This window comes from Sphingobacterium sp. ML3W (genome assembly GCF_029542085.1).
Lineage (GTDB): Bacteria > Bacteroidota > Bacteroidia > Sphingobacteriales > Sphingobacteriaceae > Sphingobacterium.
The window spans coordinates 5247023-5304693 of sequence record NZ_CP107036.1; the positions used below are offsets into that span (position 1 = coordinate 5247023).

General features: G+C 42.9%; 25 protein-coding genes (2 of these 25 running past the window's edge). 18 read left to right on the plus strand and 7 right to left on the minus strand.

The features are described from left to right. Positions 1-309: the beginning of an aminotransferase class I/II-fold pyridoxal phosphate-dependent enzyme gene (locus tag OGI71_RS22085; RefSeq protein ID WP_120260245.1), read on the minus strand. The gene continues 864 nt to the left of window position 1, outside the view; 309 of the gene's 1173 nt are visible here — the first part of the coding sequence; it begins with the start codon at positions 307-309; its stop codon lies off the left edge, out of view. A 280-nt stretch (positions 310-589) separates the two neighbouring features. On the opposite strand from OGI71_RS22085, the gene OGI71_RS22090 reads away from it, so the two are divergent. Then, complete coding sequence (locus OGI71_RS22090) at positions 590-1126, plus strand: hypothetical protein (RefSeq protein ID WP_282251975.1); 537 nt, start codon at positions 590-592, stop codon at positions 1124-1126. 65 nt (positions 1127-1191) lie between these two features. Here the strand turns inward: OGI71_RS22090 and OGI71_RS22095 are convergent, their stop codons facing one another. Beyond that, a complete protein-coding gene (locus tag OGI71_RS22095) occupies positions 1192-1680 on the minus strand; it encodes an META domain-containing protein (RefSeq protein ID WP_282251977.1) in 489 nt (162 codons plus the stop codon). 417 nt (positions 1681-2097) lie between these two features. Here OGI71_RS22095 and OGI71_RS22100 point away from each other — a divergent pair, with 417 nt between their 5' ends. The 6 genes from OGI71_RS22100 to OGI71_RS22125 all read left to right on the plus strand — a co-directional run bounded on the left by OGI71_RS22100 (position 2098) and on the right by OGI71_RS22125 (position 11818). Further along, a complete protein-coding gene (locus OGI71_RS22100; protein ID WP_282251978.1) occupies positions 2098-3981 on the plus strand; it encodes an alpha-L-fucosidase in 1884 nt (627 codons plus the stop codon). Continuing rightward, positions 3971-6310 carry a glycoside hydrolase family 95 protein gene (locus OGI71_RS22105; RefSeq protein ID WP_282251979.1) on the plus strand — a complete coding sequence of 780 codons (2340 nt, stop codon included), beginning with the start codon at positions 3971-3973 and terminating at the stop codon, positions 6308-6310. Before OGI71_RS22100 ends, OGI71_RS22105 begins: the two co-directional genes overlap by 11 nt. A 79-nt stretch (positions 6311-6389) precedes the next feature. After that, complete coding sequence (locus OGI71_RS22110; RefSeq protein ID WP_282251980.1) at positions 6390-7496, plus strand: DUF4369 domain-containing protein; 1107 nt, start codon at positions 6390-6392, stop codon at positions 7494-7496. Positions 7497-7561: 65 nt separating this feature from the next. Next, positions 7562-8422, plus strand: a complete 861-nt coding sequence (locus OGI71_RS22115) for an AraC family transcriptional regulator (RefSeq protein ID WP_120260239.1) — start codon at positions 7562-7564, stop codon at positions 8420-8422. A gap of 158 nt (positions 8423-8580) precedes the next feature. Continuing rightward, positions 8581-10299 carry a M64 family metallopeptidase gene (locus OGI71_RS22120; protein ID WP_282251981.1) on the plus strand — a complete coding sequence of 573 codons (1719 nt, stop codon included), beginning with the start codon at positions 8581-8583 and terminating at the stop codon, positions 10297-10299. 76 nt (positions 10300-10375) lie between these two features. Further along, complete coding sequence (locus OGI71_RS22125) at positions 10376-11818, plus strand: hypothetical protein (RefSeq protein WP_282251983.1); 1443 nt, start codon at positions 10376-10378, stop codon at positions 11816-11818. Between the two features lie 145 nt (positions 11819-11963). Here the strand turns inward: OGI71_RS22125 and OGI71_RS22130 are convergent, their stop codons facing one another. From OGI71_RS22130 to OGI71_RS22145, 4 genes are all read right to left on the minus strand, one after another. Then, entirely contained in the window at positions 11964-13433 is a 1470-nt protein-coding gene (locus OGI71_RS22130) for a glycine--tRNA ligase (protein WP_282251985.1), read from the minus strand. A 90-nt stretch (positions 13434-13523) separates the two neighbouring features. After that, positions 13524-13991, minus strand: coding sequence for a thioredoxin-dependent thiol peroxidase (gene bcp / locus OGI71_RS22135; protein ID WP_282251987.1), 468 nt, complete (start codon positions 13989-13991; stop codon positions 13524-13526). Between the two features lie 128 nt (positions 13992-14119). After that, positions 14120-15844 (minus strand): M23 family metallopeptidase, encoded by a 1725-nt coding sequence (locus OGI71_RS22140; protein ID WP_282251990.1) that lies wholly within the window; start codon positions 15842-15844, stop codon positions 14120-14122. 9 nt (positions 15845-15853) lie between these two features. Beyond that, the gene (locus OGI71_RS22145; protein WP_282251991.1) at positions 15854-16465 is read right to left on the minus strand and encodes a fumarylacetoacetate hydrolase family protein; all 612 of its coding nucleotides are present in this window, start codon (positions 16463-16465) and stop codon (positions 15854-15856) included. A 359-nt stretch (positions 16466-16824) separates the two neighbouring features. On the opposite strand from OGI71_RS22145, the gene OGI71_RS22150 reads away from it, so the two are divergent. From OGI71_RS22150 to OGI71_RS22180, 7 genes are all read left to right on the plus strand, one after another. Continuing rightward, positions 16825-17460 carry a hypothetical protein gene (locus tag OGI71_RS22150; protein ID WP_282251992.1) on the plus strand — a complete coding sequence of 212 codons (636 nt, stop codon included), beginning with the start codon at positions 16825-16827 and terminating at the stop codon, positions 17458-17460. Between the two features lie 36 nt (positions 17461-17496). Next, entirely contained in the window at positions 17497-18156 is a 660-nt protein-coding gene (locus tag OGI71_RS22155; RefSeq protein WP_282251993.1) for an HAD family phosphatase, read from the plus strand. Positions 18157-18243: 87 nt separating this feature from the next. Beyond that, positions 18244-18732, plus strand: coding sequence for a gluconate 2-dehydrogenase subunit 3 family protein (locus OGI71_RS22160; protein WP_282251994.1), 489 nt, complete (start codon positions 18244-18246; stop codon positions 18730-18732). A 7-nt stretch (positions 18733-18739) separates the two neighbouring features. Beyond that, positions 18740-20455 (plus strand): GMC family oxidoreductase, encoded by a 1716-nt coding sequence (locus OGI71_RS22165; RefSeq protein ID WP_282251995.1) that lies wholly within the window; start codon positions 18740-18742, stop codon positions 20453-20455. 393 nt (positions 20456-20848) lie between these two features. Beyond that, complete coding sequence (locus OGI71_RS22170) at positions 20849-24031, plus strand: TonB-dependent receptor (protein WP_282251997.1); 3183 nt, start codon at positions 20849-20851, stop codon at positions 24029-24031. A gap of 19 nt (positions 24032-24050) precedes the next feature. Then, positions 24051-25613 carry a RagB/SusD family nutrient uptake outer membrane protein gene (locus OGI71_RS22175; RefSeq protein WP_282251999.1) on the plus strand — a complete coding sequence of 521 codons (1563 nt, stop codon included), beginning with the start codon at positions 24051-24053 and terminating at the stop codon, positions 25611-25613. A 479-nt stretch (positions 25614-26092) separates the two neighbouring features. Further along, the gene (locus OGI71_RS22180; RefSeq protein WP_282252001.1) at positions 26093-26989 is read left to right on the plus strand and encodes an alkaline phosphatase; all 897 of its coding nucleotides are present in this window, start codon (positions 26093-26095) and stop codon (positions 26987-26989) included. Positions 26990-27096: 107 nt separating this feature from the next. Here the strand turns inward: OGI71_RS22180 and OGI71_RS22185 are convergent, their stop codons facing one another. Further along, complete coding sequence (locus OGI71_RS22185; protein ID WP_282252003.1) at positions 27097-29553, minus strand: outer membrane beta-barrel protein; 2457 nt, start codon at positions 29551-29553, stop codon at positions 27097-27099. Positions 29554-30164: 611 nt separating this feature from the next. Between OGI71_RS22185 and OGI71_RS22190 the strand changes: the two genes are divergently transcribed. The 4 genes in view from OGI71_RS22190 to OGI71_RS22205 are tightly spaced (at most 29 nt apart) and all read left to right on the plus strand, a layout consistent with a single transcriptional unit that may run on beyond the window. Next, positions 30165-32204: a non-ribosomal peptide synthetase gene (locus tag OGI71_RS22190; RefSeq protein ID WP_282252005.1), complete on the plus strand. Its 2040-nt coding sequence runs from the start codon at positions 30165-30167 to the stop codon at positions 32202-32204. After that, the gene (locus tag OGI71_RS22195; RefSeq protein WP_282252006.1) at positions 32201-44431 is read left to right on the plus strand and encodes a non-ribosomal peptide synthetase; all 12231 of its coding nucleotides are present in this window, start codon (positions 32201-32203) and stop codon (positions 44429-44431) included. The genes OGI71_RS22190 and OGI71_RS22195 overlap by 4 nt, the downstream gene beginning before the upstream one ends. Beyond that, complete coding sequence (locus OGI71_RS22200) at positions 44428-52041, plus strand: non-ribosomal peptide synthetase (RefSeq protein WP_282252007.1); 7614 nt, start codon at positions 44428-44430, stop codon at positions 52039-52041. The genes OGI71_RS22195 and OGI71_RS22200 overlap by 4 nt, the downstream gene beginning before the upstream one ends. Before the next feature lie 29 nt (positions 52042-52070). Next, positions 52071-57671, plus strand: partial view of a non-ribosomal peptide synthetase gene (locus tag OGI71_RS22205; RefSeq protein ID WP_282252009.1) — the 5' end (the start) only. The gene runs 8514 nt beyond the window's last position; 5601 of the gene's 14115 nt are visible here — the first part of the coding sequence; the start codon lies at positions 52071-52073; the stop codon falls past the right edge of the window.

Genomic DNA, 57671 nt, shown 5'->3' on the forward strand with positions numbered 1-57671 from the left:
TGAAGAAACAATATGGTCTCCACTTTCGATAATTGCAGCAAAGGATGCAAATACTGCAGCCATACCAGATGCGAAAGATAAGCCCGATTCAGCACCTTCCATAATACAAACCTTGTTGATGAACTCGGAAGTATTCGGGTTTGCATAGCGAGAATAAATCATTGCATCCTCTTCTCCAGCAAAGACCGCCCGACCTTGTTCAGCGCTGTCGAAGATAAAACTTGATGTGAGGTATAAAGGAGTCGAATGTTCGCGAAGTGCTGAACGATCGACCTGTTCACGTATGATTTTAGATTGATCTTTTTTCATGATGTGTAAAGTTACGAGATGAAATTTTTATATTCGTATAATTACCAATGAAATGACCCATTTTATGAAAAAAATCTAGCTATTTTTTTTCCATGGAATTTTATTCCTTTGTTTTTCCTGTTCAAAAGATAAAGAATTACTCTCTGATCAGGGCCTCAAAGAAATACCTGTGTTCTTGTTGAGCCCTGATTTTCTATCTAACTATAATTTTTATCCGTTTGATAATAAGCTAAAACTGGCATACAAAGACCACCAACTTTCTCGAATTACTGGAGGCTTTTTGACGATTCCCACAGCAACCGGATTGAGCTATCATTTTACCGATATTATCTATTGGGATATCAACGTTATTGGGGATCGGGTTAAATTGGAAAAAAAGAGCTCCGATAAGGGAGTCTCATTTGATGAAAGGCATGAGTTACGTTATCACAATAAACTGATCACCGAAAGAAGAATAAACCGAGGAAATCAATCCATTAGCATATATAAATATGAATATGAGAACAACCTATTGAAAAAAGAATATTGCTATTTAGGTGATCGATTACCCCTTGAGAAAACGTTCTATTTTAATGCGAGCAAAAATTTAGATAGCATTGTGTATGAATACCCATATAGTACTTCTAAAATAATTGAGATATTTACTAATTATGATCAGAAACCAAATAAATTAAGGGGGCTTTTGATGTTAGAAGACTTTTTGCCAAGAGCGCTCTCGATAAACAATTATATGGAAATGAATAGATTGTATGTTGATGAGGCAGGGAATCGAAGCCCATCTGGGGAAAGAAGATGGGATGCTAAGCTTTTCAATTAATGACGAACTTAAATAAAAGAGGCCGATAACTATATCGGCCCCTTTTATTTAAATTGAGTATTTCCTTATTTTTTTACAAATTGCATCACGACAATATCGCCAGAGATAAATGTTAACTCATTATCTCTAATGTCAAAGTTTGTCGTAGATTTTAAGCCATTCATAAATTCATTGTAAGCCGCATTTTCACAGTGCATCATCGTAGATACCAATTTATCACCGATCTTAATGGAATTGCCTTTTTCACTTTCGTAAGTACCACCGATACCATTACAACCGTTGTTACCTTCTACTTTGTGGTCTTTGCTTGTGAAAGTTAATGTTGGGATTTTGTCCTTATACAATTCCTTCAGTGCTTTTCCTGCTGTCTCTGGTGTGGTAATAGACTTAAGCTCCCATGTTCCTTCCAAAGATGCGTTATCCACTACACTTGGTTTTTGCACTGTAGTTGCGGTATCGCCAGCTCCTGTTGCTTCAGATTTTTTTCCTGTTGTGTTACATGCAACAGTTGAAAATGCCAATGCAACTGCTAAAATCATTAAATTTACTTTCATAATAATTTCTAATAATATATAAACATTCCTTTTTCTGCACTACAACTTATAATTATCATGCCAATCTTGTCCCAATAGCATCCAATCACCGATTATAGTACAGCTAACTTCTTTATCCTCTATTAATAACAAATTTGTGTTTTTTGTTTGCACTCCAACAGGTAAATAAGTTCGTTTTGGTTTAATCATACTAAAAAAAGAACAGCAACAAAACCCCAAGAAACTATTTTGCTATTTCACCGAAATGTTTTAGATCAATCGATTGATTTGATTAAATAAGGCTAATTATCGACGACTAGAATACATTTTTGGATTTTCCCACCCTATTTCCGTACGCAAATGTTACATAGATAATTTTATAAAACTTCTTATATTAGGGCTTTACAACCTAATTTTCTAGTACTTATAATAAAGAATATGTTCACAATCTTGTTATCCTCCATCTTACTTTCCAGCGGTACGGTAGCTAAACCAGATACGTTAAAACCTTATGGAGCTTTGCCAACCGAACGCCAATTAAAATGGCAGGAGATGGAGACCTACTGCTTGATCCATTATACGCCAACGACTTTCCAAAATAAAGAATGGGGTTATGGTGATGCGCAGCCTGCTTTGTTTAATCCTTCGGCATTTAATGCAAATCAGATTGCCAAAGCAGCGGCAGATGGAGGTTTCAGAGGCCTGATCAGTGTTGCCAAACATCATGATGGATTTTGTTTATGGCCAACCAAAACAACCTCCTACAGTATTGGCTCCTCTCCATGGAAAAATGGAAAAGGCGATATGGTAAAGGAATTTATGGAAGCGACACATCGTAATGGAATGAAGTTCGGTGTATATTTATCTGCGTGGGACCGTCACGATGAACATTATGGTACACCAGCTTATGCCAATGCCTATAGACAGCAACTGACCGAATTGATGAGCAATTATGGCCCCTTGTTTACCTCTTGGCACGATGGTGCCAATGGAGGTGATGGTTATTACGGTGGACATGAGGGGAAACGGATCATTGACCGAACAACTTATTATGAATGGCATGAGAAAACATGGCCTATCGTACGTAAACTTCAACCTAATGCGGTGATTTTCTCGGATATTGGTCCCGATATGCGCTGGGTAGGTAATGAACATGGTTTTGCTGCCGAAACCTCTTGGGCGACATTTACACCAATAGGGCTAAATGGAAAAGTAGCAGTACCTGGAGCAACCGAATCGCATAATGCAGAATCGGGAGACCGGAACGGAAAGTATTGGATTCCCGCAGAATGTGATGTTCCCCAACGTCCGGGATGGTTTTATCATGAGGAACAGAATAGCCGTGTAAAAACACCCAATCAACTGTTTGAAATCTATCTGAAATCGGTTGGTCGAGGTGCCAGTATGAATCTTGGTCTAGCACCAATGCCTTCAGGTACACTTCATGAAAATGATGTGAAATCCCTAAAGGCTTTTGGTAAAAAAATTAAAGAAACTTTCCATACCAATCTGGCAAAAGGTGCAACCATCACAGCCTCAAATACACGTAATGCTGATACCAAAACATATGCGACATCGTTGATTACGGATAATGACCGCTATAGCTATTGGGCTACCGATGATACAAAAACTTCGGCTACACTTGAAATTAAGCTAAAGTCAGCGGCGACATTTGATCTTATTCAATTGCGTGAAAACATTAAATTGGGACAACGGATTGACAGCGTTGTTGTGGAACAATGGCGTGACAACACCTGGAAACCCTTGGCTAAAGCAACTAGTATTGGTGCGAATCGCTTGATAAAACTTGAACAACCAACGACAACGGCACGCTTACGGTTACATATTTATGCTCCGGTAGCAATTACCTTAAGTGATTTTGGCCTGTTCAAGGAATATAATGAATCTTTTGCCTTCGATACAAAAGAGCTTAAAAAACAAACGGGCTTTAAATTAAAAACCGGAGCATCGAACAATACGGTGTACATGAGCGATGGTAATCCAAATACCTTTGCAACTGTAAGTGACCAAGGAGTCTTGGTTATTGAAACAAATGGCCAAACCTCGGGTATTGGTTTCCTGCCGCGTCAGGATAAAAAGACCGGCGGTATCCCGACGAAATACAAAATCTCAACCAGTGTAGATGGTAAAAAATGGATAAGCGTCAAAGAAGGCGAATTCTCCAATATCAAAGCAAATCCAATCTTGCAGCAGGTATTTTTTGAAACAAGCAATAATACCAAGTTTATCAAATTTGAACCAACGCAATTTATTGAAGGGAATGAGCTGACAATTGCTGAGCTTGAACTTTATGGTAAATAGAATTTTAATACTTTTCGTGGTCTGCATCTGTCAGACCACGCTTTTGTTTGCGCAACAAAACCCACTCCGTCTTTGGTATAATAAGCCTGCCAAAATCTGGGAAGAAACTTTACCGCTGGGCAATGGACTAATTGGTATGATGCCTGATGGAAATCCAACGAAGGAAAAAATTGTACTGAATGAGATTAGTATGTGGTCTGGAAGTCCAGAGGATCCTAATAACTATGACGCGCACAAAAATGTCAATGCCATTCAGGATTTATTGAAAGCGGGTAAAAATGATGAAGCCGAAAAATTGGTCAATGAAACTTTTGTCACCAATGGCAAAGGTTCAGGCTTTGGGAATGGCGCTAATGTTCCTTTTGGCTGTTATCAGTTACTCGGAGATCTACTTTTGCAATATCAACTGCCATCTTCTTCTATTGAAGACTATACAAGATCCTTGGATCTGGCCACGGCGACAGCACAGACTTCTTTTCGTGCCGGAAACACAAAAATTCAACGTACTTACTACACCTCCTTTGACAAGAATGTCGGTGTTATTCAATTAAATCAGAATAGCGATGCCAGACAGACGGTCGGTATTTCTTTTGAGCGGAAGGAGAATATAGACCGCTACAGCCTGTTGGATGATGGTATTTTGATCGAAGGGTCGCTGCCGGATGGTAAAGGGGGCAAGAACCTGAAATTTGTCGGGTTATTGAAAGTACATGGTAAAAATCTTCAGGTCAACAGAAAAGATCAGGTACTGGAAGTTTCGGCGGCAGGAAACCTGTCGATCTATCTCACGGCGAGCACATCTTATTATGGAGAGGATCCACTGGCAACTACCAAAACGACTATTGCAGCCGTACAGTCGTCCAATGCAGCCAAAATGTATAACAATCATGTGGATTCCTATCAACGGATTTTTAACCGGGTGGAGCTTAACCTTTTTGGAAATCGCTCAAATGCAAATGTTCCAACCAATGAACGGATTGCTAATTTTTATAAAGACCCAACACAGGATCCAGATTTGGCAACGATTTATTATCAGTATGGTCGTTATTTGAATATTTCAAGTTCAGCGCCGAAAAATACAAATGCGCTTCCGCCAAACTTACAGGGATTATGGGCCAATCAGATCCAAACGCCTTGGAATGGTGATTATCATCTAAATATCAATGCGCAGATGAATCACTGGGGGGTGGAGGTAAACAATCTAAGTGAATATCATCAACCTTTTATCGAACTGATAAAACGGATCGCAAAAACAGGAGAGCAAACTGCAAAAGCCTATTATAACGCACCTGGATGGGTTGTTTATATGATGACCAATATCTGGGGATATTCAGCTCCGGGTGAACAGGCTTCCTGGGGGGCAAGTACAGCCTCCGGTTGGTTGTGCAATCACCTGTGGGAACATTATCTTTTTACAGGAGACCAGGGGTATCTGAAAGAAATCTATCCGATACTCAAGGGTGCTGCAGAATTCTACAACCATACATTGGTGCAAGATCCCAAAACAGGATGGTGGGTTACTTCACCATCAGTATCACCAGAAAATGCGTTTCGGATGCCCAATGGAAAGGTCGCAGCGGTGGTGATGGGTCCCACAATCGACAATCAGATTGTACGCGAGCTGTATCAAGCCGTTATTCAAGCAGACTCTATTTTGGCTGTCAAGGATAGTTTTGTAGCTAGCCTGAAAGGGAAATTAAAAGAGATCCCACCAGCAGTAGTGATTAGTAGATCTGGACGTGTAATGGAATGGCTCGAGGATTATCAGGAGGTTGAACCCAAACACCGTCATGTATCCCATCTTTATGGTCTGTATCCTGCAGCATTTATTTCTCCCCAAACGACTCCGGCTTGGGCCGAAGCTGCACGAAAAACGCTTGCTATCAGGGGAGATGAAGGTACAGGCTGGTCAAGAGCCTGGAAAATATTGTTTTGGGCAAGATTGCAGGATGGTGATCATGCCCTAGAAATCCTTCGTCAGTTGCTGAAACCAGCCTTTGCCAGTGAAACAACCTATCAGGGTGTGGGTGCCGGTACCTATCCCAACTTATTCTGTGCCCATCCACCGTTTCAGATTGATGGCAACTTTGGCGGCGCCGCAGGTATCGCAGAGATGTTGATCCAAAGCCACAATGGCTATATTCATCTGCTACCAGCTCTACCTAAAGCTTGGTCTAAGGGACAGATCAAAGGGCTAAAAGCCAGAGGAAATTACACCGTGGATATGAGCTGGGAAAATGGGAAAATTGTCAAGCTAAACATAAAGGGAAAAAAAGGAAATGTTCGCATATTTGAAAACGGAATCTATAAGGACTATAAGGTCCGTTAGCTATTTTTGCTTTCTATTTATTTTTCTGGGAACAACTGCTTGTTCCCAGAAAACAGACAAAGCCAAAAAAGAAGAGCTTTTGAAAACGTTCGCTTATAAAATTACTGGGCAGACAAGTGCTGCGGAGGGGAGCTCAGTGATCCTCATCGATCCGGAAAACAAAATGCAACAGTTTACAAAAACAAGTGTGACAAACGGGCAATTTGTCTTGGAAGGTGAATTGGCAATGACTGGTTTTTATGCAATTCAGATTAATGGCGGAGAGCCTTACATCCTGTTTTTGGAAGGGGGGAGTGACTATGAACTGAAAGAAAATAAAGGCGGCTTTACCTTGACTACAACCTCCAGTAATGCAACGGATTTTGTTCAGTTTACGAAACGATATCAACAGCGAGAAAAAGAGGAAAAATTGAAAGAAGAAAATAAGACCGCCAGAATCGGCGGATTAAATGGGCAGCTCTCAGCGATGGCCCTACGCAACGATGGATCTTACGAGAAAACTATTGATGAAATACAACGATTGTCGGCTGGTAAACCTTATAATCTTCGCAATTTATATGCTGATTTTATTCTTGATAGCACACATCAATCGTCTTTAGTTCTCCCTTACTTTTTCAAATATGTCTCCATCGATGCGGATAACTTCAAAAAATTTGATACTGCACTACAGCGGTTCGATGCAACCCTGCAAAAACACCCTTATTATAAATTTGCGCGTGAGAAAGTAGACCGGGTGAAAGATTTTTACGAGAATATGCCTGTCTTTCCACCCATCACGCCAATGAATGTCCAACGGGACTCGCTAAAAATCAGTGAATTTTCAAATGCCAAAATGTTGATCGCGGCGTTCTGGAAAGCCGCTAGTAAATACAGTGTTTCTGATGTTACTGAACTACGCAAAAAAGAGACGCAGTTAAAGGCAATGGGAGTGCGGGTTATTTACTTTTCGTTAGATGCGGATCAAGATGCCTGGATTAAAACCAGCAACTCCCTCGTTCTGGGGCCTCATAGCTATTATTTGAATACAAATGATCGGGCAACAATGGAAAATGACTTTGGTATAGACCGTTCGCCAAGTTATTTATGGATCAATCCACAGACCTTCAAAATCCTGTCACTCACTGGTGAAGATCCGACTTTACCGAAGTTCATTGGTAAGGTTAAGGAGTTTTTGGCTAAAAATTAACGATTATTGTCTTAAAAAATGGTATATTTGAATTAACGGTTTAATATTTGTTATTTCAATAGACGATGAAAGTTGTTCAATTTACGGTTCCGGTGGTTTATCAAGGATCTATTTGCGTGCAAGAGGATATCTTGCCCTCCTTCTATAGCAATTACCATCGGCATAAAGAGATCCAATTGACCTATATCTTAAAAGGGCGGGGGACCTTTATGATCGGCAACTTTACCCATAGTTTTGAAGAGGATGAAATCTATATCGTTGATGCAGATGAACCACATATGTTTAAAACAGGAGAGGATATTAAGGACGGCATTCATGCGATTCATATTTTCTTCGACTACGAGCATTTTAAATCTTTTCTAGATTTCCCTGAATTTGACGATGTCAAATATTTTTTGGAACACATCAATGTCAGTAAGAAACTGGATGCCGAACATGCTATTGCCCTCAAAGATAAATTTGTACAGATCAATACAAGCGCCGGAATAGATCGCTTATTATCCTTTGTAAAACTGATCAATTTTTTGAGTAAAAAGGTCGATCAATGGACCTCCCTATATACGGGAATTCCCCAGAAGAAATTTTCGGACGCGGAAGGCTTGCGTATCAACGAAATATTTCAATATACCTTTCAGCATTTTGGTGATAAAATCTCACTTGAAGATATCGCAGCAGTAGCTCACATGACTCCGCACGCATTTTGTAAGTATTTTAAAAAGCACACCCGCAAGACTTATGTGACCTTCCTGAATGAAATCCGAATTGAACGGGCCTGCAAGATGTTGATTGACGAGTCCTCCGAAAGCGTTTCCAATATTGCATTTAAAACAGGGTTTAACAATGTGGTCAATTTTAATAGGGTATTTAAGAAGATCACAAAACATTCCCCAAGTGAATATGTGCAGGAACATCGGATGCGGGATTAAGCCATTGTTGGTACACTGAAAATATTATCGGAAAAGAGGTGCGTAGTATGACCTTACAGCTCCCATCAGTGGACAATATCGGAGAAGCACTCGGCAATAAAATGTAACGATTAGGGATACGAAAACCTTAAATTTGGAGTCTAACGATTGTTACTCCGATGAATAAAAATTTAATTTTTGTCCTGTTTGCGTTATTGTGCTATCTGATGCCTGCAACAGCGCAATCTCAAAATTTCAAGATTGACACCTTGCAATACCAAGGGACAGCCAAAAATATAGTGAACCTGGTCATTTTGGGCGATGGTTATACAAAAGATCAACTGGACGATTACGCAGAAGATTCCAAGCAGTTCACAAATTATTTTTTTTCAATAGAACCTTTTAAACAATACAGCAGTTTCTTTAATGTATTTGCGATTCGGACGGTATCTGAACAATCCGGTGCTGCGCATGATTGCAAAGCAAGCGATTGTGTACACGGTGACACCGACCTCAGCAAATATCCAAGCCGTTACAATAAATTCACTAGAGATCATGCTGTGCCAGTCACGCATCCCAATACTATTTTTGGAAGCAGCTTTGACAATGGTGGACTACACCGCCTTGTAGTGCCCCAAAAAAATGAGCGTATTGAAGAAGTGTTAAAAACACATATCCCCAACTATACACAAGTGGTGGTATTGGTCAATTCACCATTTTATGGTGGATCAGGTGGAAAGTGGGCCACCTCGACGGTCAACTTTAAAAGCAATGACATCGCTGTCCATGAGATCGGGCATTCCTTTGCTCAACTGGCTGATGAATATTGGGCAGGAAATCAATATGCTATTGAATCTGTCAACCGCTCTCAAACGGCCGCTGCAAATGCTGTTCCCTGGAAACATTGGCTTGGAAAAGATGGTGTAGGGATCTATTCTTATGGCAGGAAGGGATCTCCGTCCAACTGGTTCAGGCCACATGAGTATTGTAAAATGCAATATCTTGTTGCCCCTTTTTGCCCCGTCTGCCAAGAGCAATTTGTAGCTTCAATCAAGCAAAAATCTAGCCCTTTTATTGCTGTAAAACCGGTATTGAATAATGTATTGACCTTAGATAGCATTCAGAAATTTACATTACAGCTAGCAAAACCGTCGCCGAATACATTTAAGCTGGTATGGTCCTTAAATAATGAAGCTATTGCCCATGATATCGATTCGATCTATTTGGATCCGGGAATGCTGCGCATTGGTGCGAACGAATTGAAAGTTATTATTCAAGATACAACAGATCTGCTCCGCGATCCGAAGTATGTAAACCATAGGGATTCCATTGTATGGAAATTTAATCAGCTTAAATCCTATGAACTTGCAAAACCTATCAATACCTGGGGAGATACACTCGAAACCTGTTTTGGTGGAGATCAGGTGATTACGGTTAAAAAACCTATCGCTGGACTTGTCTACCGTTGGTTTGAGACCCTGACTGCTGTATCCGTCGGAACAGGAAACAATGTGGTGATCCAAAAGGTCTCCGCCTCCAAAAAATATCATGTCGTTGCACATTGGAAAGACAAGCATTCCGTGGAATCGGAAGTCTTATTGAAAACACTGCCCAAAGTGGAGAAACCCAAAGATATCCGTGTCAAGATTAACAAAAAGAAAAATAAGGTACAGTTGATCATACAGGATAAAGCGGATGCACGTTACAATTACATCTGGTCAGATGCCGCTGGTAAACCAATCTATGAATGGGACGAATTCAATGGAGAATATGTACGTCCGACGGGTGCAAATAATATGCTTGTCCTAGAACGGACTACTACTGGCCGAAAAGTCTACGTCCAAAAGGTAGACAAAGAAACAACCTGTAAGAGTGATCGCACGGAAGTAATTTTTTAGTTACACTATTGATCCTTAGGGATTTATAAGTTAATTTTAATCTGCCGGTTAGTTAACTTATAAATCATTCATAATTATGAAAACGAAAACCCAGTCTACTTGGGGAATTTTTTCGTGCCTATTCATCGTGATTTTAGCCGTAACACCATCCTGTAAGAAAAATGCAAAACTTCCTGATGAAAGCAATGAAAAAACGCATGCAGTAACCTTCAAAATCAAGGATTTTGAAACGATTGTCACACCCTTGAAAGCACAATCGCCCAGGTTTAAAAGTGCTTCGACCACCGGAAGTACCACCGAAAATCAACTCCTCTACCATTGGAATTTTGATAACGGTAATGCGGACCCGACCCTGGCGCTTGAGGATGCCGCTGTCATTGACTACAACAATGGTAAGACCGACTATGGCTATGTCGCCGGTTGGCCAACGTCCGGAAAAGGCATTAGTTTCAAAGGGGCCAAAGAGGTTTTGATCAAGATATCTGGTTCGAGTATCGCTACGTTAGCAAGTCTGTCCTTTGATGCCAATAGCTCCGGAACTGGGCCTCGTGCTCTACTGTTGAGTTATTCAACAGATCAAGGGGCAACATTCAAAAACCTCACGGATACCCTACATTATCCGCCAAATCTCACTACCTCCGCCAAATTTGTCGTGGAACAGTCGCTTCGGTCGATTAATCTGGTTGCCGCTCAGGAGTGTTGGTTAAAAATCGCCTTATTTTCGGGCAATAGGGAAGGCGGAAGTAACTACAACGAGAGTACAGGAACGTTTAAAATGGACAATGTTAAGATTATGGGGACGACAGATCAATCGGTTCTGCCCGATAAATTGTATTACCATATCTTCGATGCCAATAGCAAGCTGCTGGTTAAGGCGGGTACACTCAATGCAAAAGAAAAGTTTAATATCGCTTTACCGATGGGAACATACTACCTGAGCCTACTATCCAAAAATTCAGGGCTGCCCTTAATGATTCCGGCATCGGTGACGGATCTTAGGAGTCTATCAGTATCTAATGCTTTCAGTGAGCAGTCTGCTGCGATATTTGCGGTACGCGATACTTTTGATGTGAAAGAATCCATGGAAAGAGTATTGACGATGAGTCGTATCTATAGCGAGGTTAAATTTGAATGCACGGATGTCGAGGGGTTGGATCTTGTCGACAGCATTCAGGTCAAACAGCTGCATAAACCCTTCCGATATTATCCTTTTGCAACTGGGGCAGATGAACAAGTGGATAAGACTCTCTTACGTATTATTCCCAATTTCAGCAGCAGCTCGAAAAGTTTTGTTTTTAATCAGTTTATGGGTGATCTCCCAGAAAATAAGATAGTCAAATACGAGTTGCACATTTTCAGAAAGGGAGAACTTATGCGCACATTTGACCTGGGCAGTGAAATTCGAAATAATGTACAGCTTCTATTTAAGGGAAAACTGCTCGATGGAGCAACTGGAAGTCAAGGCTTTCAGGTGATGAAAAATGAAAAATGGCGCGATAATGTAGTCATAGAATACTGATTAAAAAAGTCAATCCAACGCGCCAATTTGAATTAAATAAAATAGGGTTATCCCGTTCGGACAACCCTATTTTATTTAATTTTATTCGTATCCCCTTAGCGTCTTTTTGATAGGCTATTCTCCGTAAGGGGTTTTTGCTTATTTGTTATAGCAATTTTTTTAGCAACGTATTCCAACCTGCTAAATCATTTAAGATTCGTTCAAGATCAGCGATCGCTACGCGCTCTTGTTCCATGGTATCACGGTGACGGATTGTTACGGTATTATCTTCCAAAGAATCGTAGTCAACAGTAATACAGATTGGCGTACCGATTGCATCCTGGCGACGGTAACGTTTTCCGATCGCATCTTTTTCATCATATTGGACATTGTAATCCAATTTTAATGTATTCAGGATCTCACGCGCTTTTTCTGGTAAACCGTCTTTCTTCGTCAAAGGCAAAATAGCAGCTTTCACTGGTGCTAATGCTGCAGGGAATTTCAATACAACACGAGAATCTTGTTTCTCTGCTGTAGAAAGATCTTCTGTTACCAATGAATTACATAGAACAGTTAAGAACAAACGATCCAATCCGATGGAAGTCTCGATGACATAAGGAATGTAATTTTGATTGATCTCCGGATCAAAATATTGCATTTTCTTTTTCGAAAATTCCTGATGCTGTTTCAAGTCAAAATCCGTACGGGAGTGGATACCTTCCACTTCTTTAAATCCGAATGGGAAGTTAAACTCGATATCCACAGCTGCATTGGCATAATGCGCCAATTTATCGTGGTCGTGGTAACGGTAGTTAGCCGGATCAAATCCCAGTGCTAAATGCCATTTTAAACGTGTTTCTTTCCATTTGTTGTACCACTCCAGTTCAGTGCCCGGACGGCAGAAGAATTGCATCTCCATTTGTTCAAACTCACGCATACGCATGATAAACTGGCGTGCAATGACTTCGTTACGGAAAGCTTTTCCGATCTGAGCAATACCAAAAGGAATTTTCATACGACCTGTCTTCTGAACGTTCAGGAAGTTAACAAAAATACCTTGGGCAGTTTCCGGACGAAGATAAACCTGATCCGCCCCATCTGCCATGGCACCCATCTGTGTGGCAAACATCAAATTGAATTGACGTACTTCAGTCCAATTTTTGGTGCCTGAAACCGGACAAACGATATTATGCTCTTCAATGATTGATTTTAAACCAGCCAGATCGTCCGCGTTCAATGCAGTGTTTAACGCTTCTAAAAGCGCTGCTGCTTCTGCAGCCTTGCCGTCTGCTTCATAACGTGCAATTTTGTCTTCGATCAATTGGTCGGCACGGTAACGCTTTTTGGAATCTTTATTATCAATCATTGGATCATTGAACCCATCCACGTGACCAGATGCTTTCCATGTGGTTGGATGCATGAAAATTGCCGCGTCGATACCGACAATATTTTCGTGCAATTGCACCATGGATTTCCACCAATAAGTCTTTAGGTTGTTTTTAAGTTCAGAACCTAATTGACCGTAATCGTAAACGGCACTTAATCCGTCATATATTTCGCTCGATTGGAATACAAAACCGTATTCCTTCGCGTGTGATACTACACTTTTGAAAAAATCGTCTGTCTGTTTGCTCATAAGTGGCAAATATAGATATTAGTATTTAGATTTTAGTATTGCGTATTGAGTATTTAGATTTTCTCCCTATTCTTTATTCAAGCCTGAGACTTATTTAGTTATCCCTAAATCACGTATCTGTTGGGATGCATTCTTGTTGTCCACTTTTTTGATGATGTGCTGAATGATGCCCTGCTCATCGATCACAAAGGTAGTGCGTGCTGTACCCATATATTTTTTCCCGTACATGTTTTTCTCAACCCATACACCATAGGCCTCTACAAGGCTTTTGTCTTCATCCACAAGAAGTTGAAATGGTAGCTCGTGTTTGCTGATAAACTTTTGATGTGAAGCTTCGTTGTCGATGCTAACACCGATAATTTCAAAGCCATCTTTTTTCAGTGATTGATAGTTGTCTCTAAAATTGCAGGCTTCGGTCGTGCAGCCCGGAGTATTGTCTTTCGGATAAAAGTAGAGAATCACCTTTTTTCCTTTGAAATCTGAAAGATGGACCGTTTCACCATGTTGATTTTTTGCACTGAAATCCGGTGCCTGTTGTCCTATTTCTAGTGTTGCCATATGTAGTTCTATTTAGTCTATTAAGATACAATATTATTCGATGAAAATCCAGCACGCACATTCGACTTGTTTCTAAAATGATCCAAGAATAAAAGCACATGAAGGATGTACCACGCACAGCAGATAAACTATCTGCTGAAGGAGGCTTCGTATGTTTTTAAATTTCCTTTATTGTCTTTGACCTCTAATTTGAAACTGTGGGTGCCACTGCTCAGATTGGATTCAAAGTCGTGCCACAGGTGTCTCGTTTTGGGATCATATTTCATCAGGGCCCATTTGCCATCTATATAGGCATCGAAGGTATCTATTCCTGAAAGATTATCACTGATGGTAAAATCTATGGAGCGTTGATTGGATACATTCTTGCCATCGGTCAGGTTACGTGCACTGATGGTTGGGGCAATGGTATCAACAGCCACATAAAAGCCGCCAAATTCGCGCACATTGGCCACTACCCAGCCATTTTCGTATTTCCCACCCTGCGCTCCACCATCTGTGGAGACAATCAGCGCCTTGCTATATAAGCTTTCTGGTAGGCTGTAGTCCGGTTTGATCATCAGTTTGTAATACCCGAATACAGGTGTATAGCTGTTGTGGATGTAATGCGCAGCGGAGTAGCCTTTCGCTGGCTTGGCACCTTGGGAATAATTGAAATATAGGTCGTTATAGAGGATGTTTTTGCCCATATAAACGCGCGCATTTTCAGCCTCATATTTGTTTTCATCGGCATAATGAAACATTTTGAGCCCTTCGGCTGATTTATGGCTGATCGCTAAAGAAGGGTTGTTCTGAACCTTAAAATTAAGTTCGCTTTTATTGCCCTGAACATCCTTGACGACATATTTTACATCATGAACCTCATTGTCCTTTAATTCGATCATACCCAGGTTGTCCAGTTGTTTGTAGATATTGATCGGATTGTTGGGGTCTTTAAAACTCTTTTGTACACGGACGCCAGATTTCTTCAGATAAGGGTAGTCTATATACGATTGAATCGCACGGGTCTGGTCAAAGGGGATGGATTCAAAGAGTACGGTGCTGATATTTTTATTGTCAAGGAATAGTTCAATCGAATAAACACCATAGGTAAAGGAAATGCCACCACGTCTGTCTACAGTATTGATACCAAGACCAAAGTTGCCATTGACCGGAATAGGGGCACTTGATGTCAAACTATAATTTCCATCACCGATGGGTCTGATCGTCTGATGCCTGCGCGGTGTGTTCTCATCAAAGATTTCTCGGCCAAGGTCATAAACTGTTATACCTCTGATCAATGGTTTTACTCCATCCGGAAATAACAGCCCAAACAATTGTGGATTTAATGGCAGTTGTGCTTTGGTATCGCGGATCTCAAAATGCAGGTGTGGTCCCGCTGAACCACCAGTATTTCCAGAGTTGGCAATAAACTCACCTTTTTTGACAGGTACTTGATTTGGTTTGAGAAAGACATCAACATCAAAGCGTTTTTGTTTGTACTGTTCGTCTTTTATAATTTTTGCCAGATCAGCATTGAAGCTCTCCAGGTGCATATACACGGAGGTATATCCATTTGGATGGTCAATATACACGTAATTTCCGCCGCCACCGATCTGTACACGTACACGGGAGACAAAACCCTCCGCCGCCGCGTGTACAGGAATATTGATGCGCTGCTGGGTGCGATAATCGTCGCCACCATGGAAATGCGTTGCCCGCAACTCACCAAATGAGCCCGATGCCTGGGGAGCGATATCCATTGGCCGTACAAAATAATTCTGCGGATAATTGCGACTTTTGATAATATCCTGTGCTTGGGCGAGGCTAGAGGCCAAGGTCAGTACACCAAGTAAAATTGCTGTTTTTTTTATCATTTCCCCTCCCTATTTGATTTTACAGCTAAACATCTTTTGTTCCCTAATAAATCCTTCCAAGAGATCACCGATTGCGACCGACCCAACACCAACCGGGGTGCCTGTATAGATCAGGTCACCTTTGCGTAAGGTAATAAATTTGGACGTATAGACAATTAGGTCTTCAAAGGAGAAAATCATATCCTTAGTATTCCCCTGTTGGACAGTTTGTCCATTTTGTTGCAGAGAGAAATCAATGGCATCGACAGCACCGATTTCTTCTTTCGCGATTAAATTGCTGATCACAGCGGAGTGATCAAAGGCTTTTGCCAGTTCCCAGGGAAGACTTTTCGCTTTAAGTTCCTGCTGTAGATCTCTTGCAGTGAAGTCGATTCCGAGACCGATCGCATCATAATAGGTCGAGGCGAATTTGGACGTTACATGTTTACCTTCCTTGCAGATCCGGAGAACGACTTCAGTCTCAAACTGAATGTTTTTGGAAAATTCGGGGTAATAGAAATCTTTATTGTCCTTTAAGACCGCGGTATCGGGCTTTAAAAATATGATGGGATTTTCGGGTACTGGATTATTGAGCTCTTTCGCGTGGTCGATGTAATTGCGACCTATAGCAATTATTTTCATGGATATAAAATATATAATGACTGTATCGAATCTCAAGAGCTGAATGGGGATGTAGAACGTTCTACATACTATTCTTTTGCTCCTTGAATCAACAAACTTAGCAAATGTACCATGTTTATCCAAAAAGTAGGGCAATGCATCGAGTTTTCTTAACCCTTGGTTAATACCAACTTAAAAAATAATAAGGTAATAATAGGGGATTAACAGGGGTATAATAGGGGAGTAACAGGGGTAAATCCGTATTAACCCTAAGTAAATACCCTGTAAAAATATAGTTACAACAGTTTTAGCTAAAACCTTCTTGCGACGAAGGTGTTTCTATGTTAGAACGAATTGTTGAATAGAATAAATGTAATTATATGGCAATCTTACATCATGGGCCTAATGGCCCCATCACGGGTAAATTTGGATCTGTCAATGCGTATATGCTAAATGGACAGAATGTTGCACGGGGACCACGCAAGAGACGTACTTCGCCACCAACAGAAAAAGAATTGTTGAACCGCAGTAAACAGAAGGTCGCCGGCGAATTTGCTAAACATAACCGTCCCATATTGGATTTTGGCTATCAATACCAAGTCAAAAAGGGCGACCGTATTGGTGCTTTTCAGCTCGCACAAAGGCATATTTTTACGGAAACACTGGAACTCGATGCAGAGAATAAGCCTTTTGTTAACCCGGAAAATCTCCTTGTCTTTGCCGGTAACTTGCCGCCGTTGGTCGACTGTCAGATTGAGAAAGAGGATGATATGCTTCATCTAAAATGGACCGCTGTCCCGATCTATAACGATCATGTATTTAAGGTAAATCTGGCATTAATCAATCTCGATGCGCCCGGTGATATGAAAATCGGTATCGCCGAGGTAAATAAGGGATCTATTTCACTCAGAATCCCCGGTCTGAGCTTGAAAAAATTTGACTATCATGTGTATGTCTGTGTGTGGGATACCTTCTCCGGAGAGTTTTCAAATTCTACCTATTGTGGTCTTGTGTAATAGGATTTTTCAGGGGACTTGTGTATCTTTAACACTATGAATAAACTACAAGCCGTATTGTTTGATTTGGATGGTACATTAATCGATTCGGAATATTTCTATTTTAAAAATTGGGCACCTATCTTAAAACAGGAATTTGATCTGGAGATAAATTATGAAGATTGGATCCGGGATTTTGCCGGACATACCTTAGCACATAATGTAAAACGCCTGGTTGAAGACTATGGGTACGATACGACTGAGGAGCATATGTGGAAAAGGACACGTGCCGCCTATGCTGATTCTAATATGAGCGATATCGAATTGATGCCTTTTGCGAAAGATATTTTGGTCTACCTCAAAGAAAATAACATCCAGATTGGATTAGTGACCTCAAGTTACCGTAGTACAGTGGATACCGTTTTGGGAAAACATGGACTGTTGGATTACTTTGAATTTTTTGTGACAAGAGAATGTGTGGAGTTTCCGAAGCCTAATCCGGAACCTTATCGTCTGGCGCTGTCAAAACTGGATTTACCAGGAGCATCCTGCGTTGCGATTGAAGATACGATAACAGGAAGTCGGTCTGCGTTGGGTGCTGGTTTACAGTTGATTGCCGTGACAAAACAGGAGGTGGAGCGTGCTAGACTAACAGCTGTTGATAACATTGTGGAAAACTTGCAACAGGCAAAACAGCTATTATCCGGTTGGATTTAAGGACAACCATATAATTTAATCGTTTTAGCATTTGTAATTTTATTCGGATATACGTAATATTACCGAATTGTAAAGGGAACTCTGATTATGAACCGTAGAACCGCAATAAAGCAATTTTTCATTATCGCTGGCGGATTGACTATTTTGTCATCCTGTCTGAATGATGGTGGTGCATCTATTGTATTAAATAAGCTGAAATTATCGGCCGAAGACGAGCAGTTTTTAGCTGATCTTGTCGATGTCCTTATCCCGAAAACCGATACTCCGGGCGGGAAGGAACTGAATCTGCATCTGTTTGTGATCAAGATGGTGGATGATTGTGAGTCGTCGGAAAACCAGGAGAAATTTGTCTCTGGTTTTAACAAACTAAGGAAACAGCTGAATCTGGCCAATGGCAAAGAGACAGAAAGTAAGTTAGCCAACCTAACCGATAAAACGGATGAAAAGACTTTTTTTGAGATCTTTAAATCACGTGCGATCCAGGGCTATCTAAATTCAGAATATGTGATGAAGAATAAGGTGATCTATCAGCTTATTCCGGGACCGTACAATGGTGCGGTAAAAATTAATGGATAAATCCAATATGGCAAATCTAAATATTGACAGTGAAAAAAATAGGACCTATGATGCTATCGTGATAGGTTCGGGAATTAGTGGTGGCTGGTCTGCAAAAGAATTGTGTGAGAAAGGACTAAAGACCCTGGTATTGGAGCGTGGACGCGATGTGCAACATATTAAGGATTATCCAACCACGAATATGATGCCCTGGGAGTTTGAACATCGGAATGAGATGCCTTATAAAGTGAAGGAAGAAAATCCGATTGTCAGCAAATGTTACGCTTTTCATGAAGATGCTGCACATTTTTTTGTGAAAGATAAGGAGCATCCCTATATACAGGAAAAACCTTTTGATTGGATCCGAGGATATCAGGTTGGCGGAAAATCTTTGTTATGGGCGAGACAGACGCAGCGTTGGTCCGATTTTGACTTTGAAGGTCCTGCACGTGATGGTTTTGCCGTAGACTGGCCTATACGCTATGCTGATTTAGCGCCTTGGTATGCTTATGCAGAGAAGTTTGCCGGTATCGCTGGGGATCATGATGGACTGCCAGAGCTGCCAGATGGTGAATTTTTGCCTGGTTACCCGTTAAATATTGTAGAGAAGTATTTTAAAGAGAAAGTTCAGAAAAAATTTCCGGAGCGTAAGGTGATCTCTGCACGTTGTGCACACCTTTCCAAGCCCAACCAGATTCACATCGATCAAGGCCGTGTACAATGCCAAAATCGTGTACTCTGTCAGAGAGGATGTCCTTTTGGAGGGTATTTCAGTTCCAATGCAACAACAATTCCTTGGGCTACTAAAACCGGAAATATGACTCTTCGTCCACATTCGGTGGTTCATTCTATCCTATACGACGAACAGAAAGGAAAAGCTGTAGGTGTTCGGGTCATTGATACAGATTCCAAAGAGGAGATTGATTTCTATGCAAAATTGATTTTTGTCAATGCAGCTGCCATCAATACCAATCTGATCTTGTTGAATTCTAAATCTAACCGCTTTCCAAATGGTTTAGGAAATGACAGTGGAGTATTGGGTAAATATGTCGCTTTCCACAACTATAGTGCACGGATTTACGCCGAATACGAAGGACTGTTGGATTACACCGCAGAGGGGAGAAATCCTGCCGGCGGTGGATATATCCCTCGCTTCCGCAACCTACATAAACAGGAAACAGATTTCTTACGCGGCTATGCGGCAGGTTTTGGCGCATCGCGTAGTAAAGAATCAGACCGCTCTGGCCTAGGATTAGGACTTAAAGAGAATTTGTTAAACCCGAAATTGGGAATTTGGCAGGTTGGTTCACATATGATGGGTGAGACCATACCAAAAGAATCAGGCATGGTGTCTCTAGATGCTAGTAAAACAGATGATTGGGGAATTCCATTGTTGAAGATTGCCGTCGATTATGATGACAATGACGAAAAAATGAAAAAAGATTATATTTCGGTCATGACCGAAATGTTTACCGATGCCGGTTTCACGAATATTCGACCAGATACACATTGGCAAGCTCCGGGGCTGGACATCCATGAGATGGGCGGCGCACGCATGGGGCACGATCCGAAAACATCTGTATTGAACAAATGGAACCAGATGCATGCGGTAAAAAATGTTTTCGTTACGGATGGTGCCTGTATGACTTCGACATCAACGCAAAATCCTTCATTGACCTACATGGCGTTCTCAGCACGTTCCGTGGATTATGCCATCAGCGAAATGAAGAAGGGAAATATATAGCTTCAGCTGGGAAAGATTTTGGAAATAAATCTTTCCCAGCTGAAATTAAAACACTAAATTACAGCCTTAATTAAGATATTAACACCAGAAAAACATAACCAAATAAGAAAAGAAAAACAGAAACTAAACAGTATAAACCAAACGAACAAACCAAATTTTTTTACAAAAAAAGCAAAAGCGATTTAGCATTTTTTCTGTACTTATAGCGATCAATTAAAATTGAGATAAAGTTGATGCTTTGAGGGAAGGATATTAAATCGAAAAAAATTATAATGGAAGGGATTATGAGCTAAAACCTTTTATTATAATCGATTATAAGGGAAAACTAAATTAAACTAAACGTTTCTAGTATTATTTTGCTAAAACGTTTTTATAAACCAAATCACTATTAATATGAGCACAGTTGACGTAAAATCATTTGTGCAGCTTGGGAAAAAATCAAAGTTATTTTTCTCATTAGCTGTCATTGCTGGTACATTTCAACAAGTCAATGCCGCTGTAGCAACTTCAGCAAATTACGAAGGTAAATCCTTCGTAAAAGAAGTTCGTAATCTGCAGCAACAATTGAAGGGAAAAGTACTGGATGCTACCGGAAAACCTCTTGTAGGAGCCACTGTAGCAGTTAAGGGAACCTCTAATGGTACCCAATCAGACGCACAGGGGAATTTCTCTGTAGAAGCAAAATCTGGTGATGTGCTGGTGGTTACTTCCGTCGGTTATAAATCGAAAGAGGTGACTGTCGCCGGTACTACCATCACCGTACAATTGGAAGAGGATCAGGGCCAATTGGATGAAGTCGTTGTTGTTGGTTACGGTACAATGCGCAAATCGGATGTAACCGGTTCCATTGCGATGGTCAAAGGTGCTGACATGATTAAAGATCAAAGTTTTAGCCCTTTAGATGCCTTGAGAGGTAAAGCATCAGGGGTCAATATCTTTTCTAATTCCAGCCAACCAGGCGCTAATGCGAATAGAGTTGTTATTCGTGGTGTTGCGACGATCAATTCTTCTTCCAACCCATTATATGTAGTAGATGGAGTCGTCATGGAAGATTTCCATTTGCTGAATCCAAATGATATCGAAAATATCGAGGTTCTGAAAGATGCTTCTTCTGCAGCTATCTACGGTGCACGTGGTGCCAATGGCGTTATCTTGGTGACAACAAAACGTGGAAACAAAGATGGGTCTAGAACAATCAGTTACCAGGGATCGGCAGGGGTAAGTTCTGCGCAACGCTACATGGATCTACTGAATGCACAGGAATGGGTAGATGCCTTTATGATCGGTCTTGAAAATGAAAATAAATATCAAGGAAAGTCTTGGTCCTTAGACAAGAAAACCTGGTTTAATGATGCAAATTATTTTGATGCCAATGGCAATCCCTTGTATAATACAGATTGGCAACACGAGGCAACACGGACAGCGATTTCACATAATCACCAGTTGAACGTACAACAGGGGGATGAAAAGTCATCCGTTGGCGCATTTTTGAATTATACGGATCAACAGGGAATTATGAACAATACCTGGAATAAACGGGTAAATGCAAAAATGGCCTATGATGCAAAACCAACATCTTGGCTCTCTACGGCCATAAACCTGACAGTCAATCATACCTGGGGACGTTATACGCCAGAAGACGGTGGTGGTCAGGAAGCACGTCGGACGATGATCGAGATGATTCCTTGGTATCCGGTTTATGATAAGAATGGTCTGTATACAAATTCAGCTTCATCTACCGTAGCTGAAAAATTGAGTTTTGAAGGGATGGCAAATCCAGTTTCCATCCTGGATTTGCAAAAACGGATGCGGTACAATACGCAGATTTTTGGAAATGCGGCACTGACATTTCATCTCGCTGATGGATTGGACCTGAAAACGCAATTGGGGATCGATCACCATCGGAAAGATTATAAAGGGTATTCTTCAAAGCTGTTGAATAATATTTCCCGGCCAAATGGATGGGCAGAACGTACACATACGAATACCTTGTATTGGCAGGAAGAAACCTATTTGACGTATAATAAGCAATTCGATAAGCATCGAATCAATGCAATGGCAGGTCTATCTTGGCAGCAGAAGACCTATGATTATGATAAAATGCGCACGGAAGGCTTTCCCGATGATTTCTATGAATATAATAGAATGAATTTAGGTGTTACACCAGCTACGCCTGAATCTTTTTACAATGATTGGTCGATGAATTCGTACTTCTTAAGGGCTGCATATTCCTATGACAATCGTTATTCTGCGACAGTAACAAGTCGTTATGACGGTTCGTCCAAATTTGGTAAGAACAATAAATATGCGTTTTTCCCTTCATTAGGGCTTGCTTGGAATATTTCCAATGAGGAGTTTTTAAAGGGTAATCAGACCATTAGCAACCTCAAGTTACATACCAGCTATGGATTAACCGGTAACTCTGAAATTGATCCTTATCAGTCGTTAGCGATCGTAGATGCGGGAACAATTTTATTGAATAATGGGCGGGCTCCCTGGTCTTATGTTAAAACGATTTCAAATGAAGATTTAAAGTGGGAGAAAACAGCGCAATTTGATGTTGGGGTGGAATTGGGTTTACTTCAAAATCGCCTAAATTTGGATGTTTCTTATTATCGTCGTAAAACGACCGATCTCCTTCTGGAGACTCCACTGCCAAGAGCGACCGGTTTTAAAACTGTTATGAAAAATATTGGTTCCGTCCAGAATCAAGGTTTGGATATGATGATTACCGGGACGATTGTCACCAATGAGAATTTTGAATGGAAAGCATCATTGAATGCCAACTATAACAAAAATAAAATATTGAAATTGGGCGAAAACAATGCGGATATCCTCAAGAATGATTGGGTCGGTGGCGCCAACAGTATTCTTCGTGTAGGCGAAAACTTAAATAGCTTCTATGGCTATAGAAGGTTGGGCGTGTATACGCAGGCCGATGTGGATGCAGGAAATGCGGAATTGAAAGATATAGGACGGGCCAAACGTACCGCTGAAAAAGAAATCATCGGAAAGGGGTTGCCAGATTGGACCGGGAGTTTTATCAATAACTTACGTTATAAGAACTTTGACTTTACATTGGATCTACAATTCGTGAAAGGGGTAGATGTCATGCAACAATTCTTCCATTCAACTTACGATCGTTTTGGCATTACCAATGGCCTGAAGGAAATTTTAACTGATGCGTATAATGGTTCAAATCCGAATACGATGCAGCAAGCAATCTATTTGACCAATGGAGGGCATGCTGGTCAGGACACGAACGTGGACGATGCTTGGGTCGCGGACGGTTCCTATCTACGGGTAAATTTGATACAATTTGGCTATACGTTTAACGCGGATGTGCTAAAGCGGATAGGCTTATCCAGATTACGGATCTATGCGAATGCGAATAATCCATTTTTGTTCACATCAAAAGATTTTAAAGGTTATGACCCAGAAAGTACTTCTCAATATGACGCAGAATATAATTCCCAATTTACAGCACAGGGGAATGGGAAATTTGGACAAAACATGACATTTTTCTCCTATCCTAGGGCGAAAACTTTCTCTTTGGGCGTAAATGTCACATTTTAATGTATAGAATTTAAAAAAGATGAAGACTAAATTATTTATGTTGTTATTGGCCGGAATGGCTTTCACAACATCCTGTAATAAATTTTTGGAAGAGAATCCCAGTTCAAACCTGTCATTAATAAGTTATTATGAAAATGAAGGACAGGCGGAAGCAACAGTCAATGCACTTTACCGTCGCGGTACACCATTACGTTATTCTACAACGGGTTCCTATCTGGGATCTACCGCTTCCATTAATACCATTTTGACTGGGTATTTTACAAATAGCTACGAAGGACAGGAGCGGGTTACGCTATTTGCCCGTGAATTAACTCGGCAACAAAATACAAGTGTCATATCCCCAACCATGAATACCATTTGGGATGAGGCTTATGAGGCTATCAATATTGCCAATGCTGGTATAAAATATATCCCGCAAATAAGTATGGTCAATGAGACCAAGAAAAATACTTTATTGGCTGAGGCGAAATTCTTTAGAGCGTACAACTACTTTTATCTCGTCAAAACATTTGGCGCACTCCCCTTGTATACACTCCCAAATGAGAAACTTAGTGATCCGCTTTATCTAGAGCGTACTGATGCTGCGAAAATCTATGAATTGATTGAAGCGGACTTAAAAAGTGCTGTAGAAATATTGCCAGCCAAAACATTCGTTGATAATGGTCATCGCATTACAAAATATGCGGCAGCAATGCTATTAGCTGATGTTTATTTGCAGCAAGGTAAATTTGCCGATGCAGCAGCCAATGCAAAAATTGTGGTTAATTCACCGCATAAGATGACGGCGAATATCGACTTTAAGGAAAATAGCGCATACAACTTGCTGCGTAAGACTGATGACTTGGATGAGGTCATTTATGCGCAAGAATTTAATGATCTGGTTACTAATAGCGGAGCGAGGACTGCCACCGCTTTTAGTTCTACGGCCGTATCTGTTTTTGATACGTATTCGATATTTGAGCGTGTTTTCGGCCCTACCAAACAATTTTTGAATGTATATGACAAAAAAGATTTAAGAATCCAACCAAATCAATTCTATCATTGGTCTTATACTAATCCGATTAACGGTAAAAAATGGACATCAGAGGAGGCCGGGATATGGTATTATGTGGATGAGCAGGCTTTGCTGTCGACAGGAAGAGGTACAAAAGACTGGAATTTTTATCGTTATCCGGAAGCATTGTTAACTGCTGCTGAAAGTATCGCTAAAACAACTGGAGTAAGTGCCGAAGCTGCGGGATATTTAGCTAAAGTTAAGGCTCGTGCGAATACCGAGGGAAAAACTGCCGCGCAGTATACATCTGAATTACAGCTATTGTCGGTAGATGACTTTGTGAAAGAATGTTGGAAAGAGCGGCTACGAGAATTTCCTTTGGAGTACAAAATGTGGGATGATATCGTACGGACAAAGATGTTTCCTGTGATTTCTAAAACGGAAGCTGGTAAAGTGGATTTTGTCCCTTTAATTGGAGCGAAGAATGCGTCCGGAGCAGTATTCAAAGAGTCTGATTTATTATGGCCGATCTCGCCTGATGAGATACAGCGTAACAATAAACTGACCCAGAATCCGGGGTATCAATAGATCACTTTTTCATAATAATGGCTATCAATTTGATAGCCATTATTATATTACACTATTTTATATAACAGTAGAATACAGCTTCTAATTTAAATGTTAAACTTTTTGGGACATGCTGGGATCACGAAATATACATTGATATACTATGGAAAATATACTGTCATTTTTGGCTTGATAACCGTTGTTTACTTAAACTGTATTTAATTTTCTTATGTAACATATCGGTTAGGCTTATTAAATAATGTTTACTTAACATAATAGATAGAATAAAGTTTTTATTTTTGATGTATCAAGTCTTTGAAAGTTCAATAATTATGAATTCATCATGATTTATTTAAACCGAGTTCATGTATATCATTAAATAATAAATTAGGAATGAATCTGATAGCTTCATCACAATTGAAACCGCCGAAGGCAGCATGAACCGAATGAACCGAACTCATGTATACCGATGATACCAACACTTATAAAAATTTATACAGATGAAAATTAAAAATCTATTACTGTCATTCCTTCTGATAGGTCTATCTACCTATGGTGCGATGGCACAAAGCAAAAAAATCAAACATGTCGTTTTAGTGGGATTCGATGGTTTCGGTGCTTATGCATTACCTAAAGCCGAAATGCCAAATCTCAAAAAGATGATGCAGGACGGAACTTATAGCACACATGTGCGTACGGTTTTGCCTTCTTCGAGCGCGGTGAACTGGGCTTCCATGCTGATGGGGGCCGGGCCTACAACACATGGCTATACGGAATGGGATAGTAAGACTCCTGAAATTCCGTCAACGGCTAAAACCGAAAATGGCATGTTTCCTTCTTTGTTTAATGCGGTCGCTCAGAAAAATCCTCAAGCCCAATTTGCGGTGGTACATAGCTGGCCTGGAATAGGATATTTGATAGATAATAAGGTGGTTCAGAAGATCATTAATACCCAGGATGATGATGAAGCGGCATTGAATACAACCGTAGATATCATCAAAAAGGAGAAACCTACAGTTACTTTTGTGCATTTCGATCAACCTGATGGTGTCGGTCATAATATTGGCCACAATACGCCAGAATACTATGCCGAACTAAAAAATGTTGACCGGAGGATCGGAACGTTACAACAAGCGCTTAAGGATGCGGGCATTGCTGACGAAACGATCTTTGTTGTCGCTGCGGATCATGGTGGGACGGGTAAAGGTCATGGTGGAAAATCCTTAGCAGAAGTGGAGATTCCTTGGCTGATGACTGGACCGGGTGTGCCAAAGGGAAAAGAGATCAAAGGAACGGTAATGATTTATGATATTGGTCCGACATTGACCTGGTTGCTTGGAGCCCCACTTGATGTGGCTTGGCGCGGGCAGGCAATTAAGGCTTTTCAGAAGGATTGAACAGCTAGAGGATAAAAATCCTCTTGTGACAATTAAGGTTTTTAGGGATATTTTAAGTGTTTTTGAAAAATTTTTAGGAGAGTTTTTTAACTTGAATCAACAATTATTTATCTCTTTAATCTATCTCCTTCAGATTCTATTCCTGATTGATTTGAATTCTTTTTATTGCTTTTACCATTGTTAAATCGATAGCGTGCACTTAACCAAATTATTCGAGTTTCATATTTTTCATTTCCCTTAAACTGCATATTATAATCGGTTTTCACAACAGTCTTTTGGCCGTCAAATAAATCATCAATAGCGAGCTCTAATCGCAATTTGTTTTCGAAAAAGCTCTTGCGAATAGCTAAATTTGTGACAGCCTGCGGACTGACTCTATAAATGCCATATTGGAGCGCGGTTCTATAACGGAAAGAGCTTTCTATTTCTATCGCATATTTAATTTGAACAGTGTTGTAAATGGTACCTGAAAAGGATGTCATCTGATAATCTATATTGTCAAAAGAATTTTGATAATTGTACTTTGAGTTAAAAATTTGTAAGTTAGCACTGGTCGACCAGTTTTTTATTGGTTTGATTGTTCCGGAAAGATTTACTCCGAGGTTTTTCTGTCGACCTAGGTTTTCCTTAATTGCAATTGTTCTAACACCGTCATCAGCTAATCTTATCATATTAATCATTGGATTTCTGGTTGAGCTATAGTTTACTGATAGATTAAATCTATGAAATATGGTATTCGTTAGGCTAAGAGATTGAGTATATTGCGGATTTAGGTAAGGGTTACCTTTCGCATAGTTGTATTCATCGATAAATATGAGGTAAGGATTTAAATCGTCATAACTCGGACGGTCTATTCTTCGACTATAAGTAAGAGACAAATTATAGTTTTCTTTTATTTTTTGTGAGATTGAAACACTAGGGAATAAGTCTGTGTAATTGAAATTTTCAAGTTTGTTTACATCCTTAAAAGAACGTGAGACCATTGTATTTTCGACTCGAACTCCAGCTTTAAATTCTGTTTTCGAAAATTGTTTGGAAAAAGAGAAATATCCAGCATTTATGTTTTCTTTATATATGTATTTTCCTGTGGCTTCCGGATCATCCAACCAAATATTGGAATCTGATGTTTTATTCGATAACAGTAAGTTATTTTCGGTTGTTACTACGCTAGACTTTAACCCAAATTCGAGTTTTGTCTTCTTATCGAATGGATGTGTATAATCAATTTTTCCTGCTTTTATGGTTATTTTGGAATTCCCGCTATTATTAACTTCTCTATAGCTTGTCTTTTTAGTCGTAGAGAAGTCATTTCTGCGTATTTCATTGTTTCTGCCATAATAGGCTGAATAATCAAGACCTATGGCTAATTGACGTCCGATGGAATCAAATTTTCCAAAGTAGTTCAAATTTATTATATTATTTTTGTAATGATCTTTAAGTTCACCTAATATATCTATACTTTCTCTTTCGCCTGGAATCTGAATTCTTTGTGTATTTCCAAAAGTCATCTGCTTCGATTGGTTAAGATAGCCTTGAGCGATTATGCCGATTGACTGTAGTTTCGAAATATGATAATCAAATCCAAACTTATAATTATTTCCAGTTCTTCTTTTTTTTAAAGTTGATGATTGATCGAAATTATTAACAGTGTCTTTAATATATGATTTTCGTTGTGAGTTGATCTTGGTAATGCTTTGGTTTTTAAAATAGTTATAATCTACATGTACTGATATTTTTTTTTCTGAATAATCTAGATTAAAGCCTGCATCATATTTACCTGCTAAACCATGCCCCCATCCGCCATTTAATTCAAGTAATAATCCTCTGTCTTTTTGTTTTTTTGTTTTTATATTAATTATTCCAGCGGTGCCAGTAGCATCATAACGTGAGGAAGGATCTGAAATCAAGTCAATTGATTCAATTTGATTGCTGGACATACTTTTCAACATATTCATCAAAGCTGTTGAGCTCATATAGGTTGGTTTATCATCTATTGTCACTAACGCCCCTGTCCTTCCATTTAAAGAAAATTGTTCGGTAATAGGATTTATGTCTATCCCAGGTGCCTTTTTCAATATATCAACTGCTGTATTTCCTGCTAAAGTTAAACCCGATCCAATATTTATTGTTATCCTATCTTCTTTTCTTTCGATCATAGGCTTATTTCTGTTAACTGTAACTTCGCTAAGAAGATTATCTGATTCTTCTAATCTTATATTTTCTAATTTTTTTTCATAAAAATCATTACTGTCAATATGAAATTTTATAATTTTTGTTTTGAATCCTATCAGCTGAATACTAGCAGAATAATACCCCATTGGTAGTTGTTTGATGATATATTTTCCTGAAGAATCGCTTATAGCCATTTTTTTTATTTCATATTTATCATAGGTTTTAACCTTTACATTTACTCCCGTCAAGCTCTTGCCCTTAGTATTTTCAATATAACCAGTTACATCTGTTTGGGCTTTTATATCTGAATATGAATAACAGCAAAGTATGAAGACCGTTATTTTTAAAATAGTATTTATTCGAAAGTTTCGGGGATTAGATTTAGATGTCATTTGGTTTTAAATTAGCTTTTTGGCTTATTTTTTAATGTTTCTTAAAAATATAGTTTTATAAAACTAAGGTAGTAAATTATATTTGAAAGATGTAATGAAATCTAAATGTAATTTGTGATTAATGTGTAATTATTTTCTGTATTGGAAATTTAGTGATTAATTTGTTATTGTTGTATAGGTTTGGCTCTAATTGTTTTTTTTTGCGTCTAAAAATTTGGAGAATATTTAACATAAAATTCTTGATTTGATATTTATTGTTTGGTATATTTGGTTATTCTCTGAGGAATTAAATGTTCGTGAAAAGAGGGGTGAAGTGATTTTTTTATTTGTCCTATGTTAGTAGGCGTTTTATCCAATTATAAATCATGTTTAAGTTTTTTTTAATTTCCTGTTCTTTGTGTTGTGATTTAAATGTGTTAAAAGATTTAATAAGGTAGATTTTTTTGTATGTTGTTTTTAGTTAATTTATAGGTACGGTATTTTAATATATCTATTTATTTAATATAATTAATAAATTTAAATTACTAATACGGCAAGTGTATGTTTAGGTTGTCTCCTTTTGATTTTGTTTGTTCTTCAATTTGTTGAATTTTAATCCTATTTATGTTATAATGAGTAATACTGAAAGTATAATCCAACGACTCTATTCTTCTGTAAGGAAAAGTCCTTATAAGACATCTTTTATTAAGTTAAATTCTCTAAATGATGTTGAAGAAAAAATTTCTTATGAAGACCTCTTAAAGAATGTAGAGATATTAAGTAAGTATATTAATTGTAAAGGTGTTAAGCGAGGGGATAGGTTGGGACTAATGTATACGGATTATTTTGAATTTATTATAGCATTTCTCGCTTGTCAATACTGTGGCGGTACTGCAGTTCCAATCTATGTAGCTAAATCTGCTAAGAAAAATGAACACATCATCAATTTATTGAGTAATGCGAAGTTGACTTTTATCCTAAGTACTTCAGAAATTGCGAGTCAATTGATAGATGTTTGTCAGGAGCTTGTTGAAATGAGCGAAAGAGTTATTTGTACGGATAATATTGATGTAAAATCGGTTTTCTTTAGTTCTAGTTTAATTGAATCTGCCTTAGTTCCAGATGAGCATCCTGTATTTATTCAATATACTTCAGGTTCTACGGGAGACCCTAAAGGTGTTATAATAAGCAATGAAAATTTGATGCATAATTTGAGAAATATTAGTGAAACTTTTTTTGTGAATGATGAATCAATTATTTTTTCGTGGTTACCATTCTATCATGATATGGGGCTTGTAGGAGTTATACTTGAATCTATTTATGCTGGCAGTACATGTATTCTATTGGACCCTGTTCATTTTTTGCAAACCCCCAGTCGATGGCTTTTGGGGATTTCTAAATTTAAAGCTACACATAGTGGTGGGCCTAATTTTGCTTATGATATGTGTTTAGAGATTGAGCAAGAAAGCATTGGAATGTCGAATTTAGATCTTTCGAGTTGGAAAGTTGCTTTTATTGGGGCTGATTTCGTCAATTCATCTACTATACGAAGGTTCTCAAGGAAGTTTGAAACTTTTGGTTTTAATAAGAATTCCATTTTTCCTTGTTATGGACTTGCGGAAGCAACGTTATTGGTTTCTGGAATGAAGTCATTGAAATGTTCTCCGACTATTCTGTTTGAACATAATAATAAGCGTGATGCCTATGCTAACAATATGAGCCAAGGTGAGGTTGTTAGTTTAGGGCGCTGTCATAAAGATCTTGATATTAAAATTATTTCATTAGATCGAGATCAAGTATGCGGTGATTCTGAAGAAGGTGAAATTTGTGTTTATGGCCCCAATATATTTTCAGGCTATTTTGGGTTAGATAATAATAGTAAAATGTTTCTAAATATTGATGGTCTTAAATATTTTAAAACTGGAGACTTAGGATTCGTTTTACAGAAAGAATTATATTTTTTAGGGAGAATTAAAGATGTGGTTGTCATAAGAGGTAGGAACTTTTTTCCAGTCGATTTTGAAACAAAGTTAACTGATAAGTATGATTTCATTTTTAAGGGAGGGTTTTTAATGTTTAAAGAGACCGATTTGTGTGATGATTTTATTTTACTTATCGAAATTAAAAGGACAAAGATTAATGTAGTTGTAAGTGAGAGGTGGATAGATGATTTGAGTCGTTATATCGGCATAGCTTTCGATGTTCAACCTCTAAAAATATTGTTTCTATCACCTCGATCATTACCCAGGACATCCAGCGGAAAAATTAATCGGAAAATTTCTAAGCATTCATATTTTACCGGCTCGTTAAAAGTAATAGATGTCTATGAGCGGCAATCCTATGATGGTTTTGTAATTGATTATGATTTGATTTTGAGGATTAAGAACCAGTGCAAATACGAGGATATTAAACTGTATATTTTCACCCTTCTTAATAAAATTACTGGGATAATTTTTGATGAAATAGATGAGGACAATGATTCCTTTCGAACCTTGGGTGTCGATTCATTAAGGTTTACTGAGGTTATTAATTATATAAATAAAGAATTTGAAATACATTTAAGGTTAGATTTGGTTAGAAAAAACTCATCAATCGGAGATTTTTTAATATATATGGAAAATTTGATATGGGTTAGGTATGGTTTTGTTTCAAATAATGAAATTATTTTATGAGTATCACTGAATTAATTAGTTTTTTAAAAAATATCGGTGTGATGCCGAAAATGGTCAATGGGGATTTAAAATTAATTGGAAATGTTCAAGATCTTTCTGAGGATTTACTTAAAACAGCGAAATTATTAAAAAAGGACCTTACCCATTATCTTAGTCAAACCTCTGAAACCTCACTAATAAATACTGATGCTAATATTCCTTGTATTACTCCTATGCAGCTTGGGATTTGGTCGGCTTGTCGTTTGTTTGGCGGTTTTTCGAGCTATAATCTGGTCTTTGATATGCAGATTTATGGGAAACTTGAATTTACTGACTTTGAAAATTCTTTTAAATCTGTTATTGACCAATTCGATATTTTGAGATCAATTTTTTTTGATTTTGATAATGAATTAAAACGTTCTGTAAATCCAATAAATAGTTTTAAACTGAGTTTTCTGGATCTATCTCAAAATTTAGATAAGTTTAAATATATAGAAAAGGAAATTGATGCATATTGTAAATATGAGTTTGAACCAGAGTATGGCGATTTATTGAAAGCCACATTAGTGAAGTTAGATGAAGCCCATTATGCGGTCATATTTTGTGTTCATCATATGATTTTTGATGGATATTCGATTTCTATTTTAATTAATAGATTGACGGATGAATATTTGAAGAGAGTTAAAGGAGGTTATTTTTTTCAAAGACCTGCTTTGAGATTTGAGCACAAGAGTGTGGGAGAGAATGATTGGTCAAATGAAGTTTCGGATTTTTGGAACAAACAAATTAAAAAAAAAGCGGAAAGGCCTGATTTGCCATTAGATTTTTCGAGAACAGCTACTCGCTCTGTCCAAGGGAGTTCTTATAAATCTGTTTTTGATGCTAAGCAATGTGTTTTAATAAGGGAATTTTGTCTCAAGTATAATTTTACTTTTTTTGAGTTTTTTAGTTGTATTTTAAGTATTTTTCTTTATAGGATTAGTAATGAAAATGCTGTTGTTTTTGGTACGACATTATCAACTAGGTTTCATCAATCAGATCAAAATCAAATTGGCCCTCTTGTTAATATTGTCCCAGTTTTCTTTTCAGATTTCTTGGATGACTCTTTTTTGGAAATGATTGAAAAATATGCTAAACATTTTAATGAGTTGTTGGTATATGGCAATTATCCATTTAGCAAGATTTTAGAACTAGATAAAACAAAATTTGATTTATCGAGAAATCCTTTATTTGATGTTATGATGGTTTTTCATGAGCCATTTCGTTCTGTTAATACCAATAAAGATGAGAATTTTGTTATTGATAAGTTGGGAGAGCTGAGTTGGAAATCCGGTCGAAAGAAAAATGTTCGATTTGATTTGACATTTAACTTTATTGAAGATCCTAGCGGAAGTTTTTATTTGGATATTGAATATTGTACTCTATTGTTCAAACAAACTTCAATTTTACGATTTGTTGACCTTGTGAATAGTATTATTGTAAGTTGTTTAGATACGCCATTTGTATCAATAAAACAATTAGGATTTTTGAGCCCCTTAGAGGTCGAGCGTCTTGTTTATGGGGTTAATGCGACGGAAGTTTCTTATCCTGAGGGGGAGAGTGTTGTGAGTCTTTTTGAGTCTAGTGCGGCTCTTTATGGTGATCTTCCGGCTGTGGTTTACGGGGATCGGGAGCTGAGCTACCGTGATCTGGACGTTTTGTCGAACCGTCTTGGGGACTATCTCAGACGGGAGCACGGTGTTGGCCGTGAAGTTCTTGTAGGTTTGCTTTTGGAGCGTTCGGAATGGATGGTGGTTGCGATTCTCGGTGTTCTTAAGGCCGGAGGAGCCTATGTTCCCATTGACCCCGGTTATCCGCGGTCGAGGGTTGAGTATATGTTGTCTGACAGTGGCTGCCGTGTTGTTATAGATGACTCTTTTCTGTCCGATTTTCAGTCGGTGATGGGCGATTACAGCGCGGGTTCCCTTGAAGGGGTTACCGATGGCAGTGACCTTGCATATGTTATCTATACTTCTGGTTCTACGGGTGAACCCAAGGGGGTTATGGTGGAGCACAGAAATGTGGTTGAATATGTTTACAGTATCAATAATAGAACAAATATAGAAGAATGCGATAGCTTCGGTTTCTTATCAAGTTTTGCGGCTGATCTTGGGAATACAGTACTTTATCCTTCTTTATTTTTAGGAAAGAAACTCCATGTTTTCTCAGATATGGAACTGAGTGTTGCTGGTCATGGTTTCTCTAAAGAGATTGACTGTATAAAAATAGCCCCCAGTCACTGGAAGGCTCTTCGTGACATGGGCTATTTTTTGACTCCCGCTAAATGTTTAATATTTGGCGGAGAGGAATTAGATTCTAATATATTGTTGTCATTGCAGGAACTTTCGGCAACATGCAACGTGTATAATCATTATGGTCCTACCGAGACGACAGTTGGAAAACTGGTTCAGAAGGTTGATTTGGGATTTTCAGGGGGAAAAATACCGCTCGGGACACCATTAGGTAATAATTGGGTTTATATTCTTGACGGTAATATGGGAGTTGTTCCAGAGGGCTGTTTGGGGGAGATCTATATCGGTGGTGCTGGTGTTTCGCGGGGTTACCTTAACCGTCCCGATCTGACGTCTTTGCGATTTGTAGCTGATCCCTACCGTCCCGGGGAGCGTCTTTACCGTACGGGCGATCTCGGTGTTCGTCTGTCAGGTGGAGAGATCGAGTACCGGGGCCGTATGGACGACCAGGTAAAGGTGCGTGGCTACCGTATCGAGCTTGGCGAGGTTGACCGTTTTGTTCAGAGCTGTTCGGGTATCCTGGGTAGTGTTACCGTTGCACGTGAGGTCAATGGGGGGGACCGTGAGCTTGTTTCGTATATTGTTAGCTCTGTCCCTGTTGATGTGGGCGCTCTTCGGGCTGAGCTTGGGGAGCTGGTTCCGTCTTATATGGTTCCGTCGCGTTATGTTGAGCTTTCGGAGCTTCCGCTGACACCGAACGGTAAGGTCGACCGGAAGTCATTGCCTGATCCCGAGGAGGGTGTGTTGGGCACGGGTACGGAGTACGTGGGTGCGCGTAATGCGGTGGAGTCTCTTCTGGTTTCGATCTGGGAGGAAGTTCTGGGCCGTTCGGGCATCGGTATCCACGACAATTTTTTTGATCTTGGGGGGAACAGTCTGCGGGCTATCCGTCTTTCGGGCAGTGTTTCGCGGAGTTTCCATGTTCAGATGTCCCTGCAGGACCTTTTCCTGCACCCTACGGTTTCGGGTCAGTCAGGTCTTCTTTCCAGGGGCAACCTTCCGGGCGTTGTAGGCATCGCTCGGGTTCCCGACAGTGATTCCGGTTACCCTTTGTCGTCCTCGCAGCGTCGTCTATGGGTTCTGAGCCAGTTTGATGGGGGCAGCATGGCCTACCATGTTCCGTCGGTTTATGTTTTCCGTGGTGTTCTGGATATTTCTGCACTGGAGGGGTCTTTCCGCGAGCTCATCGGGCGCCATGAGATCCTGCGGACGGTTTTCCGTACGGTTGATGGGGGAGATGTGCGTCAGGTTGTTCTTTCAGCGGAAGATGCGGGATTTTCCCTTGCATACCGTGATCTTATTGGAGAGGGTTATGCAATAGAGGGAGGGGGTGTTGAGGGGCTGCTGTCCTCTGAGATCGGGCGTCCTTTTGACCTATCTTCGGGCCCCCTGCTTCGTGCGCACCTTTACCGTACAGGTCCCTCGGAGTGGGTTTTTCTGTGCACGATGCACCATATCATCAGTGATGGCTGGTCTATGGGTATCATGGTCAAGGAAGTTCTGTCGCTTTATGGTTCGCTTTCTTCTGGTTTGGTGGTGGATCTGCCGTCGCTTGAACTTCAGTACCGTGATTATGCGAGCTGGGAGTCTGGTCATCTGTCCGGGGACTTTTTTTCTGTCTCTCGTTCCTACTGGCTAGAGCAGCTGGGGGGTGAGCTTCCGGTGCTGCAGCTGCCTGAGGACCTTGTGCGTCCTGCAGTAAAGAGCTACCGTGGTTCCCGTGTTTCTGTTTCGTTGTCGTTGTCTGACTCCGTGGCCTTCCGTTCTGTGCTGCAGGGGTCAGGCTGTACGCTTTTCATGGGCTGTCTGGCTTCTGTCAACGGTCTTTTTTACCGTTACAGCGGTCAGACAGACCAGGTCATCGGTAGTCCCATTGCTGGGCGTGAGCATGCCGGTCTTTCCGGTCAGCTGGGTTTTTATGCGAACACGCTTGCTTTTCGGAGCCGTTTTACGGGAGAAGAAGATTTTCTGGGGCTTCTGTCGCAAGTTCGTTCTGTGTGCCTTGGCGGTTATGCGCACCAGCTTTATCCTTTTGAGCGTTTAGTTGAGGAACTGGGAGTTGTCCGTGACATGGGGCGCAACCCGCTGTTCGATGTCATGTTGAGCGTTCAGGAAGATAGTGCTATAGGGTCTGGTGCTGTTTGTGTGGGCGGTGTTGAGGTTAGCGGTTACGGGGGTTCTTATGGGGACTCTACGAGCAAGTTTGACCTTCTGTTTACGTTTTCGGAATCCGGGGGTGTTCTTTCCGTGGGGCTTGAGTACAGCACGGATGTTTATAGCGATTCGCGGGCGCGGAGTATCCTTGATCACCTGCGTAGTTTCATCTGCTGTGTTTCATCGGGTCCTGGGGTTCGCCTTGGGGAAGTTGCCTATCTGGGGGCAGATGAGGTCGATCGTCTTGTTTATGGGTTTAATGCGACGGATGTTTCTTATCCTGATGGGGAGAGTGTTGTGAGTCTTTTTGAGTCTAGTGCGGCTCTTTATGGTGATCTTCCGGCTGTGGTTTACGGGGATCGGGAGCTGAGCTACCGTGATCTGGACGTTTTGTCGAACCGTCTTGGGGACTACCTCAGACGGGAGCACGGTGTTGGCCGTGAAGTTCTTGTAGGTTTGCTTTTGGAGCGTTCGGAATGGATGGTGGTTGCGATTCTCGGTGTTCTTAAGGCCGGAGGAGCCTATGTTCCGATTGACCCCGGTTATCCGCGGTCGAGGGTTGAGTATATGTTGTCTGACAGTGGCTGCCGTGTTGTGATAGATGACTCTTTTCTGTCCGATTTTCAGTCGGTGATGGGCGATTACAGCGCGGGTTCCCTTGAAGGGGTTACCGATGGCAGTGACCTTGCATATGTTATCTATACTTCTGGTTCTACGGGTGAACCCAAGGGGGTTATGGTGGAGCACAGAAATGTGGTTTCTTTATTGAAATGGAGTTCAGTTGAATATTGCAATGATGAAATCGAGACCGTTTTTGTGACAACTTCATTAAGTTTTGATGTTTCTGTTTTCGAAGTTCTTTTTGCTTTAATTAATAATAAGCGGTGTGTTATTTTAGAAAGTGCACTTGAGATTAAGAATTATTTGCGTCTGTTTAAGGGAGTCTTGTTGTCCTTTCTGCCTCGGATGTTAACATTTTTAAAAAGTAGTGACTTAACATCTGTCAAAGCTATTAATGTTGCGGGAGAGTCTTTTCTGATGGATTATGTGAGACATCTTGAAATGGGGCCGATTAAAGTTAGGAATCTTTACGGTCCTACAGAAACTACAATATATAGCAGTCGTTTTTTTATAGATAATACTTCTAATATTGTTACGATAGGTCGACCTTTGCATAACGAATATATCTATATTCTTGACGGTAATATGGGAGTTGTTCCAGAGGGCTGTTTGGGGGAGATCTATATCGGTGGTGCTGGTGTTTCGCGGGGTTACCTTAACCGTCCCGATCTGACGTCTTTGCGATTTGTAGCTGATCCCTACCGTCCCGGGGAGCGTCTTTACCGTACGGGCGATCTCGGTGTTCGTCTGTCAGGTGGAGAGATCGAGTACCGGGGCCGTATGGACGACCAGGTAAAGGTGCGTGGCTACCGTATCGAGCTTAGCGAGGTTGACCGTTTTGTTCAGAGCTGTTCGGGTATCCTGGGTAGTGTTACCGTTGCACGTGAGGTCAATGGGGGGGATCGGGAGCTTGTTTCGTATATTGTTAGCTCTGTCCCTGTTGATGTGGGCGCTCTTCGGGCTGAGCTTGGGGAGCTGGTTCCGTCTTATATGGTTCCGTCGCGTTATGTTGAGCTTTCGGAGCTTCCCCTGACACCGAACGGTAAGGTCGACCGGAAGTCATTGCCTGATCCCGAGGAGGGTGTGTTGGGCACGGGTACGGAGTATGTGGGTGCGCGTAATGCGGTGGAGTCTCTTCTGGTTTCGATCTGGGAGGAAGTTCTGGGCCGTTCGGGCATCGGTATCCACGACAATTTTTTTATTCTTGGGGGAGATTCGATCAAGTCTATCCAGGTTGTTTCGCGGCTTCGGCAGGGAGGGTATGGTCTCGGTATCCAGGATATCCTCCGTTTTCCGACGATTTTTTCACTTTCGGGGCTTGTTGTTGCTCTTTCCCGAGAGCCTTTTCAGGGGGTAGAGACGGGTACCTTTGGTCTCAGCCCGATCCAGCATTTATTTTTTGAGGAGATACAGGTTGACCGTCATCACTATAACCAGAGCGTGATGCTTTCCTACGATGGTGTTCTGTTGGAGGATGGTATCCGTTTCTGTTTGGGCTCACTGATGCGCCATCATGATTCGCTGCGTTATGTTTACCGGGAGGGTCCTTCCGGTTGGTTCCAGGAGAACTCGGGGGATGCTGTGCCCTTGCTGGATGTGGTCAGCATAGGGGATGACGCTGATCTTGTGGCGCACTGTGAGCGATTACAGGGAGAGTTCAGTCTTTCCGGTGGTCCGCTTTTCCGGGGCTGTATCTTTCGGCGTGACGAAGGGGACCTGTTGTTTCTTTTGTGTCACCACCTTGTGGTTGACGGTGTTTCCTGGCGGATCCTGGTGGAGGATCTTTCTCATCTTTACCAGGGGTATGTTTCTGGGCGGGGCCATGATCTTCCTTCCAAGACAGATTCCTATGGCTACTGGCAACAGAGCCTTGTCCGTTATTGTGGGAGTTCGGCATTGCAGGAAGAGTCCGCTTACTGGTCTTCTGTTGACTCAGGGGATTATGATGATCTCCGGGTGGATTTCCCTGGGGGGTCCAATCTATATGGTGATGTTTCGAGTGAGCATTTTGTTCTGGACAGGGGGACCACTGCAAAGCTTGTGGGGAGCTGTTATTCGGCCTACCGTACAGATATCAATGATATATTACTGGCATCGCTTGGTCTTTCCCTGCATGGGGAGTTCGGTATGAGTCATATCCTTGTCGGACTTGAGGGGCACGGCCGGGAGCCGATCGGTGAAGATGTTGATGTCAGCCGTACGGTAGGCTGGTTTACCAGCATATATCCGGTGGTTCTGGATATTGACGGAGGCAGCACTGCACTGGATAATCTTTTGTGCATAAAGGAGCGTGTTCACCGTGTTCCGAACAAGGGTATCGGCTATGGTATTTTGCGTTATCTCGGTGGTGCCGGCTATAGTAGTTCCCCTAATGTTGTTTTCAATTATCTTGGTGATTTTGGTGTTTCGGGCTCCGCTTCCGGGGGGGAGGTTTTCGGTTATCGTGGAGGTTCGTGGGGTTCAGGAATATCTAGTGCAGGGCCTCGGACTTCTCAATTGGATTTTACGGGTATGATCATTGACGGTGAGCTTCATTTTACTGTTGTCTATAGCGGGTGCCTCCATCTGCGCTCTACGGTGCAGGGTGTCCTTGCTTGTTTTGAGGGTCACCTTCGTTCGCTTGTCGGCATTCTTTCGGAGTGCCGAGAGGCCTATGTTACCCCTGTGGACCTGAGCTATAATTCCCTGGATCTGGCGAGTGTGCGGGATCTGGATCTTAGTGTCGGTGTGGAGGATCTCTATGAGCTGAGCCCTCTTCAGCAGGGACTTTATTACCACTGGTTATCTTCGGGAGGCTCCGGGGGGCTTTATTTTGAGCAGCTCAGGTGCAGTATTGAGGGGTCGCTCGACAGTACAGTTCTTTCCCGGAGTTACGCGCATCTTGTGGAGCGCCATGGGGTCCTTCGGACCTTTTTCACGGATGCCTATGGGGACCGTATCCTGCAGGTTGTTGCACGTGAGGCTGTGCCCGACTTTGTTTATATCGATTCGCGTGCTTCGGAGGATTTTTCTCTTTCGGAGTATCTTTCGGCAGATGTTTCCCGGGGTTTTGACCTTGGTAGGGGTTCACAGATGCGTCTTTCTGTTGTACGTGTTTCCGAGGACCGTTATGAGTTTATCTGGAGCCATCACCATATTTTGATGGACGGCTGGTGCGTGAGTATCCTTGTGAACGATTTTTTTTCGATCTATGGATCCCTGTGCCGTGGGGAGCATCCCGGGCTAGCTTCTGTGCGCCCGTATTCGGACTATATCACGTGGCTTAGGGGTATAGACCGAGTATCTTCGTATGCATACTGGCGGGCGTATCTTTTGGGTTATGAAATGCTGAGCGGCCTCCCTAAGGGATTGGCTGCTGGTGAGAGCGGTGGATCTGGGCATGGCCATTTGTCCTTTGTTCTTGACGGGGCTGCTTACGGTTCCCTTCGGACATTATGTTCTGGTTTAGGAGTTACCGAGAGTACTTTTTTCCAGTGTGCCTGGGGCATTCTTCTGGGCCGTTATAACGACCGTGATGATGTTGTTTTCGGTACGGTTGTTTCGGGTCGTCCCAGTGATCTTGTGGGGGTAGAGGACATGGTGGGTCTTTTTATCAACACTGTTCCCGTGCGGGTACGTATTGTTGAAGGCGAGAGTGTGCATGACCTTTTACTCCGTGTGCAGGGCGACTCGATTTCGGGGCTTGGCCACCATTATGTTCAGCTTGCTGACATTCAGTCGGAGAGCGGTTTTTCGGGGGCTCTATTTGACCATATAGTTGTTTATGAGAACTATCCGGTGCAGGAGCGTCTGGAGTCCTCACAGTTTGATTTCAGGGTGCTTGGGGCCACTGCTCTGGAGCAGACGAACTATGGTCTTACGGTTGTTGTTGTCCCTGGAGATACTTTCGGGGTACACTTTCATTATGACAGGAGTGTGTATCCGGAATGGCTTATCGGCGGTATTGCCAGGCATCTTGAGGAGCTTTTGGGCAATATGGTTTCGGATGTGTTGCAGGGGGGGGCTTCGGTTGCCTATCTAGGATCAGATGAGGTCGATCGTCTTGTTTATGGGGTTAATGCGACGGATGTTTCTTATCCTGATGGGGAGAGTGTTGTGAGTCTTTTTGAGTCTAGTGCGGCTCTTTATGGTGATCTACCGGCCGTGGTCTACGGGGATCGGGAGCTGAGCTACCGTGATCTGGACGGTTTGTCGAACCGTCTTGGGGACTACCTCAGACGGGAGCACGGTGTTGGCCGTGAAGTTCTTGTAGGTTTGCTTTTGGAGCGTTCGGAATGGATGGTGGTTGCGATTCTCGGTGTTCTTAAGGCCGGGGGAGCCTATGTTCCGATTGACCCCGGTTATCCGCGGTCGAGGGTTGAGTATATGTTGTCCGACAGTGGCTGCCGTGTTGTGATAGATGACTCTTTTCTGTCCGATTTTCAGTCGGTGATGGGCGATTACAGCGCGGGTTCCCTTGAAGGGGTTATCGATGGCAGTGACCTTGCATATGTTATCTATACTTCTGGTTCTACGGGTGAACCCAAGGGGGTTATGGTGGAGCACAGAAATGTGGTTTCTTTATTGAAAAATAAGGATCAATCATTTGATTTTTCTTCATCGGATACTTGGTCATTGTTTCATTCTATATGTTTTGATTTTTCGGTTTGGGAGATGTACGGTGCATTATTGTATGGAGGAAAGATAGCTCTTGCGTCCACTGAAATAATTAAGGATAGTACCCTGTTTTTAGATTTTTTGATAAAGGAAAAAGTAACGATATTAAATCAGACGCCAGGTTTTTTCTATTTAACTCTGAATTCTGCATTAAGTTCTGGAAAGAAAGTTAAATCTATACGATATATTATTTTTGGAGGGGAGGCGTTGCTACCGGCAAACTTGATTAATTATAAAAAAGTTTTCCCTAGTTCAAAAACTATAAATATGTATGGAATTACGGAAACAACTGTTCATGTTTCATTTAAGGAAATCACAGATTACGAGATAAATATAGGCATTAGTAATATTGGTAAACCCTTATCAACATTATGGGTTTATATTCTTGACGGTAATATGGGAGTTGTTCCAGAGGGCTGTTTGGGGGAGATCTATATCGGTGGTGCTGGTGTTTCGCGGGGTTACCTTAACCGTCCCGATCTGACGTCTTTGCGATTTGTAGCTGATCCCTACCGTCCCGGGGAGCGTCTTTACCGTACGGGCGATCTCGGTGTTCGTCTGTCAGGTGGAGAGATCGAGTACCGGGGCCGTATGGACGACCAGGTAAAGGTGCGTGGCTACCGTATCGAGCTTAGCGAGGTTGACCGTTTTGTTCAGAGCTGTTCGGGTATCCTGGGTAGTGTTACCGTTGCACGTGAGGTCAATGGGGGGGATCGGGAGCTTGTTTCGTATATTGTTAGCTCTGTCCCTGTTGATGTGGGCGCTCTTCGAGCGGAGCTTGGGGAGCTGGTTCCGTCTTATATGGTTCCGTCGCGTTATGTTGAGCTTTCGGAGCTTCCCCTGACACCGAACGGTAAGGTCGACCGGAAGTCATTGCCTGATCCCGAGGAGGGTGTGTTGGGCACGGGTACGGAGTATGTGGGTGCGCGTAATGCGGTGGAGTCTCTTCTGGTTTCGATCTGGGAGGAAGTTCTGGGCCGTTCGGGCATCGGTATCCACGACAATTTTTTTATTCTTGGGGGAGATTCGATCAAGTCTATCCAGGTTGTTTCGCGGCTTCGGCAGGGAGGGTATGGTCTCGGTATCCAGGATATCCTCCGTTTTCCGACGATTTTTTCACTTTCGGGGCTTGTTGTTGCTCTTTCCCGAGAGCCTTTTCAGGGGGTAGAGACGGGTACCTTTGGTCTCAGCCCGATCCAGCATTTATTTTTTGAGGAGATACAGGTTGACCGTCATCACTATAACCAGAGCGTGATGCTTTCCTACGATGGTGTTCTGTTGGAGGATGGTATCCGTTTCTGTTTGGGCTCACTGATGCGCCATCATGATTCGCTGCGTTATGTTTACCGGGAGGGTCCTTCCGGTTGGTTCCAGGAGAACTCGGGGGATGCTGTGCCCTTGCTGGATGTGGTCAGCATAGGGGATGACGCTGATCTTGTGGCGCACTGTGAGCGATTACAGGGAGAGTTCAGTCTTTCCGGTGGTCCGCTTTTCCGGGGCTGTATCTTTCGGCGTGACGAAGGGGACCTGTTGTTTCTTTTGTGTCACCACCTTGTGGTTGACGGTGTTTCCTGGCGGATCCTGGTGGAGGATCTTTCTCATCTTTACCAGGGGTATGTTTCTGGGCGGGGCCATGATCTTCCTTCCAAGACAGATTCCTATGGCTACTGGCAACAGAGCCTTGTCCGTTATTGTGGGAGTTCGGCATTGCAGGAAGAGGCCGCTTACTGGTCTTCTGTTGACTCAGGGGATTATGATGATCTCCGGGTGGATTTCCCTGGGGGGTCCAATCTATATGGTGATGTTTCGAGTGAGCATTTTGTTCTGGACAGGGGGACCACTGCAAAGCTTGTGGGGAGCTGTTATTCGGCCTACCGTACAGATATCAATGATATATTACTGGCATCGCTTGGTCTTTCCCTGCATGGGGAGTTCGGTATGAGTCATATCCTTGTCGGACTTGAGGGGCACGGCCGGGAGCCGATCGGTGAAGATGTTGATGTCAGCCGTACGGTAGGCTGGTTTACCAGCATATATCCGGTGGTTCTGGATATTGACGGAGGCAGCACTGCACTGGATAATCTTTTGTGCATAAAGGAGCGTGTTCACCGTGTTCCGAACAAGGGTATCGGCTATGGTATTTTGCGTTATCTCGGTGGTGCCGGCTATAGTAGTTCCCCTAATGTTGTTTTCAATTATCTTGGTGATTTTGGTGTTTCGGGATCTTCTAATTTTACTTATTCCGAGGGTAATTATGGTAAAGCAACAGCAAATAAAAACGAAAGAAGCACACTATTGTACTTTGAATCAGCTATAAATAAAAATGAATTTCAAGGAAAGATAGTCTATAGTAGAAATATGTTTCATAAAAAAACAATATACAAATTGTTAAAATCGGTGGAAAATAATATCAATAATTTTATCTCAATTTTATCTGAAAAAACAATCGCTGAATCTACACCTGTTGATTTCACTTATAAAGGCTTAACAATGGAACAATATGAGAAATTAAAAAAAATGTTATGATAGAAGATGTTTATGTACTTAGTCCGCTTCAAGAAGGAATATATTATCATTGGTTGAGTAGTGATTTAAAATCAGAGTTTGTATATCAAATTTCATATTGCATTGAAGCAAGTTTGGATCTTCAGAAGATCAAAGAAGCATATGAAAAATTAATATTGCGCCATGGGGTCTTGCGTACATTTTTCACCGAAGATTTTGGGGACCGTATACTTCAGGTTGTAGTTAAAGATGTAGATCCTAATTTTGTATATATTGATACAAGTGATAATATTTCTTTTTCATTATCGTCCTATAAAGATCAAGATCTTAAGCAAGGTTTTAATTTACAGAAAGCTTCGCAAATGAGGTTAACGGTTATTCATTTAAAAAATAATACCTATGAACTGATCTGGAGCTATCACCACATTATTATGGATGGGTGGTGTATGTTTAATCTTGTGAGTGATTTTTTTCAAATATACGAAGCCCTCTTTGAGAGAAGAGATTGTAAACTCAAAACTATAAGGCCATATTCAGATTATATTAAATGGCTCGAATCTGTTAATAAAGAAGCATCGTTGAGGTATTGGCAAGAGTATCTTTATGGCCATGATAGTATTACAGAATTTCCAGGGAAATTACAAGTTAGTAATTCGAGAAATGATATAATTGATGGGTTCTCACTAAGACTTAATTTACAGGATTGTGTAAAGCTTAGGTCTGTGTGTACAGAACTTGGAATTACAGAAAATGTATTTATTCAATGCGCTTGGGGAATTTTGTTAGCACGCTATACTTTTAATAATGATGTTGTCTTTGGTTCCGTTGTTTCTGGGCGTCCAGGAGAGCTTATTGGTATTGAAGATATGGTGGGACTTTTTATTAACACAATACCGGTAAGAATACATCTCAAAAAAAAGGATAGAGTATTAGACCTTTTAAACCGAATGCAAAAAGAGTTTATTTCTAGTATTCCACATCATTATGTCCAATTAGCTAGTATACAATCTCAGCATAGTCGCGCAAACAAACTATTTGATCATATTATTCAATTCCAAAATTTTCCTATTAATGAATCCAAAGATAGCATACTTAATGGGGGAGAGAGAATTATGTCTTGTACAGATCAGAAGTTTTTACACAATGGTTATGATTTAACAGCAATTGTTAATCCTCACGATTGTATAGATATAAATTTTATATATAATAGTTTGGCATTCGATAAATCTTTTATCTCTCGTTTTGGACAGTATTTAATTAATCTACTCAAGGTAATGGTGGAAAACGTATTTCAAGATGTTGAGACATTAAATTTTTTAGATCAACATGAGGTCGATCGTCTTGTTTATGGGTTTAATGCGACGGAAGTTTCTTATCCTGAGGGGGAGAGTGTTGTGAGTCTTTTTGAGTCTAGTGCGGCTCTTTATGGTGATCTTCCGGCTGTGGTTTACGGGGATCGGGAGCTGAGCTACCGGGATTTGAATGGTTTAGCTAATCAGGTTAGTTATCATTTACGTACGCAGCACGGAGTTGGAGATGGTGCATTGATCGGAATTGTGCTAGACCGTTCGGAATGGATGGTGATTGCGATTCTCGGTGTTCTTAAGGCCGGGGGAGCCTATGTTCCCATTGACCCCGGTTATCCCCAATCAAGAATAGACTATCTTATTCAGGATAGCTGTTGTCAAGCAATCATAACACAGGCTGATTATATTTTCAATTTTTCGAATTTTGAAGGGAGTCTATATGCTATAGATATAGAAATAAATTCTGAGGACACGTGTTTTGAGAATGTACCTGCAAGAATTAGTAGCAGTGACCTTGCATATGTTATCTATACTTCTGGTTCTACGGGTGAACCCAAGGGGGTTATGGTGGAGCACGGTAACCTGGTGAACTATGTTCTTTGGTCGATGGACTTTTATCTTGGGAATGTTTCCGGGGGATATTTTGGGGTTCCCAGCTCTTTGTCTTTTGATCTGACGGTTACGAGTATCTATAGCGGTCTGCTATCCGGAAGCGGTCTTTATATTTATGGCGATGGTACCGATACTGCTGATATTGTCCGCGACTCTTTGCGTGGTGAGTGCGGAGTTGGCTCTATCAAGCTGACACCTTCGCATGTGCGTCTTCTGGGTTCACTGGATTCTTTTAAGGGTAGTGTCGGTAGAGTTATCCTTGGTGGAGAGGAGGTTTTTCCGAGTGATGTTAAACTGCTTAGTTCAGTTATCGATGGTGTATCGCTTTATAATGAATATGGTCCTACGGAGGCTACAGTTGGCTGTATGGTCAAGAGCCTGGAGCCGGGTTCCGGAGTTACGCTCGGATTACCTATCAGTAATACATGGGTTTATATTCTTGACGGTAATATGGGAGTTGTTCCAGAGGGCTGTTTGGGGGAGATCTATATCGGTGGTGCTGGTGTTTCGCGGGGTTACCTTAACCGTCCCGATCTGACGTCTTTGCGATTTGTAGCTGATCCCTACCGTCCCGGGGAGCGTCTTTACCGTACGGGCGATCTCGGTGTTCGTCTGTCAGGTGGAGAGATCGAGTACCGGGGCCGTATGGACGACCAGGTAAAGGTGCGTGGCTACCGTATCGAGCTTGGCGAGGTTGACCGTTTTGTTCAGAGCTGTTCGGGTATCCTGGGTAGTGTTACCGTTGCACGTGAGGTCAATGGGGGGGATCGGGAGCTTGTTTCGTATATTGTTAGCTCTGTCCCTGTTGATGTGGGCGCTCTTCGGGCTGAGCTTGGGGAGCTGGTTCCGTCTTATATGGTTCCGTCGCGTTATGTTGAGCTTTCGGAGCTTCCCCTGACACCGAACGGTAAGGTCGACCGGAAGTCATTGCCTGATCCCGAGGAGGGTGTGTTGGGCACGGGTACGGAGTATGTGGGTGCGCGTAATGCGGTGGAGTCTCTTCTGGTTTCGATCTGGGAGGAAGTTCTGGGCCGTTCGGGCATCGGTATCCATGACAATTTTTTTATTCTTGGGGGAGATTCGATCAAGTCTATCCAGGTTGTTTCGCGGCTTCGGCAGGGGGGGTATGGTCTCGGTATCCAGGATATCCTCCGTTTTCCGACGATTTTTTCACTTTCGGGGCTTGTTGTTGCTCTTTCCCGAGAGCCTTTTCAGGGGGTAGAGACGGGTACCTTTGGTCTCAGCCCGATCCAGCATTTATTTTTTGAGGAGATACAGGTTGACCGTCATCACTATAACCAGAGCGTGATGCTTTCCTACGATGGTGTTCTGTTGGAGGATGGTATCCGTTTCTGTTTGGGCTCACTGATGCGCCATCATGATTCGCTGCGTTATGTTTACCGGGAGGGTCCTTCCGGTTGGTTCCAGGAGAACTCGGGGGATGCTGTGCCCTTGCTGGATGTGGTCAGCATAGGGGATGACGCTGATCTTGTGGCGCACTGTGAGCAATTACAGGGAGAGTTCAGTCTTTCCGGTGGTCCGCTTTTCCGGGGCTGTATCTTTCGGCGTGACGAAGGGGACCTGTTGTTTCTTTTGTGTCACCACCTTGTGGTTGACGGTGTTTCCTGGCGGATCCTGGTGGAGGATCTTTCTCATCTTTACCAGGGGTATGTTTCTGGGCGGGGCCATGATCTTCCTTCCAAGACAGATTCCTATGGCTACTGGCAACAGAGCCTTGTCCGTTATTGTGGGAGTTCGGCATTGCAGGAAGAGTCCGCTTACTGGTCTTCTGTTGATTCAGGGGATTATGATGATCTCCGGGTGGATTTCCCTGGGGGGTCCAATCTATATGGTGATGTTTCGAGTGAGCATTTTGTTCTGGACAGGGGGACCACTGCAAAGCTTGTGGGGAGCTGTTATTCGGCCTACCGTACAGATATCAATGATATATTACTGGCATCGCTTGGTCTTTCCCTGCATGGGGAGTTCGGTATGAGTCATATCCTTGTCGGACTTGAGGGGCACGGCCGGGAGCCGATCGGTGAAGATGTTGATGTCAGCCGTACGGTAGGCTGGTTTACCAGCATATATCCGGTGGTTCTGGATATTGACGGAGGCAGCACTGCACTGGATAATCTTTTGTGCATAAAGGAGCGTGTTCACCGTGTTCCGAACAAGGGTATCGGCTATGGTATTTTGCGTTATCTCGGTGGTGCCGGCTATAGTAGTTCCCCTAATGTTGTTTTCAATTATCTTGGTGATTTTGGTGTTTCGGGCTCCGCTTCCGGGGGGGAGGTTTTCGGTTATCGTGGAGGTTCGTGGGGTTCAGGAATATCTAGTGCAGGGCCTCGGACTTCTCAATTGGATTTTACGGGTATGATCATTGACGGTGAGCTTCATTTTACTGTTGTCTATAGCGGGTGCCTCCATCTGCGCTCTACGGTGCAGGGTGTCCTTGCTTGTTTTGAGGGTCACCTTCGTTCGCTTGTCGGCATTCTTTCGGAGTGCCGAGAGGCCTATGTTACCCCTGTGGACCTGAGCTATAATTCCCTGGATCTGGCGAGTGTGCGGGATCTGGATCTTAGTGTCGGTGTGGAGGATCTCTATGAGCTGAGCCCTCTTCAGCAGGGACTTTATTACCACTGGTTATCTTCGGGAGGCTCCGGGGGGCTTTATTTTGAGCAGCTCAGGTGCAGTATTGAGGGGTCGCTCGACAGTACAGTTCTTTCCCGGAGTTACGCGCATCTTGTGGAGCGCCATGGGGTCCTTCGGACCTTTTTCACGGATGCCTATGGGGACCGTATCCTGCAGGTTGTTGCACGTGAGGCTGTGCCCGACTTTGTTTATATCGATTCGCGTGCTTCGGAGGATTTTTCTCTTTCGGAGTATCTTTCGGCAGATGTTTCCCGGGGTTTTGACCTTGGTAGGGGTTCACAGATGCGTCTTTCTGTTGTACGTGTTTCCGAGGACCGTTATGAGTTTATCTGGAGCCATCACCATATTTTGATGGACGGCTGGTGCGTGAGTATCCTTGTGAACGATTTTTTTTCGATCTATGGATCCCTGTGCCGTGGGGAGCATCCCGGGCTAGCTTCTGTGCGCCCGTATTCGGACTATATCACGTGGCTTAGGGGTATAGACCGAGTATCTTCGTATGCATACTGGCGGGCGTATCTTTTGGGTTATGAAATGCTGAGCGGCCTCCCTAAGGGATTGGCTGCTGGTGAGAGCGGTGGATCTGGGCATGGCCATTTGTCCTTTGTTCTTGACGGGGCTGCTTACGGTTCCCTTCGGACATTATGTTCTGGTTTAGGAGTTACCGAGAGTACTTTTTTCCAGTGTGCCTGGGGCATTCTTCTGGGCCGTTATAACGACCGTGATGATGTTGTTTTCGGTACGGTTGTTTCGGGTCGTCCCAGTGATCTTGTGGGGGTAGAGGACATGGTGGGTCTTTTTATCAACACTGTTCCCGTGCGGGTACGTATTGTTGAAGGCGAGAGTGTGCATGACCTTTTACTCCGTGTGCAGGGCGACTCGATTTCGGGGCTTGGCCACCATTATGTTCAGCTTGCTGACATTCAGTCGGAGAGCGGTTTTTCGGGGGCTCTATTTGACCATATAGTTGTTTATGAGAACTATCCGGTGCAGGAGCGTCTGGAGTCCTCACAGTTTGATTTCAGGGTGCTTGGGGCCACTGCTCTGGAGCAGACGAACTATGGTCTTACGGTTGTTGTTGTCCCTGGAGATACTTTCGGGGTACACTTTCATTATGACAGGAGTGTGTATCCGGAATGGCTTATCGGCGGTATTGCCAGGCATCTTGAGGAGCTTTTGGGCAATATGGTTTCGGATGTGTTGCAGGGGGTTTCTTCGGTTGCCTATCTAGGATCAGATGAGGTCGATCGTCTTGTTTATGGGGTTAATGCGACGGATGTTTCTTATCCTGAGGGGGAGAGTGTTGTGAGTCTTTTTGAGTCTAGTGCGGCTCTTTATGGTGATCTTCCGGCTGTGGTTTATGGGGATCGGGAGCTGAGCTACCGTGATCTGGACGGTTTGTCGAACCGTCTTGGGGACTATCTCAGACGGGAGCACGGTGTTGGCCGTGAAGTTCTTGTAGGTTTGCTTTTGGAGCGTTCGGAATGGATGGTGGTTGCGATTCTCGGTGTTCTTAAGGCCGGAGGAGCCTATGTTCCCCTTGACCCCGGTTATCCGCGGTCGAGGGTTGAGTATATGTTGTCTGACAGTGGCTGCCGTGTTGTGATAGATGACTCTTTTCTGTCCGATTTTCAGTCGGTGATGGGCGATTACAGCGCGGGTTCCCTTGAAGGGGTTACCGATGGCAGTGACCTTGCATATGTTATCTATACTTCTGGTTCTACGGGTGAACCCAAGGGGGTTATGGTGGAGCACGGTAACCTGGTGAACTATGTTCTTTGGTCGATGGACTTTTATCTTGGGAATGTTTCCGGGGGATATTTTGGGGTTCCCAGCTCTTTGTCTTTTGATCTGACGGTTACGAGTATCTATAGCGGTCTGCTATCCGGAAGCGGTCTTTATATTTATGGCGATGGTACCGATACTGCTGATATTGTCCGCGACTCTTTGCGTGGTGAGTGCGGAGTTGGCTCTATCAAGCTGACACCTTCGCATGTGCGTCTTCTGGGTTCACTGGATTCTTTTAAGGGCAGTGTCGGTAGAGTTATCCTTGGTGGAGAGGAGGTTTTTCCGAGTGATGTTAAACTGCTTAGTTCAGTTATCGATGGTGTATCGCTTTATAATGAATATGGTCCTACGGAGGCTACAGTTGGCTGTATGGTCAAGAGCCTGGAGCCGGGTTCCGGAGTTACGCTCGGATTACCTATCAGTAATACGTGGATCTATATTCTTGACGGTAATATGGGAGTTGTTCCAGAGGGCTGTTTGGGGGAGATCTATATCGGTGGTGCTGGTGTTTCGCGGGGATACCTTAACCGTCCCGATCTGACGTCTTTGCGATTTGTAGCTGATCCCTACCGTCCCGGGGAGCGTCTTTACCGTACGGGCGATCTCGGTGTTCGTCTGTCAGGTGGAGAGATCGAGTACCGGGGCCGTATGGACGACCAGGTAAAGGTGCGTGGCTACCGTATCGAGCTTGGCGAGGTTGACCTTGCGCTTCAGAGCTGTTCGGGTATCCTGGGTAGTGTTACCGTTGCACGTGAGGTCAATGGGGGGGACCGGGAGCTTGTTTCGTATATTGTTAGCTCTGTCCCTGTTGATGTGGGCGCTCTTCGAGCGGAGCTTGGGGAGCTGGTTCCGTCTTATATGGTTCCGTCGCGTTATGTTGAGCTTTCGGAGCTTCCCCTGACATCGAACGGTAAGGTCGACCGGAAGTCATTGCCTGATGCCGATCAGGGCTTGTTGGGTACTGGTACGGAGTATGTGGGTGCGCGTAATGCGGTGGAGTCTCTTCTGGTTTCGATCTGGGAGGAAGTTCTGGGCCGTTCGGGCATCGGTATCCACGACAATTTTTTTGATCTTGGGGGGAACAGTCTGAAAGCAATGGAACTATCTCTGTTGATTAGAAAAAAAATTGATGCAAAAATAGACTTAAGAAAGCTATTTCTTCATGCCGATATCGAAAGTTTAGCTGCTGAAATAGATCATGCTTTGTGGTTTGGAAAAGCTGATAATGTCAAAACTGACGATGAAAATAAAACGTATATAAGCGTATAGTTATCATAACTGTAAAATAAATATAATTTATGAACGATATTTTATCCTTTCTGAGGAAGAAGGAGATTGAGCTAAAAGTTGATAATAAAGATCTGTTGGTTAAGTTTCCCGGTAAGAAATTAGATAATGATGTTTTAGAAGTTATTAAGGCAAATAAAGAATTTTTACTGGCATATTTAACAGAGTTAAATCGTCAAAGTATTATTGATTCTATACCCAGGACTGATATTTCATCTAGTTACCCTTTATCGTCCTCGCAGCGTCGTCTATGGGTTCTGAGCCAGTTTGATGGGGGCAGCATGGCCTACCATGTTCCGTCGGTTTATGTTTTCCGTGGTGTTCTGGACATTTCTGCACTGGAGGGGTCTTTCCGCGAGCTCATCGGGCGCCATGAGATCCTTCGGACGGTTTTCCGTACGGTTGATGGGGGAGATGTGCGTCAGGTTGTTCTTTCAGCGGAAGATGCGGGATTTTCCCTTGCATACCGTGATCTTATTGGAGAGGGTTATGCAATAGAGGGAGGGGGTGTTGAGGGGCTGCTGTCCTCTGAGATCGTGCGTCCTTTTGACCTATCTTCGGGCCCCCTGCTTCGTGCGCACCTTTACCGTACAGGTCCCTCGGAGTGGGTTTTTCTGTGCACGATGCACCATATCATCAGTGATGGCTGGTCTATGGGTATCATGGTCAAGGAAGTTCTGTCGCTTTATGGTTCGCTTTCTTCTGGTTTGGTGTCGGATCTGCCGTCGCTTGAACTTCAGTACCGTGATTATGCGAGCTGGGAGTCTGGTCATCTGTCCGGGGACTTTTTTTCTGTCTCTCGTTCCTACTGGCTAGAGCAGCTGGGGGGTGAGCTTCCGGTGCTGCAGCTGCCTGAGGACCTTGTGCGTCCTGCAGTAAAGAGCTACCGTGGTTCCCGTGTTTCTGTTTCGTTGTCGTTGTCTGACTCCGTGGCCTTCCGTTCTGTGCTGCAGGGGTCAGGCTGTACGCTTTTCATGGGCTGTCTGGCTTCTGTCAACGGTCTTTTTTACCGTTACAGCGGTCAGACAGACCAGGTCATCGGTAGTCCCATTGCTGGGCGTGAGCATGCCGGTCTTTCCGGTCAGCTGGGTTTTTATGCGAACACGCTTGCTTTTCGGAGCCGTTTTACGGGAGAAGAAGATTTTCTGGGGCTTCTGTCGCATGTTCGTTCTGTGTGCCTTGGCGGTTATGCGCACCAGCTTTATCCTTTTGAGCGTTTAGTTGAGGAACTGGGAGTTGTCCGTGACATGGGGCGCAACCCGCTGTTCGATGTCATGTTGAGCGTTCAGGAAGATAGTGCTATAGGGTCTGGTGCTGTTTGTGTGGGCGGTGTTGAGGTTAGCGGTTACGAGGGTTCTTATGGGGACTCTACGAGCAAGTTTGACCTTCTGTTTACGTTTTCGGAATCCGGGGGTGTTCTTTCCGTGGGGCTTGAGTACAGCACGGATGTTTATAGCGATTCGCGGGCGCGGAGTATCCTTGATCACCTGCGTAGTTTCATCTGCTGTGTTTCATCGGGTCCTGGGGTTCGCCTTGGGGAAGTTGCCTATCTGGGGGCAGATGAGGTCGATCGTCTTGTTTATGGGTTTAATGCGACGGATGTTTCTTATCCTGATGGGGAGAGTGTTGTGAGTCTTTTTGAGTCTAGTGCGGCTCTTTATGGTGATCTTCCGGCTGTGGTTTATGGGGATCGGGAGCTGAGCTACCGTGATCTGGACGGTTTGTCAAACCGTCTTGGGGACTATCTCAGACGGGAGCACGGTGTTGGCCGTGAAGTTCTTGTAGGTTTGCTTTTGGAGCGTTCGGAATGGATGGTGGTTGCGATTCTCGGTGTTCTTAAGGCCGGAGGAGCCTATGTTCCCCTTGACCCCGGTTATCCGCGGTCGAGGGTTGAGTATATGTTGTCTGACAGTGGCTGCCGTGTTGTTATAGATGACTCTTTTCTGTCCGATTTTCAGTCGGTGATGGGCGATTACAGCGCGGGTTCCCTTGAAGGGGTTACCGATGGCAGTGACCTTGCATATGTTATCTATACTTCTGGTTCTACGGGTGAACCCAAGGGGGTTATGGTGGAGCACAGAAATGTGGTTGAATATGTTTACAGTATCAATAATAGAACAAATATAGAAGAATGCGATAGCTTCGGTTTCTTATCAAGTTTTGCGGCTGATCTTGGGAATACAGTACTTTATCCTTCTTTATTTTTAGGAAAGAAACTCCATGTTTTCTCAGATATGGAACTGAGTGTTGCTGGTCATGGTTTCTCTAAAGAGATTGACTGTATAAAAATAGCCCCCAGTCACTGGAAGGCTCTTCGTGACATGGGCTATTTTTTGACTCCCGCTAAATGTTTAATATTTGGCGGAGAGGAATTAGATTCTAATATATTGTTGTCATTGCAGGAACTTTCGGCAACATGCAACGTGTATAATCATTATGGTCCTACCGAGACGACAGTTGGAAAACTGGTTCAGAAGGTTGATTTGGGATTTTCAGGGGGAAAAATACCGCTCGGGACACCATTAGGTAATAATTGGGTTTATATTCTTGACGGTAATATGGGAGTTGTTCCAGAGGGCTGTTTGGGGGAGATCTATATCGGTGGTGCTGGTGTTTCGCGGGGTTACCTTAACCGTCCCGATCTGACGTCTTTGCGATTTGTAGCTGATCCCTACCGTCCCGGGGAGCGTCTTTACCGTACGGGCGATCTCGGTGTTCGTCTGTCAGGTGGAGAGATCGAGTACCGGGGCCGTATGGACGACCAGGTAAAGGTGCGTGGCTACCGTATCGAGCTTGGCGAGGTTGACCGTTTTGTTCAGAGCTGTTCGGGTATCCTGGGTAGTGTTACCGTTGCACGTGAGGTCAATGGGGGGGACCGGGAGCTTGTTTCGTATATTGTTAGCTCTGTCCCTGTTGATGTGGGCGCTCTTCGGGCTGAGCTTGGGGAGCTGGTTCCGTCTTATATGGTTCCGTCGCGTTATGTTGAGCTTTCGGAGCTTCCCCTGACATCGAACGGTAAGGTCGACCGGAAGTCATTGCCTGATCCCGACGAGGGTGTGTTGGGCACGGGTACGGAGTATGTGGGTGCGCGTAATGCGGTGGAGTCTCTTCTGGTTTCGATCTGGGAGGAAGTTCTGGGCCGTTCGGGCATCGGTATCCACGACAATTTTTTTGATCTTGGGGGGAACAGTCTGCGGGCTATCCGTCTTTCGGGCAGTGTTTCGCGGAGTTTCCATGTTCAGATGTCCCTGCAGGACCTTTTCCTGCACCCTACGGTTTCGGGTCAGTCAGGTCTTCTTTCCAGGGGCAACCTTCCGGGCGTTGTAGGCATCGCTCGGGTTCCCGACAGTGATTCCGGTTACCCTTTGTCGTCCTCGCAGCGTCGTCTATGGGTTCTGAGCCAGTTTGATGGGGGCAGCATGGCCTACCATGTTCCGTCGGTTTATGTTTTCCGTGGTGTTCTGGATATTTCTGCACTGGAGGGGTCTTTCCGCGAGCTCATCGGGCGCCATGAGATCCTGCGGACGGTTTTCCGTACGGTTGATGGGGGAGATGTGCGTCAGGTTGTTCTTTCAGCGGAAGATGCGGGATTTTCCCTTGCATACCGTGATCTTATTGGAGAGGGTTATGCAATAGAGGGAGGGGGTGTTGAGGGGCTGCTGTCCTCTGAGATCGGGCGTCCTTTTGACCTATCTTCGGGCCCCCTGCTTCGTGCGCACCTTTACCGTACAGGTCCCTCGGAGTGGGTTTTTCTGTGCACGATGCACCATATCATCAGTGATGGCTGGTCTATGGGTATCATGGTCAAGGAAGTTCTGTCGCTTTATGGTTCGCTTTCTTCTGGTTTGGTGGTGGATCTGCCGTCGCTTGAACTTCAGTACCGTGATTATGCGAGCTGGGAGTCTGGTCATCTGTCCGGGGACTTTTTTTCTGTCTCTCGTTCCTACTGGCTAGAGCAGCTGGGGGGTGAGCTTCCGGTGCTGCAGCTGCCTGAGGACCTTGTGCGTCCTGCAGTAAAGAGCTACCGTGGTTCCCGTGTTTCTGTTTCGTTGTCGTTGTCTGACTCCGTGGCCTTCCGTTCTGTGCTGCAGGGGTCAGGCTGTACGCTTTTCATGGGCTGTCTGGCTTCTGTCAACGGTCTTTTTTACCGTTACAGCGGTCAGACAGACCAGGTCATCGGTAGTCCCATTGCTGGGCGTGAGCATGCCGGTCTTTCCGGTCAGCTGGGTTTTTATGCGAACACGCTTGCTTTTCGGAGCCGTTTTACGGGAGAAGAAGATTTTCTGGGGCTTCTGTCGCATGTTCGTTCTGTGTGCCTTGGCGGTTATGCGCACCAGCTTTATCCTTTTGAGCGTTTAGTTGAGGAACTGGGAGTTGTCCGTGACATGGGGCGCAACCCGCTGTTCGATGTCATGTTGAGCGTTCAGGAAGATAGTGCTATAGGGTCTGGTGCTGTTTGTGTGGGCGGTGTTGAGGTTAGCGGTTACGAGGGTTCTTATGGGGACTCTACGAGCAAGTTTGACCTTCTGTTTACGTTTTCGGAATCCGGGGGTGTTCTTTCCGTGGGGCTTGAGTACAGCACGGATGTTTATAGCGATTCGCGGGCGCGGATTATCCTTGAGCACCTGCGTAGTTTCATCTGCTGTGTTTCAGCGGGTCCTGGAGTTCGTCTTAGGGAAGTTGCCTATCTGGGGGCAGATGAGGTCGAGCGTCTTGTTTATGGGGTTAATGCGACGGATGTTTCTTATCCTGATGGGGAGAGTGTTGTGAGTCTTTTTGAGTCTAGTGCGGCTCTTTATGGTGATCTACCGGCCGTGGTCTACGGGGATCGGGAGCTGAGCTACCGTGATCTGGACGGTTTGTCGAACCGTCTTGGGGACTACCTCAGACGGGAGCACGGTGTTGGCCGTGAAGTTCTTGTAGGTTTGCTTTTGGAGCGTTCGGAATGGATGGTGGTTGCGATTCTCGGTGTTCTTAAGGCCGGGGGAGCCTATGTTCCGATTGACCCCGGTTATCCGCGGTCGAGGGTTGAGTATATGTTGTCTGACAGTGGCTGCCGTGTTGTGATAGATGACTCTTTTCTGTCCGATTTTCAGTCGGTGATGGGCGATTACAGCGCGGGTTCCCTTGAAGGGGTTATCGATGGCAGTGACCTTGCATATGTTATCTATACTTCTGGTTCTACGGGTGAACCCAAGGGGGTTATGGTGGAGCACAGAAATGTGGTTTCTTTATTGAAAAATAAGGATCAATCATTTGATTTTTCTTCATCGGATACTTGGTCATTGTTTCATTCTATATGTTTTGATTTTTCGGTTTGGGAGATGTACGGTGCATTATTGTATGGAGGAAAGATAGCTCTTGCGTCCACTGAAATAATTAAGGATAGTACCCTGTTTTTAGATTTTTTGATAAAGGAAAAAGTAACGATATTAAATCAGACGCCAGGTTTTTTCTATTTAACTCTGAATTCTGCATTAAGTTCTGGAAAGAAAGTTAAATCTATACGATATATTATTTTTGGAGGGGAGGCGTTGCTACCGGCAAACTTGATTAATTATAAAAAAGTTTTCCCTAGTTCAAAAACTATAAATATGTATGGAATTACGGAA

Excerpts from the sequence above, each read along its gene's own strand:
- OGI71_RS22095 (WP_282251977.1), bottom strand. The coding sequence starts at position 1,680 with ATGAAAGTAAATTTAATGATTTTAGCAGTTGCATTGGCATTTTCAACT.
- OGI71_RS22100 (WP_282251978.1), top strand. The coding sequence starts at position 2,098 with ATGTTCACAATCTTGTTATCCTCCATCTTACTTTCCAGCGGTACGGTA.
- OGI71_RS22105 (WP_282251979.1), top strand. The coding sequence starts at position 3,971 with ATGGTAAATAGAATTTTAATACTTTTCGTGGTCTGCATCTGTCAGACC.
- OGI71_RS22115 (WP_120260239.1), top strand. The coding sequence starts at position 7,562 with ATGAAAGTTGTTCAATTTACGGTTCCGGTGGTTTATCAAGGATCTATT.
- OGI71_RS22120 (WP_282251981.1), top strand. The coding sequence starts at position 8,581 with ATGAATAAAAATTTAATTTTTGTCCTGTTTGCGTTATTGTGCTATCTG.
- OGI71_RS22125 (WP_282251983.1), top strand. The coding sequence starts at position 10,376 with ATGAAAACGAAAACCCAGTCTACTTGGGGAATTTTTTCGTGCCTATTC.
- OGI71_RS22130 (WP_282251985.1), bottom strand. The coding sequence starts at position 13,433 with ATGAGCAAACAGACAGACGATTTTTTCAAAAGTGTAGTATCACACGCG.
- bcp (WP_282251987.1), bottom strand. The coding sequence starts at position 13,991 with ATGGCAACACTAGAAATAGGACAACAGGCACCGGATTTCAGTGCAAAA.
- OGI71_RS22140 (WP_282251990.1), bottom strand. The coding sequence starts at position 15,844 with ATGATAAAAAAAACAGCAATTTTACTTGGTGTACTGACCTTGGCCTCT.
- OGI71_RS22145 (WP_282251991.1), bottom strand. The coding sequence starts at position 16,465 with ATGAAAATAATTGCTATAGGTCGCAATTACATCGACCACGCGAAAGAG.
- OGI71_RS22150 (WP_282251992.1), top strand. The coding sequence starts at position 16,825 with ATGGCAATCTTACATCATGGGCCTAATGGCCCCATCACGGGTAAATTT.
- OGI71_RS22155 (WP_282251993.1), top strand. The coding sequence starts at position 17,497 with ATGAATAAACTACAAGCCGTATTGTTTGATTTGGATGGTACATTAATC.
- OGI71_RS22160 (WP_282251994.1), top strand. The coding sequence starts at position 18,244 with ATGAACCGTAGAACCGCAATAAAGCAATTTTTCATTATCGCTGGCGGA.
- OGI71_RS22165 (WP_282251995.1), top strand. The coding sequence starts at position 18,740 with ATGGCAAATCTAAATATTGACAGTGAAAAAAATAGGACCTATGATGCT.
- OGI71_RS22170 (WP_282251997.1), top strand. The coding sequence starts at position 20,849 with ATGAGCACAGTTGACGTAAAATCATTTGTGCAGCTTGGGAAAAAATCA.
- OGI71_RS22175 (WP_282251999.1), top strand. The coding sequence starts at position 24,051 with ATGAAGACTAAATTATTTATGTTGTTATTGGCCGGAATGGCTTTCACA.
- OGI71_RS22180 (WP_282252001.1), top strand. The coding sequence starts at position 26,093 with ATGAAAATTAAAAATCTATTACTGTCATTCCTTCTGATAGGTCTATCT.
- OGI71_RS22185 (WP_282252003.1), bottom strand. The coding sequence starts at position 29,553 with ATGACATCTAAATCTAATCCCCGAAACTTTCGAATAAATACTATTTTA.
- OGI71_RS22190 (WP_282252005.1), top strand. The coding sequence starts at position 30,165 with ATGAGTAATACTGAAAGTATAATCCAACGACTCTATTCTTCTGTAAGG.
- OGI71_RS22195 (WP_282252006.1), top strand. The coding sequence starts at position 32,201 with ATGAGTATCACTGAATTAATTAGTTTTTTAAAAAATATCGGTGTGATG.
- OGI71_RS22200 (WP_282252007.1), top strand. The coding sequence starts at position 44,428 with ATGATAGAAGATGTTTATGTACTTAGTCCGCTTCAAGAAGGAATATAT.